We start from the raw sequence: 57,671 nt of genomic DNA on the forward strand, positions 1-57,671 counted from the left end.
CCTCCGGAGAGGGGCCGCGGGGGCCTTCGTACGCGGGTGATCAGGCCGGGTTCTGGCTCTGGAGGGCCACCGACAGCTCGGCGGCCACGCCCTGGAGGATCGGGACGAAGGACTCGGCGACGGCCTCGGTGACCCGGCCCGCGGGTCCCGAGATGGAGATCGCGGCGGCGGTCGGCGAGTTCGGCACCGACACGGCCAGGCAGCGGACTCCTATTTCCTGCTCGTTGTCGTCGACCGCGTAGCCCGCCTTGCGGACCTTCTCCAGCGCTTCCAGGAACCCGTCGGGCGTGGTGATGGTCTTCTCGGTCGCGGCCGGCATCCCGGTGCGGGAGAGCAGGGCGCGGACCTCGTCGGCGGGGGTGTGGGCGAGCAGTGCCTTGCCCACGCCCGTCGAGTGCGGCAGCACCCGGCGGCCGACCTCGGTGAACATGCGCATGGAGTGCTTGGACGGCACCTGCGCGACGTAGACGATCTCGTCGCCGTCGAGGAGGGCCATGTTGGCCGTCTCGCCGGTCTCCTCGACCAGGCGGGCGAGGTAGGGGCGGGCCCAGGTGCCCAGCAGGCGCGAGGCGGACTCGCCGAGGCGGATCAGCCGGGGGCCGAGGGAGTACCGTCGGTTGGGCTGCTGCCGGACGTAGCCGCACGCCACGAGGGTGCGCATCAGCCGGTGGATGGTGGGCAGCGGCAGACCGCTGGCGGCGGAGAGTTCGCTGAGTCCTACCTCACCGCCGGCATCGGCCATGCGTTCGAGCAGATCGAAGGCGCGCTCAAGGGACTGGACGCCCCCGCCGGCGGCGGTGGGCTTGGCGGAAGCGTCGGTGGTGCTGGCGCTGGACGTCGGCACGGCGCGGTCCTTTCGGTGCTGGCAGGCAAGGGAGCAGCCTACCGGTCGGTCGGCGCCGGCCCTAGAGCCGGGCCCTTGCCGTCCCCGCCGGTCAGAGGGGGTTTGTCCTGGTGGCGGACGTCCTCGGGAAGTTACCCGTCCGGTTCCTGGTGGTGGTAGCTACATTCTGGATAGTGAAATCTTAATTCCATCCTGTGGAAACATCCAATTGCGGCCCCGGTGGGTCAGCGGTCCGTCCGGTCGCTCTTGACGGGCTCCGGATCGGGGTGAAGACTCCGTCAACAGAACGTTGAATTTCGCTCTGTGGAAGTAGATGGGGAGGTTCCGGTGGCCGACGTGGCTGTGGAACTGGTACTGCGCTCGACGCGCGTCATCACCCCCGAGGGGACGCGCGCCGCCTCGGTGGCCGTCGCCGACGGGAAGATCACGGCCGTGCTGGCGTACGAGGCCGAGGTACCGGCCGGAGCCCGGCTGGAGGACTTCGGCGACGACGTCCTGCTCCCCGGCCTGGTCGACACCCACGTCCACGTGAACGACCCGGGCCGCACCGAGTGGGAAGGCTTCTGGACGGCCACCCGCGCCGCCGCGGCCGGTGGCATCACCACCATCCTCGACATGCCGCTCAACTCCCTGCCGCCGACCACCACGGTCGACCACCTGCGCGTCAAGCAGGAGGTCGCCCGGACCAAGGCGCACGTGGACATCGGCTTCTGGGGCGGCGCGCTGCCGGACAACGTCAAGGACCTGCGCCCGCTGCACGACGCCGGCGTCTACGGCTTCAAGTGCTTCCTGTCCCCCTCGGGCGTGGACGAGTTCCCCCAGCTGGACCAGGAGCAACTGGCCGCCTCGCTCGCCGAGATCACCGGCTTCGGCGGCCTGATGATCGTGCACGCCGAGGACCCGCACCACCTGGAGTCCGCGCCGCAGAACCCGGGCCCCAAGTACGCCGACTTCCTCGCCTCCCGTCCCAAGGACGCCGAGAACACCGCGATCCAGAACCTGATCGACCAGGCGCGCCGGCTGAACGCCCGCGTCCACGTGCTGCACCTGTCCTCCTCCGACGCGCTGCCGCTGATCGCCGCCGCCAAGGCCGAGGGCGTGCAGATCACCGTCGAGTCCTGCCCGCACTTCCTCACCCTCACGGCCGAGGAAGTCCCGGACGGCGCGACCGAGTTCAAGTGCTGCCCGCCCATCCGGGAGTCCGCCAACCAGGACATCCTGTGGGACGCGCTGGCCGACGGCACCATCGACTGCATCGTCTCCGACCACTCGCCCTCCACCGCGGACCTGAAGACCGGCGACTTCGCCACCGCGTGGGGCGGCATCTCCTCCCTCCAGCTGGGCCTCCCGGCGATCTGGACCGAGGCCCGCAAGCGCGGCCGCGGCCTGGAGGACGTCGTCCGCTGGATGTCCACCGCCCCGGCGGCCCTCGCCGGACTGGCGCGGAAGGGCGCGATCGAGGTCGGCCGCGACGCCGACTTCGCCGTCCTGGCCCCCGAAGAGACCTTCACCGTGGACCCCGCGGAACTGCACCACCGCAACCAGGTCACGGCGTACGCGGGCAAGACCCTGCACGGCGTCGTGAAGTCCACCTGGCTGCGCGGCACGCAGATCTCCGACCACGGCACCCCGACCGAGCCCAAGGGCCTCCTCCTCGAAAGGCAGAACTGACAGTGGCGATTGAATCCTTCACCGGCAACGCGAACCCGTACGGGGGCGGCGACCCGTACGCGGACTACCGCACCGCGGACTTCCCGTTCACCCAGTACGCGAACCTCGCCGCCCGTGAGCTGGGCGCCGGTGTCACCTTCGCCAACGACGAGTTCTTCGCCATGCGCGAGAACCTGCTCATCGCCGAGGCCGCGCACTTCGACCCCGAGCACTTCGGCCACAAGGGCAAGGTCATGGACGGCTGGGAGACCCGCCGCCGCCGCGGCGTCTCCGCCACCCAGCCGTGGCCGACCCCCGAGGACCACGACTACGCCCTGGTGCGCCTCGGCGCCCCCGGCGTGATCCGCGGCATCGTCGTCGACACCGCCCACTTCCGCGGCAACATGCCGCAGGCCGTCTCCATCGAGGGCACCAACTGGGAAGGCGCCCTCGCGCCGACCCCGGAGGAGCTCCTCGGCGAGGACGTCAAGTGGACCGTGCTCGTCCCGCGCACCGCGGTCGGCGGCCACGCGGCCAACGGCTACGAGGTCACCGCGGAGCAGCGCTTCACCCACCTGCGCGTCAACCAGCACCCCGACGGCGGCATCGCCCGCCTGCGGGTCTACGGCGAGGTCGTCCCGGACCCGCAGTGGCTGGCCACGCTCGGCACCTTCGACGTGGTCGCCCTGGAGAACGGCGGCTCGGTGCAGGACGCGTCGAACCGCTTCTACTCCCCGCCGACCAACACCATCAACCCGGGCCGCTCCCGCAAGATGGACGACGGCTGGGAGACCGCCCGCCGCCGCGACAACGGCAACGACTGGATCCGCTACCAGCTCGTCGCCGAGTCCGAGATCCGCGCCGTCGAGATCGACACCGCGTACCTCAAGGGCAACTCGGCCGGCTGGGCCTCGCTGTCCGTCAAGACGGGCGAGGAGGGCGAGTGGACGGAGTTCCTGCCGCGCACCCGCCTGCAGCCCGACACCAACCACCGCTTCGTGCTGGACGCCCCGGCGGTCGGCACGCACGTGCGGATCGACATCTTCCCGGACGGCGGATTCTCCCGCCTGCGTCTGTTCGGATCGCTGACGGAGACGGGCACGGCCGCGCACGCCGCCCGTCACCAGGAGCTGGGCGGCTGACGCAGCCCCTCCCGACGACTGCCCCGGGGGCCGACACCCCCGGGGCGCGGGCCCTGACCGAAGGGGCGCACCGCGATGCGGTGCGCCCCTTCGGCGTGTCCGCCGCCGCGCCCACCCGGCCCGTCGACCGGCGCGCTACGCCGCGTACCCGCCGTCCACGGAGAACTCGCCGCCCGTGACGTAGCCGGCGCCCGGCCCGGCCAGGAACGACACCACCGAGGCGACCTCGTCCGGCGCGCCGAACCGGCCGAGGGCCGTCACCGCGGCCTGCGGCCCGGCCAGCGGTCCGTCGGCCGGGTTCATGTCGGTGTCCACCGGGCCGGGGTGCACCAGGTTCGCGGTGATGCCGCGTTCGCCGAGCTCCCGGGCCAGCGCCCTGGTCAGACCCGTCAGGGAGGCCTTGCTCATCGCGTACAGGGTCCCGCCGGGCCCCGCCACCCGCTGGGTCATGCAACTGCCTATGGTGATGATCCGCCCGCCGCGCGCCATCCGGCCGACCGCGGCCCGGGAGGTCAGCAGGACGCCCCGTACGTTGACGTCGAGGACCCGGTCCACGTCCGCCGGGCTGAGGGATTCCAGCGGGCCCAGGACGCCGACGCCCGCGTTGTTGACGACCACGTCGATGCGGCCGAACGCGCGCACGGTCTCCTCGACGGCCGCCCCGGGTCCGTCGGGGCTGCCCGCGTCGGACCGTACGGCCAGGGCCCGCCGGCCCAGCGCCTCGATCCCGCCGACGACCCCGGCGGCGGCCTCCGCGTCCCGGGCGTAGGTGATCGCGACGTCCATGCCGTCCCGCGCCAGGCGCAGGGCGGTGGCCGCCCCGATGCCGCGGCTGCCTCCGGTCACCAGGGCCACCGTGTTGACACCGTTCATCATGGTTCCTCCCGTCAGGGGCCCTCACGCCCCATAAATCGTTGCGTGTTCAATGAAATGGGAGGTGGGGGGTCGGGCGCCGGCGGGAATCGGACACCGCGTTCACGCGCGCCGCACCGATGAGTTCGGGGCGGACGGGGAGTCTGAAGCGGTGTACGGGGTACCCGGAGCGGACCGATCCAAGGAGCGCAGAGCCATGGGCAAGCTGACCCTCACCACCTTCCTCACCCTCGACGGCGTGATGCAGGCCCCCGGAGGGCCGCAGGAGGACACCACCGGCGGGTTCGAGTACGGCGGCTGGCTGGCCCCCTTCGCCGACGAGGGCATGGGGGAGTTCATGACCGAGGTGTTCGACCGCGCCGGGGCGTTCCTCCTCGGGCGCAGGACGTACGAGATCTTCGCCGGGTACTGGCCGAAGCAGACCGACCCCACCGACCCCATCGCGGGCCCGCTGAACGCCCTGCCGAAGTACGTGGCCTCCACGACCCTCAAGGAGCCCGCCTGGGCGGGCACCACCGTCGTGGACGGTGAGCACCTCCAGGCGGAGGTGGTCCGGGCCAAGGACGCGACCGACGGCGAGCTCCAGGTGCACGGCAGCGGACAGCTGGCGCAGTGGCTGCTCGCGCGCGACCTCGTCGAGGAGCTGAACCTGCTGACCTTCCCCGTCTTCCTCGGCGGGGGCCGCCGGCTGTTCTCCATCGGCGGCCTGCCGACCGCCTTCGAGCTCACGGCCTCCCGCACCACCACGAGCGGCACGTCCATCCACACCTACCGGCCCACGGGCCGCGCCGGGTTCGGCACGATCGGCGAATAGCGGCCCGGGGGTGGCGGCCGACAGCAGGGGCCGGGGCGACGGCGGGGCGACGGCGGGGCGGCCGTCGGGGGCGCGCGTCGGCCCGCGGTACCCGGAATCCGGTCGACCCGGAAGATCGACTCGGCTACCGTGGGCCCGCACCCGTGCGAGCCGCCGAAGTCTCCACCCCTTCCCGCCGTTGGAGACGCCCCGGTGACCACCCTCGCCGCCCCCTCGTCCGCCCTCGCCCCCCGCCGGGCCTGGCTCGCCGACCTCCCCGTGCTGCTCGTCGCCGTCGTCTGGGGCGGCAGCTACCTCGCGGCCAAGGGCGTCACCACCACCCACACCGTGATCGCGGTGCTCGTGCTGCGCTTCGCGCTCGTGCTGCCCGTCCTCGTCATCGCCGGTCGCAAGCGGCTGCGCGCGCTGACCCCCGCCCAGCTGCGCGGGGCGGGAGCGCTGGGCCTCGTACTCGGCGGGATCTTCCTGCTGGAGACGTACGGGGTGGTCCACACCTCCGCCACCAACGCCGGGCTGATCATCAGCCTGACGATGATCTTCACGCCGCTCGCCGAATCGGCCGTCCGCCGCACCGCGCCCTCGCCCGCCTTCCTCGGCGCGGCGGCCGTGTCCGTCGCGGGAGTCGTGCTGCTCACCCAGGGCGCCGGGTTCACCGCCCCCGGCCTCGGCGACCTGCTGATCCTCGGAGCCGCCCTCGCCCGCACCCTCCACGTGCTGCTGATGGCCCGGATCAAGGCCGTCCAGGACGCGGACTCGCTCTCCCTGACCACCGTTCAGCTCGGCAGCGCCGTCCTGGTGTTCGCCGTGCTCGCGACGCTGCCCGGGACGGGCGCCTCCCCGTGGGCGGCCGCGGCCGACTTCGACGTCGCGCAGTGGGTCGGACTCGCCTTCCTCTCCGTCTTCTGCACCCTCTTCGCCTTCTTCGTGCAGATGTGGGCCGTACGCCGCACCTCGCCCTCCCGGGTCAGCCTGCTGCTCGGCACCGAACCCCTCTGGGCGGCCGCGGCGGGCATCGCCATCGGCGGGGAGCACCTCGGCGCCGTCGGCCTGACCGGGGTCGTCCTCGTGCTGGCCGGTACCGCGTGGGGTCGTCGCGCCGCAGGCTGAACGATTGTCCGAAAGTAGCTCCTCCCTGCTTGATCGTCGGGCCTACTGTGGCCGTCATGCCCGTTCTCGACATCAGTTCGATCGCCGAAGACTTCAACGAAGACCCGTACCCGCACTACGCGCGGATGAGGGAAGAGGGACCCGTCCACCGGGTCAAGGCGACGGACGGCACGGAAATCTGTCTCATCGTCGGGGACGAGGCGGCGCGGCAGGCCCTCGTCCACCCCGCCATCTCGAAGAACTGGCTGACATCCGGCCGCAGCTACGCCGACCGCGAGACCACCGACGCGAGCGACAACATGCACCGCGCCGACCCGCCCCACCACACGCGGCTGCGCCGGTTGGTCTCCCGCCCCTTCACCTCGCGCCGGGTCGAGGACCTGCGCCCCCGCGTCGAGCAGATCACCAACGACCTGCTCGACGCGATGGAGGCGGACCCCTCCCGCGGCGCGGACCTGGTGACCTCGTTCGCCCACCCCCTGCCGATGACGGTCATCTGCGAGCTCCTCGGGGTGCCCCACGCCGAACGCGAGCCCTTCGGCGCGTGGTCCGTCGAGATCGTCTCGCCCACCGGCCAGGCGGCCGAGGACACCGCCCTGCGGGAGATGACCGCCTACCTCACCGAACTCACCGACGCCAAGCGCGCCGACCCCGGCGAGGACCTGCTCAGCGCCTGGACCCTGAGCCGCGACGACGACGGCGACCGCCTCACCCCGCGGGAACTCGTCGCCATGGCCTTCCTGCTGATGATCGGCGGCTTCGAGACCACCAGCCACCTCATCACCAACGGCGTACGGGCACTGCTCGCCCACCCCGAGCAGCTCGCGGCGCTGCGCGCCGACTTCGACGGGCTGATCGACGGAGCGGTCGAGGAGATCCTGCGCTACGACGGCCCGGTGGAGACCTCCACCTTCCGCTTCGCCCGCGAGGACCTGGAGATCGGCGGAACCTTCATCGAGGAGGGCTCGGCGGTCCTGATCTCGCTGGCCGGCGCCGACCGCGACCCGTCCCGCTTCGCGGAACCCGACGTCTTCGACATCCGCCGCCGGGGCCCCGGCCACATGGCTTTCGGCCACGGCATCCACTTCTGCCTGGGCGCCCCGCTCGCCCGCATGGAGGGCCGCATCGCCCTGCGCGCCCTGCTGGAGCGCTTCCCGGACCTCGCCGAGGTGCCCGGACAGCGCGAATGGATCAGCGGCGCCCTGGTCCGCGGCGTCAAGCAGTACCCGGTGCGCTGGTAGGCGCCGGACCGTGAACGCCCGTCGCCGGGCCCGCTCACAGGTCCGGGAGCTCCGCCGGCCGCACCGGCCGCCGCTCCCGGCGGGACAGCTCGCACGCCTCCGCGACCCGGAAGGCGGCGAGCGCCTCCCGGCCGTCGCACGGATTGGGGCCCTCGCCCCGGACCAGCCGGACGAAGGCCGCCAGCTCGGCCTCGTACGCGGGGCCGAAGCGCTCCAGGAACCCGCCCCAGGGCTTGCTCGCCGCGGGCGGGCCCTGCGGTTCGGTGGAGGCGATCGGCGTACGGTCGTCGAGCCCGGCCGAAACCTGGTCCCGCTCCCCGGCCAGCTCCATCCGGACGTCGTACCCGGCGCCGTTGCACCGGGTCCCGGAGCTGGTGACGAGCGTCCCGTCGTCCAGGGTCAGGAGGGCCGCGGCGGTGTCGACGTCGCCGCTCTCGCGGAACTGCGGCGGCCCCGCGTCCGAAGCGGCCGCGTACACCTCGACGACCTCGTGCCCGGTCACCCAGCGGACCATGTCGAAGTCGTGGACCAGGCAGTCCCGGTACAGACCCCCCGAGGCCGCCAGGTACCCGGCGGCCGGCGGAGCCGGGTCGGACGTCATCGTCCGTACGGTGTGCAGCCTGCCCAGCGCCCCCGAGCGGACCAGGTCCCGCGCGGCGCGCAGCCCCGCGTCGAAACGCCGCATGAAGCCCAACTGGAGCACCCCGCCGGCGGCCGTCACCTCCCGCAGCACTGTGAGGCTGCGCGCCAGGTCCGGGGCCATCGGCTTCTCGCAGAACACCGGCAGCCCGGCGCGCACCGCCCGCAACACCAGCTCGGCGTGCCCCTGCGTCGAACAGGCCACGACGAGGGCGTCCACCCCCCAGGTGAAGACCTGCTCCACGCTCGGCGCGGCCGTGGCCCCCAGCCGGTCCGCGAGCCGCGCGGCCCGACCGGCATCGACGTCGGCGAGCAGCAGCGAGCCGGCGTCCGGGTGGCGGGCCAGTGTGGCCGCGTGGAACGAACCGATGCGGCCGGTTCCGATGAGCCCGATGCGCATGCACTCAACGTGACCCCGTACGGGGGACCTGTCAATCTGCCCGCGCATGCCCCGATGGCCCTTCATGGTCCACTGTGGCGGATACTGGGCGGCTGGAACCGGAATGACCGATTGATGGCGGACGAGGGAAGGGCGCGGCGACGTGGCTAGGGTTCGGACAGGGGTACGCGTCGTGGGCGCGGTGCTCGCGGTGGTACTGGGAGCCTCCCTCGCGGGTTGCAGCAGCACCGGCGGCAAGCGCGCCGAGGAGCGGGCGAAGGCCGATGCCGGCCGGCCGGCCGTCTCCACACCGCGCTGGACCTTCGCGATGGTCACCCACGCGGGCGACGGCGACACCTTCTGGGACATCGTGCAGAAGGGCGCCAAGGAGGCCTCGGCGAAGGACAACATCAACTTCGTCTACTCCCACGACGACCAGGCGCAGCAGCAGGCCCAGTTCGTGCAGAACGCCATCGACCAGAAGGTCGACGGGATCATCGTCAGCCTCGCCAAGCCCGACGCCCTCAAGGACGTCATCGGCAAGGCGGTCAAGGCCGGCATCCCGGTGATCACGGTCAACTCCGGGTCCGCCCAGTCCGCCGCCTACGGGGCCCTCACCCACATCGGGCAGGACGAGGAGATCGCGGGCGAGGCGGTCGGCGCAGAGCTCACCAAGCGCGGCAGGAAGAAGGCCGTCTGCATCCTGCACGAGCAGGGCAACGTCGGCCACGAGCAGCGCTGCGCCGGAGCGAAGAAGACCTTCGGGGGGACGATGGAGAACCTCTACGTCGAGGGCACCAACATGCCGTCCGTGCAGGCGGCCATCCAGGCGAAGCTCCAGGCCGACCCGTCCGTCGACGCGCTCGTCACGTTGGGCGCCCCGTTCGCCCCGACCGCCGTCAAGGCGAAGGACGCGGCGGGCAGCAAGGCCGAGGTGGACACCTTCGACCTCAACGAATCCGTCGCCCGGGACCTGAAGTCCGGCGCCCTCGGCTTCGCCGTGGACCAGCAGCCCTACCTCCAGGGCTACCAGGCCGTGGACCTGCTGTGGCTCTACCGCTACAACGCGGACGTCCTCGGCGGCGGCCGCCCGGTGCTCACCGGGCCGCAGATCGTCACCGGGGCCGAGGCCACCGAGCTGGAGGAGTACATCAAGCGGGGCACCCGATGAGCGCCGCCGCCCCCACCGCCGACGAGCGCCTCGCGCCGGCCTCCTTGCTGCGCCGCCTCCTCGCCCGGCCCGAGCTGGGCGCGGTCGTCGGAGCGGTCGCCGTGTTCGTCTTCTTCTCCTTCGCGGCCGACAGCTTCCTGCGGGCCTCCAGCCTGAGCACGATCCTCTACTCGGCCTCCACCATCGGGATCATGGCGGTGCCGGTCGCGATGCTCATGATCGGCGGGGAGTTCGACCTCTCCGCGGGCGTCATGGTCACCACGTCGGCCCTGTTCAGCTCGATGTTCAGCTACCAGATGACGGCCAACGTCTGGGTCGGCGTGCTCGTGTCGCTGCTGGTCACCCTCGCGATCGGCTTCTTCAACGGATTCATGCTGACCCGCACGAAGCTGCCGAGCTTCATCATCACGCTCGGCACCTTCCTGATGCTGACCGGCCTGAACCTCGGCTTCACCAAACTGATCAGCGGCTCCGTCTCCACCAAGAGCATCGCCGACATGGAGGGCTTCTCCTCCGCCCGGGCGCTCTTCGCCTCCCAGTGGAACGTCGGCTCCGTCACCCTCAAGGTCACGATCCTGTGGTGGCTGGTCCTCGTCGCCGTCGCCACCTGGATCCTGCTGCGCACCCGCGCCGGCAACTGGATCTTCGCGGTGGGCGGCGGGGCCGACGCGGCCCGCGCGACCGGCGTGCCCGTGGTCAAGACCCGCATCGGCCTCTACATGGGCGTCGCGCTGTGCGCCTGGATCTCCGGGCAGCACATCCTGTTCTCCTTCGACGTCGTCCAGTCGGGCGAGGGCGTCGGCAACGAGTTCCTGTACATCATCGCGGCCGTCATCGGCGGCTGTCTGATGACCGGCGGCTACGGCTCCGCGATCGGCTCGGCCGTCGGCGCCTTCATCTTCGGCATGACCAGCAACGGCATCGTCTACGCCCAGTGGAACCCGGACTGGTTCAAGTTCTTCCTCGGCGGGATGCTGCTCCTGGCGACGCTGCTCAACGCATGGGTGCGCAAGCGGGCGGAGGCGAGCAAGTGAACGCGAAGAACGAGTCCACGACGGGCGCCGCGGCCGGTGAGGGCCTGGTGCGGCTGACGGACGTCAGCAAGTACTACGGCAACATCCGCGCCCTCCAGGGGGTCTCCCTGGAGGTCTCGGCCGGCGAGATCACCTGCGTGCTCGGCGACAACGGCGCCGGCAAGTCCACCCTCATCAAGATCATCGCGGGGCTGCACCGGCACGACGCCGGCACCTTCGAGATCGAGGGCGCGGAAACCGTCCTCGCGAACCCCCGGGCGGCCCTCGACCGCGGCATCGCCACCGTCTACCAGGACCTGGCGGTCGTCCCGCTCATGCCCGTCTGGCGCAACTTCTTCCTCGGCTCCGAGCCGACGAAGGGCCGCGGCCCGTTCCGCCGCCTCGACGTGGACCTCATGCGCCGCACCACCCGCGCCGAGCTGCTGCGCATGGGCATCGACCTGCGCGACGTGGACCAGCCCATCGGCACCCTGTCCGGCGGCGAGCGCCAGTGCGTGGCCATCGCCCGGGCCGTGTACTTCGGCGCGAAGGTGCTCGTCCTGGACGAGCCGACCGCCGCCCTCGGCGTGAAGCAGTCCGGCGTCGTCCTCAAGTACGTCGCCGCCGCCCGCGACGCGGGCCTGGGCGTCGTCCTCATCACCCACAACCCGCACCACGCGTACCTGGTGGGGGACCGTTTCGTGCTCCTCAAGCGCGGCACGATGGCCGGCAGCCACACCCGGGAATCGATCACCCTGGACGAGCTCACCCGCCAGATGGCGGGCGGCTCCGAGCTGGACGAGCTGAGCCACGAGCTGGAGCGGGTGGCAGAATCAGGACCGGACGCCGCACCCGGCGCCGCACCGGGCACCACCGCACACTGAGGGACGACACGACTCGATGAGCACGTACCGGGACTTCACGCTCGCCCACCGGGGGTCGGCGCGGGGCACCGTCCTGCGGACCGTCGGGACCCGTGAGCGCAGGTCGCTGCTGACCGCCCCGCGCGTCCCGACCGTCGGCATCGACATCGGCGGCACCAAGGTGATGGCCGGTGTCGTGGACGCCGACGGGGTCATCCTGGAGAAGATCCGCACCGAGACCCCCGACAAGTCCAAGAGCCCCAAGGTCGTCGAGGACACCATCGTCGAGCTGGTGCTGGACCTGTCCGACCGGCACGACGTCCACGCCGTGGGCATCGGGGCGGCCGGCTGGGTCGACGCCGACCGCTCCCGCGTCCTGTTCGCCCCCCACCTGGCCTGGCGCGACGAGCCGCTGCGCGACGCCCTCCAGTCGCGGCTCGCGGTCCCGGTCATGGTGGACAACGATGCCAACACCGCCGCCTGGGCCGAATGGCGCTTCGGCGCCGGCCGCGGCGAGGACCACCTCGTCATGATCACGCTGGGGACCGGCATCGGCGGCGCGATCCTCGAAGGCGGCCAGGTCAAACGCGGCCGCTACGGGGTCGCCGGTGAGTTCGGCCACATGCAGGTCGTGCCCGGCGGGCACCGCTGCCCCTGCGGCAACCGCGGCTGCTGGGAGCAGTACAGCTCCGGCAACGCCCTGGTCCGCGAGGCCCGCGAGCTCGCCGCCGCAGACTCCCCGGTCGCCTACAACATCATCGCCCGCGTCGGCGGCAACGTCGCCGAGATCACCGGCCCGCTCATCACCGAGCTGGCCCGCGAGGGCGACGCCATGTGCGTCGAGCTCCTCCAGGACATCGGCCAGTGGCTCGGCGTCGGCATCGCCAACCTCGCCGCCGCCCTCGACCCCTCCTGCTTCGTCATCGGCGGTGGCGTCAGCGCCGCCGACGACCTGCTCATCGGCCCCGCCCGGGACGCCTTCCGGCGCCACCTCACCGGTCGCGGCTACCGCCCCGAGGCCCGCATCGCCAAGGCCCAGCTCGGACCCGAGGCCGGCATGGTCGGCGCCGCCGACCTCGCCCGGCTCGTCGCCCGCCGTTTCCGGCGCGCCACCCGCCGCCGCGTCGAGCGCCACGAACGCTACGAGCGCTACGCGCAGCTCGGCCGGCGCGCCGCCACCGGCTCCTCCGACGCCCCGGACGCCAAGGACACAGGACAGCAGTGACCCCGCCCTCCCTGCCCCACCAGGCCCCGTCCCCCGGGGCCGGCGGCACGCCCGCGCCCACCACCGAGGACCGCAGACACGTCGTCCGACGCCGGTGGATCACCGCGATCATCATCCTGCTGCTCGTCGGGGTCCCGGCGGGCTACCTCGCCGTCTCCGCCCAGCAGAGCCGGCAGAGCGGCCGCGACAAGGCCGCGAAGGTCGGCGCGGTCAAGGTGCGCGAGGCCTGGCCGTCCAAGGTGCAGCGCAGCATCTACGAGGTGCCCATCCCGCTGCTGGCCTCACGCGTCGGCTACCTGGAGACCAACAACTGGCGCACCAGCCGGCTCTACGTCCAGTTCGGGGTCACGCCGGCGCAGTTCGACGCCTTCCTGGCCGACATCGGCACCGACCGCGCGGCACTCACTCCCGGGGTGTCGATCTCCGCGCACGACGCCGGCGTCGCCGGCTGGAGCTGGAGCCCGAAGCACCGGTGGTACGGGGTCACCCTGGACGCACGGGACCCGCGCCCCACCCGGGACGTCACGGTCGACCTCACCAACCCCGCCAACCCCAGGGTCTACGTGGTCTCCACCACCGTTCCGTAGCGGTGACCGCGGGCGGGACGGGCCCCGGACGGCCCGGGGCCCGTCGCCGAAGTCCCGTCCGCCTCGCCCCCCCCCGCGGGCGACGACGGGACATTGACGACAGGCCCTAGCCTGGGATCATGAAGCTCACCAAGCGGCTGCACTCCTGCGTCCAGTTGGAGAAGGACGGGCGCACGCTCGTCATCGACCCGGGCGCCTTCAGCGAACCCGACGCGGGCCTCGGGGCGGACGCCCTCCTGGTCACGCACGAGCACCCCGACCACTTCGAGGAGGGCCGGCTGCGGGCCGCGCTCGACGCGAACCCGGCCGCCAGGCTGTGGACGCTGCGCGCCGTCGCGGAGAGGCTCGCCCCCGCCTACCCGGGCCGCGTGCACACCGTGGGCCACGGCGACGCCTTCGAGGCCGCCGGCTTCGAGGTCCGGGCGCACGGCGAACTGCACGCGGTGATCCACCCGGACATCCCGCGCGTCACCAACGTCGGCTACCTCGTGGACGGCTCCCTCTTCCACCCCGGGGACGCGCTGACGGTGCCCGGGGTGCCCGTCGAGACGCTGATGATCCCGGTGCACGCCCCCTGGAACAAGGTGGCCGAGGTGATCGACTACGTCCGCGAGGTCAAGCCGAACCGGACCATCGACATCCACGACGCCTACCTCTCCGACATCGCCCGACCCATCTACGACACGGCCCTGAACGCCCTGTCCGGCGCGCCCCACGGCCGACTCACCGCCGGGGACCACACCGACCTGTGACTGTCGGTGCGGGGCGGTAGGTTGGGACGCATGCGCATCGCCACGTACAACGTCAACTCGATCACCGCCCGGCTGCCGCGGCTGCTCGCCTGGCTGGAGAGCTCCGGCACGGACGTGCTCTGCATCCAGGAGACCAAGTGCTCGGCGGAGCAGTTCCCGGCCGCCGAGCTGCGCGAGCTGGGCTACGAGTCCGTGGTCAACGCCACCGGCCGGTGGAACGGCGTCGCCCTCCTCTCCAAGGTCGGCCTGGAGGACGTGGTGACGGGCCTGCCCGACGGGCCGGACTACGAGGGCGTGCAGGAGCCCCGCGCCATCTCCGCCACCTGCGGCGGCGTGCGCGTCTGGTCGGTCTACGTGCCCAACGGCCGCGAGGTCGAGCACGACCACTACGGCTACAAGCTGAACTGGTTCGGCGCCCTCACCACCGCCATCGCGGAAGACGCGAAGGGATCACGTCCGTTCGCGGTGCTCGGCGACTTCAACGTGGCGCCGACCGACGAGGACGTCTACGACCCGGCGGTCTTCGCGGGTCTCACGCACGTCACCCCGGCGGAGCGGGCCGCGCTGGAGGCGCTGCGCGCCGCCGGCCTGTCCGACGTCTTCCCGCGGGCGCTCAAGTACGACCGGCCGTACACCTTCTGGGACTACCGGATGCTCGCGTTCCCCAAGAACCGGGGCATGCGCATCGACCTCGTCTACGGGAACGAGCCCTTCGTGAAGGCGGTCAAGGACGCGTACGTCGACCGCGAGGAGCGCAAGGGCAAGGGCGCCTCCGACCACGCGCCGGTCGTCGTCGACCTGGAGGTCTGAGGACCCCGGCCGGGATCCCGCGATCCCGGCCGGACAGGCGCGCCCTGTGGCCGGCGGCGCTTCCTGGTGCCACGCTGGGCTGCATGCACATCCCTTTCCTGGCCAACTGGCTGAACCGGCACGAAACGGAACAGGGTGCGGGACTCGCCGTCGCCCTCGCGGACGATCCCGAGGGCATCGCCGAACTGTTCTCGGAGTGCGAGATGCTGCGGGCCCAGGCGAGGTCGGCCGGTCTCGAACTCGACCAGACCCCGGGCTCGTTGGAGGCCCTCGACCAGCTGATGCCGCGCTGGCGGCGGGACCCCGAGGCCGTGCCCTGGCTGGGCAACGACGCCGGCTTCTACCTCGGGACGGTGGTCGTCCGGACCGTCCCCGGAACCGCCTGGCAGGTCTGGCCCAACGGCCGCCCGATGATCCGGCTGGAATCGGGGCGGGAGCTGGACGTGCTCGCGTCGGGGGTCTCCTGGGCGATGACCGGGTCCCCCGAACTCAGCCAGGCCTACGCCGAGGCCTCCGAGGCCTGACTGCCGCCGCCCACCACCCGCCGCCCATCGCCCGGTGCCGCAACGCACCCGGTGTGCTTTATGTACCTTTTAGCGTGTCGGGGGGAAGTCGCCTTCGGCGGCTGGATAGTTTGCGCTGACCTCGACACACCGACAAGTGGGCAGGGCAGCGTATGGCCGTCGATCCGTTGATCGAGCTGCGGGACGTCAACAAGCACTACGGGACGTTGCACGTCCTCCAGGACATCAACCTCACCGTCGGCCGCGGGGAGGTGGTGGTGATCATCGGCCCTTCCGGCTCCGGGAAATCCACCCTCTGCCGGACGATCAACCGGCTGGAGACCATCGAGTCGGGCACGATCACCCTCGACGGCCGGCCGCTCCCCGCCGAGGGCAAGGACCTCGCCGGGCTGCGGGCCGAGGTCGGCATGGTCTTCCAGTCGTTCAACCTCTTCGCGCACAAGACCGTCCTGGCCAACGTCTCGCTCGCGCAGATCAAGGTCAGGAAGCGCAAGAAGGACGAGGCGGACAAGCGCTCCCGGGAGCTGCTGGACCGGGTGGGCCTCGCCGACCAGGCGGACAAGTACCCCGCCCAGCTCTCCGGAGGCCAGCAGCAGCGCGTGGCCATCGCCCGCGCCCTGGCCATGAGCCCGAAGGCGCTGCTCTTCGACGAGCCCACCTCGGCGCTCGACCCGGAAATGATCAACGAGGTGCTGGAGGTCATGCAGCAGCTCGCCTCCGAGGGCATGACGATGGTCGTCGTCACCCACGAGATGGGCTTCGCCCGCTCCGCGGCCAACCGGGTCGTCTTCATGGCCGACGGAAGGATCGTCGAGGACCGCACCCCGGAGGACTTCTTCACCGCCCCCGAGAGCGAGCGGGCCCGGGACTTCCTCTCCAAGATCCTCAAGCACTGAGGGGCTCCCGATGAAACACACCCGCGCACTGGGCGCCCTCCTCCTCGTCCTGCTCCTCGCCGTGGCCGGCTGCGGCAAACCCGGCAGCCCCTCCGTCAAGGGACCACAGCCCGAGGACCTCCCCGTCTACAAGGTCGCCACCGACTTCCGGCTGCCGCAGTCACCGACCTGGGAGAGGGCCAGGAAACGCGGCCACCTGGTGGTCGGCGTCAAGGAGGACCAGCCGTACATGGGGGAGAAGGATCCCGCGAGCGGCCGGTACTCCGGCTTCGACGTCGAGATCGCCAAGATGATGTCGGCGGCCCTCGGCTTCGATCCCAAGACGATCGAGTACAAGACCATCGCCTCGGCCAACCGCGAGACCGCCCTGCAGAACGGCCAGATCGACTACTACGTCGGCACCTACACGATCACCGACAACCGCAAGAAGCAGGTCGGCTTCGCCGGGCCCTACTTCATGGCCGGCCAGTCCCTCCTGGTCCGCAAGGACGAGGAGGACATCAAGGGCCCCGACGACCTCGCCGGCAAGAAGGTCTGCTCGGCCGCCGGATCCACCCCCTACCAGCGGCTCCAGAAGGAGTACCCGAAGGCCGTCCTCGTCGCCTACGACACCTACTCCGTCTGCGTGGACAACCTGCTGACCTACCAGGTCGACGCCGTCTCCACCGACGACTCCATCCTGCTGGGCTACGCGGCCAAGGTCCCCGAGGAGCTGAAGGTGGTCGGCGACCGCTTCTCCAACGAGCCCTACGGCATCGGCGTACCGCGCTCGGACAACGCCCTGCGCTTCGCCCTCGACGACGCGCTGGCGGAGAACGAGAAGAACGGCAACTGGCAGAAGGCCTACGAGGCCACTCTCGGCCTGTCCGGCGAGCCGGCCCCGACACCGCCCGCCATCGACCGCTACCCGGCGGGCTGAGGGGAGAGCGCACCACCATGGACGTACTCACCGACAATTTCGCCCTCTACGGGAAGGGCTTCCTGGGCACCGTGGAGCTGACGGTCTACGCCAGCCTCCTCGCCCTGGTACTGGGCTTCCTGATGGCCTCCTTCCGGGTCGCGCCCGTCGGATCCTTCCGCGTCTTCGGCACGGTCTGGGTGACCGTGCTGCGCAACACCCCCCTCACCCTGCTCTTCTTCGCCGTGCTGCTGGGCCTGCCCCGCTTCGGGATCGTCCTGCCCTTCCAGCTCTTCGCCGTCCTCGCCCTCGGCTGCTACACCTCCGCCTTCATCTGCGAGGTGCTGCGCTCGGGCATCAACACGGTGCCCAAGGGGCAGGGCGAGGCGGCCCGCAGCCTGGGCATGTCCTTCGAGCAGAACCTGGGGTCGGTGATCCTCCCGCAGGCCTTCCGCTCCGTCATCCCGCCCGTCGGCTCCACGCTGATCGCCCTCGCCAAGAACTCGGCCATCGCCGGCGCCTTCAGCGTCAACGAACTGTTGGGCACCTACAAGACCCTCAACGAACTCGGCTACAGCATCATCTGGACCTTCGTCTGGATCGCCGTGGGATACCTGATCATCACCCTGTCCATCAGCCTGCTCTTCCACGTGCTGGAGAAGCGCTTCGGAGTCGCCCGATGACCGCGCACGGGCTGCACGGGGACCTGGGGTCCTCCGCCCTCTACGACATCCCCGGCCCGCGGGCCCGACGCCGGCACCTGTTCTACGGGATCGGCTCCACGGTGCTGATCCTCGGGCTGCTGGCCTGGATCCTCTACCTGCTGTTCGACACCGAGCAGTTCACCGCCGCCAAGTGGAGCCCCTTCACCTACGAGGGGATCCAGGAACTGCTGCTCAGGGGTCTGTGGAACACCCTCAAGGCCTTCGTCTACGCCTCGGTGCTCTCCCTCCTGCTCGGCGCGGTGCTCGCCTGCGGCCGGCTCTCGGTCCACCGGCCCGTGCGCTGGCTGGCGACGCTGTGCGTGGAGTTCTTCCGGGCCATGCCGGTGCTGGTGATGATCTTCTTCATCTTCGTGGCGCTGAAGGTCCAGCCGCTGCCCGCCCTGGTCGCCGGGCTGACCCTGTACAACGGATCGGTCCTGGCCGAGGTCTTCCGCACGGGCATCAACGCCGTGGAGAAGGGGCAGCGCGAGGCGGCGTACGCGCTCGGCATGCGCAAGACGCAGGTCATGACGTACGTGCTCGCCCCGCAGGCCGTGCGGGCGATGCTGCCGACGATCATCAGCCAGCTCGTGGTGGCCCTGAAGGACACCTCGCTGGGCTACCTGATCACCTACGAGGAGTTCCTGCACGCGGGCAAGCTGATCGCCTCCAACCTGGACTACGACCTGCCGTTCATCCCCGTGGTGATGATCATCTCGCCGATCTACATCGGCATGTGCATGTTGCTGTCCTGGTTCGCGACCTGGGTGGCCCGGCGCGAGCGGGGCAACCCCAAGACCGAGGCGGTGGCCGTCCCGGAGGCCGGTCCGGGAGGGCTGCTGCCGGGGAGGTAGCGGCGCGCGGGCGCACCCACCGCCCGGCAGCAGCCGTGGATCACTGCTCGCGCAGCGGCACGGAGACCCAACTCGGATCGGTGCGCGGCGAGGAGAAGGTCAGCTGCGCGCCGGTCGGGTTGTGTTCGATGTAGAGCGGGTCGACGGTGTCCACGACGACGGCGAGCCGGTGGCCCTCGGGTACGTCGTAGGCGGTGGAGAAGAGCTCCAGGTCCACCCCGAAGGCCTGTCCGGGGGTCTTGCCGTGGAAGGTGTACGGGGCGTTGGTCACGAGCTTGCCGAGGCCGAGCGGGCCGACGTCGTAGAGGTGGGCGACGAACGTGCCGTCGCCCTTGGTGGGCGTCACGGTGGTGTGCAGCCGGACGGTGCCGCGGACGCGGCGCTCCTCGTCGTAGCGCGGCGACTGCCAGACGGCGGCGAAGGAGCGGGGCAGGAGGGGGATCGAGGCGATCGGGGGCGTCTTCAGGAACTGGTCGAGCAGGTTGGAGAGCATGACGATGCCGCCGTTGGCGCCGGAGTCCACGTTGGCGAAGACGTGCTCGCTGTCGGCGAGGGCGATCCGCTCGGTGCCGCCGGAGCCGACCGACTTCCAGTCGGTGTAGCCCTCGTAGCCGCCGGTGCTGCGGGACTTGATCTGGACGGGGGCCTCGGTGTCCACCCCGTTGCGTTCGCCCTTGAGGTAGCGGTCGAACCAGCGGTGGGCGTTGGTCCAGGTGTCGTTGGGCAGCCCGAGCAGGCCGGTGGCCTCGGCGGTGGCGTGGTCCCCGGGGCGGAACTCCAGGCGCTTGGGGCCGGTCAGCTTCTCGTAGAAGGCGGCGTACTGGTTGGGCGGGAAGATGGTGTCGCCCCAGGCGTTGCCGAGCATGATGGCGGCGCCGTTGGCGTTGATCCGGTCGACCTTCTCGGCGGGGGACCGCTTGCGGCCCCAGTCGATCATCGCCTGTTCCTTGTCCAGCTTGGAGCCGAGGAAGTCGCCGAGGATCTGGCGCAGTTCCGGGCCGGGGCGGCCGGTGATGGCGCCGGCGGCGCCGAGCAGGCCGGCGGCCTGGAGGTGCTGGGTGCGTCCCGAGTAGATGGACTCGATGAGATCGGCCCAGCCGCTGAGCGCGACCACGGCCTTGATCCGCGGATCGTGAGCCGAGGCCAGCAGGCTGATCCCGGCGCCGTACGAGACCCCGCCCAGGCCGATGCGGGCGGGATCGGCGGGAGTGGTGGCGAGGGCCCAGTCGATGACGGCGGAGACGTCGGCGACGTCCGCGGGGCCGGCCGTCTCGATCTCGCCGCCGGAGAGCCAGAAGCCGCGCGAGGTGTAACCGACCACGACGTAGCCGGAGTCGGCGAGCTTGCGCGCCTGGGCGATGTATTCGATCTGCGGCATGCCCCAGCTGGTGGGGAGCACGATCAGCGGGTACGTCCGGCCGGGAACGGCACCCGCGGGGGTGAAGACGTTGCCCTTGAGGGTGATGCCGCCGGAGCCGGGGATGTCGTGGAAGCGCAGCTCCGGCTGAGCGGCGGCGGCAGCGGTGGGCACGGTCGCCGACGCCGCCTGGGCCTGGTGGGGGGCCAGGCCCAGGGCGGCGGCGGCGAGCATGCCCGCCACGGCTGCTGCGGTGGTGGTGCGGACTGGCATCGGTCGCTCCTCACGTGCGCCGGTGTCAAAGTGACCCGACGGTAACGGGAGGGGCTTACTCGGGGTAACCCGTGAGTAAGTTACGTGGTGGTAACAATTGACCAATAGTCAACACGGTGGAGGGGGAGCGGAGGCCCCCGCCGGGGTCAGCCGTTCTGCGCGCCGGCGCCCAGCGCGCTCTTGGCCCTCCACTCGTCCCAGGACAGGTTCCACTCGCCGTAGCCGTTGCCGAGCTCGGCGTTACCCTTCGAGCCCTTGCCGACGACCTCGAAGGGGTCGCCGACCTGCACCTGCCCGTAGAACGACTTCGCGTTGGCGTCGCTCATGCCCACGCAGCCGGAACTGGTGTTGGCGTTGCCGAAGTTGGCGGAGTTCCACGGGGCCGCGTGCGCGTACATGCCCGACCGGGTCAGCCGCATCGAGTAGTCGACCATCTTGTCGTAGGAGTCGCCCAGGCCCACCGTCTGGGAGTCCATCCGGATGGTGCCCTCCTTCGCCATCAGCACCATCTTCCCGGACCACGAGGCCTTCTGGCCGCCGGGAGTGCCCGCCGAGACGGGGATCGTGCTGACCACCTGACCGCCCTCGGTCACCGACAGCTTCTTCGTGTCGAGACTGACCTCGATCCGCCGGTCCTTGCCGATCTTGAACTCGGTGTTGTAGTCACGGGCGAACAGCCCGCCGCCCTGGCCGGAGTCCACACCGTTCAGGTTCATCTCGACCTTCACGTCCGTGCCGGACTTCCAGTACTCCTTGGGCCGCCAGTCCACCCGGTCCTTGCCGGAGTAGTCCTTGAACCAGCCCCACGATCCCTCGGTGTTGTCCGAGGCCGTCACCTTCAGCTGCTTCTCCACCTCGGCCTTGTTCTTCACCGGGTTGTCGAAGACGAGCGAGACGGGCATCGCGACACCCACCGTGCTGCCCTTGGGGATGTTGATCGAGACCTTGTTCACCTTGTCCGCCGCCGAGGTCTTGAACTGGGTGTTCGCGCTCCGGCTGTCGGTGTTCTGCGCCTCCACCTTGTACTCGGTGCCCGGCGAGGCGTTGCGCTCGGAGGTCCAGCTCTTCCCGTCGGCGGATATCCGCCCGGGCAGTTCGCCGCCCTTACCGTCCGTCACCTTCACCTGCGCGAGCTTGCCCTCGGCCACCGTCACCGTGACGGGCTCGCCCGCCTTGACCTGGTCGCCCGTCAGGTTCACCGACACCGCCATGGCCGGCTTCTGCTTCATCTCGGCCTTGCCGTCCCCACCGGCGTCCGAACCGCCCCCGCAGGCGGTCAGCGCGGCGGCCAGGAGTGCGGTGCCCGCCAGCGTGGCGTGACGGCCCCGACGACGCGGCAGTGCGGTACGGCGTGTGCGGCTCAACGAAAACCCCTCCGAAAGTATCGATCGTCCGTAAGCAAGGAGCGCACGGGACGCCTTCGGGTTGCGCGTTTTGCGGAAAATATCCGGACGATCTTTCCCGGACGTCCACGGGGCCCCTCAAGGCCCCCCTCCCGCTCCCCGTCCGGGACCTTCGCCGTGGAAGCAGGGTCGAAAGGCCCTACCCGGACGGGGATCCGCCCGCGAAAGACCCCCCTCCGGGACGTGCCGGACGGACGGATACGCTCCAACTTCCGCCCGCCCGACGACGCCCCGTCGAGGCGTCACCGACCTGGAGGCCCCGATGACCGCCACCGGAGCGAGTCCGGCCGCGGCACCCGCCGGGCCCACCGTCACCGAGGACCCCGTCAGGGGCGGCGGCTCGCTGATGCGCAGCGGCGCCCTCATGGCCGCCGGTTCGATCGTCTCCCGCGCCACCGGCTTCGTCCGCTCCGCGGTCGTCGTCGCGGCCCTCGGCGTCCTGTGGCTCGGCGACTCCTACGCCGTCGCCAACACCGTGCCCAACATCCTGTACATGCTGCTCGTCGGCGGAGCCCTCAACGCCGTCTTCGTCCCCGAGCTGGTGCGCGCGGCCAGGGAACACGCGGACGGCGGCGCCGCCTACACCGACCGGCTGCTCACCGCCTGCACCGTCGCCCTCGTCACGCTCACCGCCGTCGCCGTGTTCGCCGCCCCGGCCATCGTCGGCGCGTACACCCCCTACGACGGCGACCGGCTGGACACCACCGTCGCCCTGGCCCGGTTCTGCCTCCCGCAGATCCTCTTCTACGGCCTGTTCACCCTGCTCGGTCAAGTGCTCAACGCCCGCGGTCGCTTCGGCGCCATGATGTGGACCCCGGTCCTCAACAACCTCGTCGTCATCGCCGTCTTCGGCCTCTTCCTCGCCCTCTCGCACGACGCCCCCGACGGCCTCACCGCCGCCGAGACCCGCCTCCTGGGCATCGGCACCACCGCCGGCATCGTCATCCAGGCCCTGGCGCTGCTCCCGTCGCTGCGCGCCGCCCGTTTCCGCTGGCGCCCCCGCTTCGACTGGCGGGGCAGCGGCCTCGCCCGCCCACTGCGCAACGCCGGCTGGCTCGTCCTGCTGGTCCTCACCAACCAGATCGCCTACTGGGTCATCACCCGCCTCTCCACCACCGCCGGGGACGTCGCCGACCGGGCGGGCCTCGCGGCCGGAGTCGGCTACACCGCCTACAGCAACGCCTACCAACTGTGGGTCGTCCCGCAGGGCATCATCACGGTCTCCCTCGTCACCGCCCTCACCCCCCGCATGGCGGCCGCCGCCGGCGACGGCGACCTCACGGCCGTGCGCCGGGACGTCTCCTACGCGCTGCGCTCCAGCGCCGCGCTCGTGGTGCCCGCGGCCACGGTCTTCGCCGTCCTCGCCCCCTGGGTGATCGGCGGCGTCTTCGGCCACGGAGCCACCACCGCCGCCGACGTCGAGGTCATGGCCGGCATCCTCGTCGCCTTCGCACCCGGCCTGATCGCCTTCTCCGGCCAGTACGTCCTCTCCCGCGCCTTCTACGCCCTCTCCGACACCCGGACCCCCTTCTTCCTCAACCTGGTCATCGCCGGGCTGAACGCCGCCCTGTCGGCCGCCGCGTACTTCCTGCTCCCCACCCGCTGGGCGGTCACCGGCATGGCCGCCGCCACCACCGTCGCCTTCACGGCGGGCGCCGCCGTCACCGCGTACGCCCTCGCCCGACGGCTCGGCCCGCGCCCCGCGCCCGCGACCGCGGCCGGTACCGTGCGGGCCGCCGACACCGCCGTACGGACCCACCTGCGGCTGCTCGCCGCCTGCCTGCCGGCGGGCGCCGTCGGGTACGCCGCCGCGCGCGGCGCCGACCGGTTCGGCGACATCGCCGCCGCCTGCGCGGGAACCGCGACGATCGTGCTCGTCGTCGTTGTCCTCGCCGGGCCGCTGCGCCTGACGGAGATCACCGACCTGCTGAACTCCCTGCGGCGCCGGATCGGCCGTTAGCGGGAGGAAAGCCACCGACCTTCTGGGGATACTGACCGGATGCCACGCGTACTGCTGATCGAGGACGACCCTTCCATCCGGGAAGGCGTCGGACTCGGGCTGCGCCGCCGCGGCCACGAGGTGCGGGCCGCGGAGACCGGCGAGGAGGGCCTCGCCCTCATGGTGGGCTTCCACCCCGAACTCGTCCTGCTCGACCTCATGCTGCCCGGCATCAACGGCGTCCAGGTCTGCCGCCGGATCCGCGAGACCAGCGAGGTCCCGATCATCATGCTCACCGCGCGCGGCGACGACTTCGACATAGTCGTCGGCCTCGAAGCCGGCGCCGACGACTACGTCGTCAAACCGGTCCGCACCGAAATCATCGACGCCCGCATCAAGGCGGTCCTGCGCCGGCTCGGCGACACCACCGTCCGCCAGGGCATCGAGCACCACGCCGAGCTCGCCGTGGACCGCGCCGGACTGACCGTCGCGAAGAACGGCGAGCGCGTCGCCCTCGCCCCCAGCGAGATCAAACTGCTGCTGCACCTCAGCGCCTCGCCCGAGCAGGTCTTCTCCCGGCAACAACTGCTGGAGTACGTGTGGGAGCACAGCTACCACGCCGACGCCCGGCTCGTGGACGCCTGCGTGCGCCGACTCCGCAACAAGATCGAGGACCCGGACGGCAGCCCCCGCTACATACAGACCGTGCGGGGCTTCGGCTACCGCTTCGGCCCGCTGTAGCCGACCGTGCGCAACCTCGCCCCCCTCGGCCTGCGCACCCGCCTCATCGCCGCGTTCCTCCTCGTCGCCGCGATCAGCGCGGTGAGCACCGCCGCACTCACCTACCAGAGGGCCCGCACGGCGATCCTCACCCAGAGCCAGGACACCGCCGTCAGCACCCTGCGGGACCAGCTGGAGGGCCAGACCCTCGCGCTGCCGATGGAACAGCACCAGCTGCAACGCCTCGTCACCGACATCGGCAAACGCGGCAAACCCCACCCCTGGGTGGTCTTCGGCGAGTACGGCACCCTGCGCGCCTCCTCCAACATCACCCCCGCGACCTCCGCCGTACTCACCGACCGGCTCCGCCGCCAGGTCGCCGCCAACCCGCACGGCGCCTTCCAGCGCGTCGAGGACGGCCGCGGCGAGTCCTACCTCACCATCGGCATGCCCGCCGTCATGGACTCGGGCGACGGCCCCGCCCGACCCACCGGCGTCGTCCTCTACGCCGTCATGCCGCTCGGCGCCGAGGAACAGACCGTCGACGCCATGGTCGAAGCCGCCCGCCAGGGCGCCATCCCCGGCCTCGCCATCGCCGTCATCCCCGCCCTGCTCGCCGCCCGCAGCGTCCTGCGACCCGTGCGGGACATGCGGCGCGCCGCCACCCACCTGGGGCGCGGCCGACTGGACACCCGCATCGAGGTCCGGGGCTCCGACGAACTCGCCGGCCTCGCCCGCACCTTCAACGAGACCGCCCGCGCCCTGGAGGAGTCCGTCACCGAACTCCGCGAGGCCGAGGTCCGGGCCCGCCGCTTCGCCTCCGACGTCTCCCACGAACTGCGCACCCCCCTCGCGGGAATGCTCGCCGTCACCGAAGTACTCGACGAGGACGCCGACGCCGAACAGCTCGACCCCGACACCGCCAAGGCCCTGCGCCTGATCAGCTCCGAAACCGGGAAGCTCGCCGTGCTCGTGGAGGACCTGATGGAGATCTCCCGCTTCGACGCCCGCGCCGCCGAACTCAACCTCGACGACGTGGACATCGCCGAAGCCGTCCGCAAGACCCTCGAACTGCGCCACTGGGACGACGACCGGGTGACCGCCGACCTTCCCCGGGACATCCGGGCCCGCCTCGACCCCCGCCGCTTCGACGTCATCCTCGCCAACCTCGTCGGCAACGCCCTGCGACACGGCTCCGCACCCGTACGGATCCGCGTCCGCACCGAACCCCACCCCGACGGGGAACGCCTGCTGATCGAGGTCACCGACAGCGGACCCGGCATCGCCCCCGACGTGCTCCCGCACATCTTCGACCGGTTCTTCAAGGCCGACGTCGCCCGCACCCGCTCCGCCGGCAGCGGCCTCGGCCTCGCCATCACCCTGGAGAACGTCCGCCTCCACGGCGGCACCCTGCGCGCCGCCAACGCCCCCACCGCCGGCGCCGTGTTCACCGTCGACATGCCGCTGGAGGCCGTCGCGTGACCCGCACGCCCGCCCCCGGCCGCCGCACCACCGCCCTCGCCGGCATGGCCCTCACCGGCCCCCTGCTCCTCACCGCCTGCGGGATAGCCCCCACCGGCGTCGTCGAGAGCGGCGCGCCCGCACGGGTCGCCGTCGCCTCGCCCGCCCGCGGCCCGCTCGCCTTCTTCGTCGGCCCCGACGGTCGGCTGGTTCCTTCACCGCAGCCCCGGAGCGCGACGAGCGGCCCGCTGAGCGCCGTCCTCGGGCTGCTGCGCGGCCCGGGCCGCGCCGAACTGCGGGCCGGCCTCGGCACCCGACTGCCCGCCGTCGAGGGCCCCGACGTCGCCGCCGTGTCCGTCGTGCCCGTCGCCGACGACGGCCTGGACGTCCGCCTGCCCTTCCCGGTCGCCGGCCTGGACGCCGTCGCCCGCGGCCAGCTCGTGTGCAGCGCCACCTCCACCCTCGGCACCGACCACGAGGTCTTCCTGCACGGCACCGACACCGCCCTGGATCCCGAACGCTGCCACCCGGAGCACTGACCCGCCGCCGCGACCTCCCGCCCGGCCCCCTTGCGGACGTCCCGCCCGCCCGCCACCGTGTGGACCATGCAACGCGCCGCCGACGTCCCCGACGTCTTCGACCCCCGCGTCTACGCCGAAGGCGTCCCGCACGAGCGCTACCGGACCCTGCGCGACCGGCACCCCGTCTCCTGGCAGGCCGAGCCCGAGATCCAGGGCTGGCCCGCCGGCCCCGGATTCTGGGCCGTCACCCGGCACGCCGACGTCGTACGCGTGCTGCGCGACCACGCCACGTACTCCTCCTGGGCGGGCGCCACCCAGATCCGCGACCCCGACCCGGCCGACCTGCCGTTCCTGCGGAGCACCATGCTCAACCAGGATCCGCCCGGACACGGCCGGCTCCGCCGCCTCGTCGCCCGCGCCTTCACCCCCGCCCGCGTCGACGCCTTCGCAGCCCGGGCCCGCGACCGCGCCCGTACGCTCCTCGCCGCCGCCCGGGACCACGCCGAGGACGGCAGCACCGACGTGGTGGCCGCCGTCACCGACGAGTACGCCCTGCTGAACCTCACCGACCTGCTGGGCGTCCCGCCCGCCGACCGGGCCCTGCTGCTGGAGTGGACCGTACGGATCATCGGCTACCAGGACCCCGAGGACGCGCCCGAGCCCGTCACCGGCCCGGACGGAACACCGCTGAACCCCCGCTCCCCGGCCCTGCTCGGCGAGATGTTCGCGTACGCCGGGGAGCTGGCGGCGTACAAACGCGCCCACCCCGGCGAGGACGTGATGACCTCCCTCGCGCAGGCCGGTCTGGAACCCGCCGAACTGGAGATGTTCTTCTTCCTGCTGACCGTCGCGGGCAACGACACCGTGCGCAGCGCGGCCCCCGGCGGTCTCCTCGCCCTGGCCCACCACCCCGACGCATACCGCCGCCTCGCCGACGGCAGCGCGCCCGTGGACCGGGCCGTCGACGAACTCCTGCGCGTCCACCCGCCCGTGCTCAGCTTCCGCCGCACCGCCAGTCGCGACACCGTCCTCGCCGGCGCCCGGATCCGGGCGGGGGACAAGGTGGTGGTGTTCCACGCCTCCGCCAACCACGACGAACGCGTCTTCACCGACCCGCACCGCCTCGACCCGGCCCGCTCGCCCAACCCGCACGTCTCCTTCGGGGACGGCCCGCACGTCTGCCTCGGGGCCCACTTCGCCCGCCTCCAGCTCCGCGTCCTCCACGAGGAATGGCGCACGTCGCTACCCGCACCCGAACTGGCGGGACCGCCACGCCGGTTGGTGTCGAACTTCATCAACGGGATCACCCGGCTCCCGCTGCGGGTGTCCGGGCCGCCCGCGTGAGGTAGCCGCCGGCCGAACCCCGCCGAGGGCGCCGGCCGGCGTTCCGGGGACAATGTTGCGCACGTCGTCGTTCACGCGGCCGGAGACGGACATCCACCCGGGGCGGGGACCGCACGGGGACGGGTCCGCCCCGCCACGGCGCAGCGACGCCGACGTACCGACCCGTGGAGAAAGCCGTGAACATGCCTGACGCACCGACCGGGGACCGGCCGGACTGGGGAACCGCCTTCCGTTCCATCGCCGACGACTGGCTCTTCGCCGACGTCGACGGCCCGCTGCCGGCCGAGGCGGTCCTGCCCCTGGAGAACCCCGACCTCTACGACTCCGGTGTCTGGGACAAGCACCTGAAGATCGAGGAGCGCTACCGCACGGTCTCCATCGGCGTGTACGCGGGCCGGCGCATCGCCGTCCTCAACGCCAAGCTCGGCGCTCCCGCCGCGGCGATGGCCATCCAGGCGGCGGCCGGCCGCGGCGTGCGCAGCCTGGTCGGAGTCGGCTACTGCGGAGCCGTCGCCGACGACCTGCGCTGCGGCGACCTGCTCGTCCCGACCGGCGCTGTCTCCGCCGACGGGACCAGCGCCGCCCTGTGCCCCGGCCGCTACCCGGCCGTCGCCGACCACCAGCTCGTACGAGCCCTGCACGACACCGCCCCGGGCACCCTGCGCGACGGCCTGGTGCACACCCTCGACGCCGTCTACACGCAGGACTCGGCGCTCGTCGAGGAATGCCGGCGCACCGGCGTGTCCGGCATCGACATGGAGACCGCGGCGGTCCTCACCGCGGCCCGCCTCTCCGGGATGCGCGCCGCCACCCTCCTCGTCGCCAGCGACCACCCCGGCCTCGGCCTGCCCACCGACGGCGCCCTCATCGGCGCCGGCTTCGACCGGGCGATGGGGCTGGCCCTGGAGGCACTGACCGCCGGGAACGTCCGCCAGGACCTGTCGTCGAACTCCCGTCCGCCTCGCGGCGTCCGGGCGACGACGGGATCCTGACGACAGGCCCTGGGGCCCGGCCGTCCGCCCGCGTCGGGGTCGGTGCCGGGCCGTCGGGTTCGGGACCGGGCCCGGGCGGCGGGCCGGTCCCCTGACGCGGCGGCGGGGCGACCGCTAGGCTCTGCGGACGTTGTCGACCGGAGGTCCGCCATGCACCGTCCTGCCGCACGTTCGTTACCACTGCTCGCCCTGGTCGGAGCGCTCGTCTCCACCGGCGCGGCCGCTCCGCCGTCGTCCCCCGGAGCCCCGCCGAAGGTGCCCGTCGCCGCCGGGTACGGCGGGGCCGTCGCCAGCGTCGACCCGGACGCCTCCGCCGCCGGGATCGCCGTACTGCGCGCCGGCGGCAACGCCGTGGACGCTGCCGTCGCCACCGCTGCGGCGCTCGGCGTCACCGAGCCCTACTCGGCGGGAATCGGCGGAGGCGGCTACTTCGTGTACTACGACGCCCGCACCCGCCGCGTGCACACCATCGACGGCCGCGAGACCGCCCCCGCCACGGCCACCGACACCCTCTTCCAGGAGAACGGCGTCCCCATCCCCTTCGCCGAGGGCCAGACCAGCGGGCGCGGTGTCGGGGTGCCCGGCACCCCCGCCACCTGGAAGAGCGCCCTGGACTCCTGGGGCACCCGGCCGCTGCGCCAACTCATGAAGCCCGCCGAGAAACTGGCCCGCGACGGGTTCACCGTCGACGCCACCTTCCGGGCCCAGACGGCCGCGAACGAGGAGCGGTTCAGGGACTTCCCGGACACCCGCGCACTGTTCCTCCCGGGCGGGGCGCTGCCCGTCGTCGGCTCCACCTTCAAGAACCCCGACCTGGCCGACACGTACGCCGAACTCGGACGCAAGGGCACCGGCGCCCTCTACCGGGGCCCGATCGCGGACGACATCGTCCGGACCGTCCGCAAGCCCCCGGTCGACCCGGCGGCCGTCCGCAACGTCCGCTCCGGCGACCTGACCGCCGCCGACCTGCGCTCGTACGCGACGAAGCGGCAGGAACCCACCCGGGTGGGCTACCGCGGCCTGGACGTGTACGGCATGGCGCCCTCCTCCTCCGGCGGCACCACCGTCGGCGAGGCCCTGAACATCCTGGAGCGCTCCGACGTCCGCAAGCTCTCCGAGAGCCAGTACCTGCACCGCTTCATCGAGGCCTCACGGATCTCCTTCGCCGACCGGGGCCGCTGGGTGGGCGACCCGGCCTCCGTGGACGTCCCCACCCGTGACCTGCTCTCGCAGCGCTTCGCAGACTCCCGCGCCTGCCTGATCCGGCCCGACCGGGCGCTGACCAGCCCGCTGGCCCCCGGCGACCCGCGCCGGCCCGTGCCCTGCGCCACCACCGGGCAGGCGGCGCCGACCACGTACGAGGGGGAGAACACCACGCACCTGACGGTCGCCGACCGCTGGGGCAACGTCGTGTCGTACACCCTGACCATCGAGTCCACCGGCGGCAGCGGGATCACCGTTCCGGGGCGGGGCTTCCTGCTGAACAACGAGCTGACCGACTTCTCCTTCGCGCCGGCCGCCCCGGGCGTCCCGGACCCGAACCTGCCCGGCCCCGGCAAGCGCCCGCGCTCGTCGATGTCCCCGACCATCGTGCTGGACGACGGGCGCCCGGTGCTGGCGGTCGGCTCCCCGGGCGGCGCGACGATCATCACCACCGTCCTGCAGACCCTGCTCGGCCACCTGGACCGGGGGCTGCCGCTGGTCGACGCCATCGCGGCGCCGCGCGCCAGCCAGCGCAATCAGACCACCACGGAACTGGAACCGGGCCTGTGGAACAGCCCGTTGAGGGCCGAACTGGAGGCCCTCGGCCAGGGCTTCCGGCAGAATCCCGAGATCGGCGCCGCCACCGGGGTCCAACGCCTCCCGGACGGCCGCTGGCTCGCGGCGGCCGAGACCTCCCGCCGCGGCGGCGGGTCGGCGATGGTCGTCCACCCGCACGGCAAGCCGTAGCACCGCGGGGTCGACGGCCCCGGGACCTACGGAGCGGTGAGGATCCTGGGGCCGTCGGCGGTGATCGCGACCGTGTGCTCCGCGTGCGCGGCGCGGCTGCCGTCGACGGTGCGCAGGGTCCAGCCGTCGGGGTCGCAGGTGTAGTCGTCGGTGCCGCCGGCGGTCAGCATCGGCTCGATGGCGAGGACCATGCCGGCGCGCAGCTTCATCCCGCGCCCGGCCGGGCCCTCGTTGGGGACGCCCGGGTCCTCGTGCATGCTGCGGCCGATTCCGTGGCCGCCGAAGCCGTCGGGGATGCCGTAGCCGGCGGCGCGGCAGACGCTGCCGACCGCGTGCGCGATGTCGCCGATCCGGTTGCCCGGACGGGCGGCGGCGATGCCGGCGGCGAGCGCCTCCTCGGCCGTGGCGATCAGTCGCAGGTCGGCGGGGCGGGCCCGACCGACCGTGAAGCTGATCGCCGAGTCGCCCGCCCAGCCGCCGAGCTGCGCCCCGCAGTCGATGCTGACCAGGTCGCCGTCGCGCAGCCGGTAGTCGTCGGGGATGCCGTGCACGATGGCGTCGTTGACCGAGGCGCACACCACGGCGGGGAAGGGCACCGGCGCGAACTGCGGCCGGTAGCTGAGGAAGGGCGAGGTCGCGCCCGCGTCGTCCAGCACCTCGCGCGCCGTACGGTCCAGTTCCAGCAGGGACACCCCGACCGCGGCCGCGCTCCGCACGGCCGCCAGGGCGTGCGCGACCACCCGGCCGGCTTCGCGCATCTCGTCGATCTCGGGGTTCGTCTTCAGTTTCACCATGCCAATAACTATACCGGTATAACTTTACCGGGATAGTAATCGGGGTCCGGGGTATGCTGGCCCCATGGTCCGTACCCCGTTGACACCCGAAGAGCGTGAACGCGGCGAGCGTCTGGGCGCCCTGCTGCGCGAGGCCCGCGGCGCCCGCAGCATGGTCGAGGTCGCGGCGGGAGCCGGGCTCTCGGCCGAAACCCTCCGCAAGATCGAGACCGGCCGGGCCCCGACCCCGGCCTTCTTCACGGTGGCCGCGCTCGCGGGCGCCCTCGGACTGTCCCTGGACGACGTGATGCGGCGCTGCGCCCTCGTGCCGGCCTGAGACCGGGACGTCCGACGTCCTACGGGTGAGGCTCGGCGCGTGACGTCCTACGGGTGAGGCCCCACGTGCGACGCGGGACGTGTGCTGCCGGGCATCCGTGCCCGGCGTTCGCGTGCGGCGAGGGCCCTTCAGCCTCCGCACCCGATCGGCGGCCGACCGGGACGGTCCGTCCACTCCGTGCGGTGGCCGGGGCACGGGCACGGGCTGCCGTGCCCCGCGCAGCGGCCCGATCCGTGCTCGTCGAAGCCGTGCAGGCAGCTCTCGCACGGGGGAGGGTCGGGGCGACGGAGGACGGTGGCGACGGTGAGGCCGATCGCGAACAGGGCGAGCGGCGCCGTGGCGAAGACCGACAGGAACCAGTCGCCCCCGCTCACCGAACCCGCCGCCTCATCCGCCGCACGGCGCGAACGGCGACCGCTGCCGCTCCCACCAGGACTCGCACCGGCACGCGCCGAACGGCGACCGGCACTCCGCGCACGGCGGCTCGGCCGGCTCCGTCGCCTCCTGCCGCGCGGGCTCGGGCTCGTCCGCGCGCCGGAACAGCCGGCAGTCGCAGGGCGGGCCGCCCCCGACGCCCAGGCACCGGCCCAGCGAGGGCACGTGGACACCCCTCCCGTGCGCGCAGTCACGGCACACGTGCGCCGCCCTCCCGGCCATCGTGACTCCCTCCGGCGCAACACCGACCCCGATCGGCGGGGGGAACCGGCGCCGCGCCCGGCCACCGTACGCCGCCGGTGGGATGATCCGACAGGGTGCGGTTCCGGGCCGCCGCCCGGGGAGAGTCCGACGGCCGATCAGCCCAATCGGTGAGGGACCGCCGGGTCGCGGGGGAAGCGTGAGGGCGTGTCAGCAACGAACGCAACGAAGGCAACGCACGCCGCCAACGCGACGAACGCAGCCGGCGCACCCATCGCGGCCGGCGCCGTCACCACTGCCCCCACCGCGGCTGCCCCCATCGCGGCAGCCCCGACCGCCGAACCCGACGCGACCCCTCCGGTCCACGCCCTCGACCCCGCCCCACCGATCCACGCGCTCAACGTGCTCAACGCGGCCAACGCGGCCAACGCGTCGAAACGGCTCGGCCTCGGGCTCCTCGGGGCCCTCCTCGCGGGCGGACTGCTCCTCGCCGCCTGTTCCGTCCCCGACGACCGCACCCAAGCCCCCGACCCGGGCGACGTGGTCCTCCCGCACCGGGGCGGACCGCAGAAGTAGAGCCCACCCGGCCCGGGCGGCGAGTTCCGCGTCCCGGGCCGCACCGGCGCGACGACCCGGCGAACCGATCCGGAGGGGACGGGCTGGGGGAGTTCGGCGACAGGTCCTAGGCTCACCCCATGTCCCTTGAACAACTGGGCCGGGCCCGGTACGTGAGCCTCACCACCTTCCGCAAGGACGGCACCCCCGTCGCCACCCCCGTCTGGGCCGTCGCCGACGGCGGCGAACTGTACGTGTGGACGCGCAGCGACTCCTGGAAGGTCAAGCGCATCCGCAACGACAGCAGGGTCACCGTCGTGGCCTGTGACGTGCGCGGACGTATCGTCGCGGGAGCCCCCGTGCTGGACGGTCAGGCCCGACTGCTGGACGGGGAGGGGCTCAAGCGCGTGCGCCGGTTGATGCGGCGCAAGTACACCTGGCAGTTCTGGATGGTGGACGTACCCGCCGCGCTGGCGCGGGGCGGCAAGCGGCCGCACACCGGGATCGCCGTCAAGCTTTGAGACTCCCGTAGCCCGCCCGTAACACAGGTGGGATCCAATGCGGTCATGGAGACGCCGACTTCACTGGTGATCGAACAACTCGCCAACTGGCTGCGGGGGTTGACCCAGAGACTGGATCCCGGGGCGGGCTGGTACGGGGAGTTCCTGCGGCGGGACCCCGAGGGGATGCGGGCCTGTCTGGAGGGCGTCGCGGTGCCGCCGTGGGACGTGGTGGACTCGCTGCTCGCCGATCTCGCGGGCCGTGCCGGAGCCGCCGGCGCCGGGGCGGTGGCGCGCGAGGCCGAGTACGGCGCCCGGCTGCGGGCGGCGGCGGTGGCCGCCCGGGACGCCACGCCGGACGGGGCGCGGGAGTTGCCGGCGCTGCTCGCGGCCGCCGTCGAGCAGCGGGCCGTTTCGGAGGCGGCGGTGCGGACCCTGACCGACAGGCTCGGGGCGGGGGCCGACCCGGCGGAGGCGGCCGCGCTCGCGCGGGAGCTGTCCTGGAGCCGGGACGACGCCGCCCGCGCGGCCGCGCGGCACGCCGACCTGACGGCCCGCGTGTACGCACCGGCCCCCCTGCGCGTACCGGCCCCCCGCCCCCACCCCGCCCGTCCGGCCCCCGCCCCGGCGGCGACGTGGTTCGCGGAACCCGACGTGCCGGCGGGCGCCGACCGCGCTCCCGGCGACCGTGTTTTTGTCGACCGCGCTTCCGCCGGCCATGCTTCCGGCGACCGTGCACCGGCCGACCACGGGCCCGTGGACCGTGCTTTCGCCGGCCGGGCTCCCCTCGACCACGCGCCCGTGGACCGGGCGCCCGTCGACCGTGTCCCCGTCGACCGCGCCCCCGCGGACCACGCGCCCGTCGACCGTGCCCCCGTCGACCGCGCCCCCGCGGACCACGCGCCCGTCGACCGTGCCCCCGTCGAGCCGCTGCCCGCCGTACCCCGCCCGCGGGCGGCCCATGGGCGCCCCGCCGAGTCCGCGACCCCCGTCGCTCCCGGCAGCGCCGCGGCGGGGCGGGCCGAGGGATGGTGGCCGCGCGGTGGGGCGCGGCGTTCCGGTGGCGCCCGGTACGCGGGGGCGGCGAGCGCGCAGCCCCCGACCTTCGCCCCGCCGCCGGGGCAACCGGCGGATCCCGCCGCGCCCGCTCCGGACGCGGCGCTCCCGGCGCCCCGAGGCGCCCGCTACGGCGTCCCGGACACCGCACCGGAGACCCCGGTCGCGTACGACGGCGCCGTGCCCGGAGCGCCGGCGCCGGCCCCGGAGGCCGGCGCGGCCCCCGGCCCGGCGCGGGCCCCGGTCGCGGTCTTCGTGGCGCGGCTCCTCGATCTACGGGCCCGGGGTCGGGGCGGTGAGGCGCACGCCCTGCTGTGCGAGGCCGCCGGCTGGCCCGCCCCGCTGCTGCCCGCCCTCGCCGCCGGGCTCGGCCGGGCCGGTCTCGCCTCCGACTGGGCGACGCTGCTGTGGGAGGCGGCCTCGCTGCCGCCCGCCCGGCTCGCCGAGGTCGCCGCCGCGCTCGGGGACGCGGGCCGCGAGACCGACTGCGGCCGGCTGCTGCGGCAGGGCGTCGCCCGCCCCGCCGCCGAAGTGGCGGACGTCGCGCTCGCCCTGGGGGGCGCGGGCCGGGAGCGCGAGGCCCGAGCCCTGCTCGGGGCCTTCGTGGGACTGCGCACCGCCGAGGAGGCCGCCGCCCTCGCCCGCCGGGACCCCGGCTGGTTCGTGCCGCGGCTGCTGCACGCGGCCCGCTCCCAGCCCGGTACCCGGCACCGGGACCTCGCGCACGCCCTGCGGGTGGCCGGACTTCCCGATGCCTGAACCGCCCGCCCGTCGACCGTAAACGACCGTGTGGCGACGTAACTTGATCGACTACTCCAACTGCGCACGGCGGTCTTGCCCCGGGCTGGGACGCGGCCTACCTTCGACTCCCTACGCACCCCGTCTACGTGCGTAGAAGTCGGCGTTCCCGTCGCGAGGAGCAGCTCATGGCCCAAGTCGTCCGCGCCGCACTCGTCCAGGCCACCTGGACCGGCGACACCGAGTCGATGATCGCCAAGCACGAGGAGCACGCCCGCGCGGCGGCTGCCCAGGGTGCGCGGATCATCGGCTTCCAGGAGGTGTTCAACGCCCCCTACTTCTGCCAGGTGCAGGAGCCCGAGCACTACCGCTGGGCCGAGGCCGTCCCCGACGGCCCCACCGTCCGCCGGATGCAGGACCTGGCCCGCGAGACCGGCATGGTCATCGTCGTACCGGTCTTCGAGCTGGAGTCCGAGGGCTTCTACTACAACACCGCCGCCGTCATCGACGCCGACGGCAGCTACCTCGGCAAGTACCGCAAGCACCACATCCCCCAGGTCAAGGGCTTCTGGGAGAAGTACTACTTCCGCCCGGGCAACCTCGGCTGGCCCGTCTTCGACACGGCCGTCGGCCGGGTGGGCGTCTACATCTGCTACGACCGGCACTTCCCCGAGGGGTGGCGTCAGCTGGGCCTGGCCGGAGCCCAGCTGGTGTACAACCCGTCCGCCACCCACCGAGGCCTCTCCGCGCACCTGTGGCAGCTGGAACAGCCCGCCTCCGCCGTCGCCAACGAGTACTTCATCGCCGCGATCAACCGCGTCGGCCGTGAGGAGTACGGCGACAACGACTTCTACGGGACCAGCTACTTCGTCGACCCGCGGGGCAAGTTCGTCGGCGACGTCGCCAGCGACAAGGACGAGGAACTCCTCGTCCGCGACCTCGACTTCGATCTGATCAAGGAGGTCCGCGACCAGTGGGCCTTCTACCGCGACCGTCGCCCCGACGCCTACGGAGGGCTCGTACAGCCGTGACCAACCCCATTCCCCTGCACAGCCGCCACCGCACCGTCATGCCCGACTGGCTCGCGCTGTACTACGACCGTCCCATCGAGCTCACGCACGGCGAGGGCCGCCACGTCTGGGACGCCGACGGCAACCGCTACCTCGACTTCTTCGGCGGCATCCTCACCACGATGACCGCGCACGCCCTGCCCGAGGTGACCAAGGCCGTCTCCGAACAGGCCGGCCGGATCATCCACTCCTCGACGCTGTACCTGAACCGGCCGATGATCGAACTGGCCGAACGGGTCGCCGCCCTGTCCGGCATCCCCGACGCCCGGGTCTTCTTCACCACCTCCGGCACCGAGGCCAACGACGCGGCGCTGCTCCTCGCGACGACGTACCGCCGCTCCAACCAGATCCTGGCCATGCGCAACAGCTACCACGGCCGGTCCTTCTCCACCGTCTCGATCACCGGCAACCGCGGCTGGTCCCCGACGAGCCTCTCGCCGCTCCAGACGTACTACGTGCACGGCGCCGTCCGCTCCAGGGGCCCCTTCGCGGCGCTGCCCGACGCCGAGTTCACCGCGGCGGCCGTCGCCGACCTGGAGGACGTGCTCGGACAGGCCCGCGGGGGAGTGGCCGCGCTCATCGCGGAGCCCATCCAGGGCGTCGGCGGCTTCACCTCCCCGCCCGACGGGCTGTACGGGGCGTTCCGCGAGGTCCTCGACCGGCACGGCATCCTGTGGATCAGCGACGAGGTCCAGACGGGTTGGGGTCGCACCGGCGAACACTTCTGGGGCTGGCAGGCCCACGGCCGGAACGGCCCCCCGGACATCCTCACCTTCGCCAAGGGCATCGGCAACGGCATGTCCATCGGCGGCGTCGTCGCCCGCGCCGAGGTGATGAACTGCCTCGACGCCAACTCGATCTCCACCTTCGGCGGCTCCCCGATCACCATGGCCGCCGGCCTCGCCAACCTCTCCTACCTGCTGGAGCACGACCTCCAGGGCAACGCCCGCCGGGTCGGCGGCCTGCTCCTGGAACGGCTGCGCGCCATCGCCGCCCACGTGCCCGCCGTACGGGAGGTCCGCGGCCGTGGCCTGATGGCCGGACTGGAACTGACCGTGCCCGGCACCGACCGGGCCGCCCCGGAAGCCGCCGCGACCGTCCTGGAGGCCGCCCGCGCGGCCGGCCTGTTGCTCGGCAAGGGCGGCGGCCACGACACGAGCGTGCTGCGCATCGCGCCGCCGCTGTCCCTCACCGTCGCCGAGGCGGAAGAGGGCGCCGCCATCCTCGAACAGGCGCTCCGCAGCATCACGTAGGGGGATTCACATGAGCATCCGCACCCTGATCCGCGGCGGGCTGGTCGTCACCGCCGCCGACGAGCTCCACGCGGACGTCCTCATCGAGGACGGCCGGGTGGCGGCCCTCGCCGCACACGGCTCGGACGCAGCCCGGGCCTGGACGGCCGACCGCACGATCGACGCCTCGGGCAGGTACGTCATCCCGGGCGGCGTCGACGCGCACACCCACATGGAACTCCCCTTCGGCGGCACCGCAGCCTCGGACACCTTCGAGACCGGCACCCGGGCCGCGGCCTGGGGCGGCACCACCACCATCGTCGACTTCGCCGTGCAGAGCGTGGGCCGCTCCCTGCGCGAGGGACTCGACACCTGGTACGCCAAGGCCGACGGCAACTGCGCGATCGACTACGCCTTCCACATGATCCTCTCGGACGTCAACGAGGGCACCCTCAAGGAGATGGACCTCCTCGTCGAGGAGGGCGTCAGCTCGTTCAAGCTGTTCATGGCGTACCCCGGCGTTTTCTACTCCGACGACGGGCAGATCCTGCGGGCCATGCAGCGGGCCTCAGGCAACGGCGGGCTGATCATGATGCACGCCGAGAACGGCATCGCCATCGACGTCCTCGTCGAACAGGCCCTGGCACGCGGCGAGACCGACCCCCGCCACCACGGAGAGGTCCGCAAGGTCCTGCTGGAGGCGGAGGCCACCCACCGGGCGATCCAGCTCGCCCGGGTGGCCGGCGCCCCGCTGTACGTGGTGCACGTCTCCGCGGCGGAGGCCGTCGCGGAGCTCGCCGCGGCCCGTGACAAGGACCTGCCCGTCTTCGGGGAGACCTGCCCGCAGTACCTGTTCCTGTCCACCGACAACCTCGCGGAGCCCGACTTCCAGGGCGCCAAGTACGTCTGCTCCACCCCGTTGCGGCCGCGCGAGCACCAGGCCGCGCTGTGGCGGGGGCTGCGCACGAACGACCTCCAGGTGGTCTCCACCGACCACTGCCCGTTCTGCTTCCGGGGCCAGAAGGAGCTGGGCCGCGGGGACTTCTCGAAGATCCCCAACGGGCTGCCGGGGGTGGAGAACCGCATGGACCTCCTCCACCAGGCCGTCCTTGACGGGCACATCAGCCGCCGCCGCTGGATCGAGATCGCCTGCGCGACCCCGGCCCGGATGTTCGGCCTCTACCCGCAGAAGGGCACCATCGCGCCGGGCTCCGACGCCGACATCGTCCTCTACGATCCGCACGCCGAGCAGGTCATCTCCGCCGAGACGCACCACATGAACGTGGACTACTCGGCGTACGAGGGCAGGCGGATCACCGGACGCGTCGACACGGTCCTCTCGCGCGGCGAACTCGTCATCGACCGGCGCGAGTACACCGGCCGGGCCGGTCACGGGGCCTTCGTCCACCGCTCCACCTGCCAGTACCTGTAAGGAGAGTCCCGCCATGGACTTCGGCCTCGTCCTGCAAACCGACCCGCCCGCCTCCCAGGTCGTCAGCCTGATGAAGCGCGCCGAACGCAACGGGTTCCGCTACGGCTGGACCTTCGACTCGGCCGTGCTGTGGCAGGAACCGTTCGTCATCTACAGCCAGATCCTCGCCAACACGCAGAGGCTCCACGTGGGGCCCATGGTCACCAACCCGGGTACCCGTACCTGGGAGGTGACCGCCTCCACCTTCGCCACCCTCAACGACATGTACGGCAACCGCACGGTCTGCGGCATCGGTCGCGGCGACTCCGCGATGCGCGTCGCCGGCCGGGCGCCGAACACCCTGGCCCGGCTCGGCGAGGCCATCGACGTCATCCGCGACCTCGCCGAGGGCCGCGAGGCGCAGGTGGACGGAAAGCCGCTCCGGATCCCCTGGATCCGGGAGGGGAGGCTGCCCGTCTGGATGGCCGCGTACGGGCCGAAGGCACTCGCGCTGGCCGGGCAGAAGGCGGACGGGTTCATCCTCCAACTGGCCGACCCCTACCTCACCGAGTGGATGGTGAAGTCGGTCCGTGAGGCCGCCGTCGCCGCCGGTCGGGACCCGGACGCGATCACCATGTGCGTGGCGGCGCCCGCGTACGTGACCGCCGACGACTCGCCGGCGGCGCTCGCCCACGCCCGCGACCAGTGCCGCTGGTTCGGCGGCATGGTCGGCAACCACGTCGCCGACCTGGTCTCCCGCTACGGCGAGCACTCCTCGATGGTCCCCGAGGAGCTCACCGAGTACGTCAAGTCCCGTCAGGGATACGACTACAGCCACCACGGCCGCGCCGGGAACCCGTCCGCCGACTTCGTCCCCGACGAGATCGTCGACCGGTTCTGCCTGCTCGGCCCGGCCGAAGCACACGTCGACAAGCTCCGCGCCCTGCGCGACCTGGGCGTCGACCAGTTCGCCGTCTACGCCATGCACGACGCGCGGGAGGCGACCATCGACGCGTACGGCTCCGACATCATCCCGCTGTTCGCCTGACGCCCCGGCTCCGGCCCCCGCGTGAAGCCGGGGCCTGTCGTCGAAACCAACGTCAAATCCCCTGACGGTAGGGGGAGATGTGACCTCCGGCAACTCGTTTTCGCCCTGGTGGGGGCACGGGTTCGGTGCGGTAGCATCGCGCATGGCGTCATCGAAGTCAGCGCCTGTGCAGCACCGTGCCGGTCGGGTTCGTGGTGCCCGCGCCATCGATTTCGGCCCCACGCGAGCACGGCCCCGCGGTCGTGTCCGCTCCCCGGGCGTACGGAGAGCCGGGCCTCCCGCAGCGGGCCATCGGCCGGTAACGGCCGCACCGCCCGCACGAGCCTCGCCGACGCATCCGTGCCGGTCCGCAGGCTCCTTTCCGGAGACCACGTGAAAATCCTCCCCGAGACCTCCCGCACGCTGAGCGAGTACCTCCTCATTCCGGGCCTGACCACAGCGGACTGCACACCGGACAACGTCGACCTCGGGGCGGCGTTGGTACGTCACCGGGTGGGCGAGGAACCGGGCGTACGGATCGCCACACCCATGGTGAGCGCCATCATGCAGGCGGTGTCCTCACCGAAGCTCGCGGTCGCGCTGGCGCAGGTCGGCGGTCTGTCCTTCATCCACCAGAACCAGCCGGTCGACGAACAGGCCGCGGACGTGCGGGCGGTGAAGCGGCACAAGGCCGGCTTCCGGACCGGAGAGGTCACCGCGGCGCCTGACACGCCCCTCGGCGAGGTGGCCCGACAACTGGCCGAGACCGAGCAGGGCGTGGCGGTCGTCACGAAGTCCGGCGAGCCGGACGGCGAGTTCCTCGGGATCATCGGCCTCGACGACTTCCACCTGGAGCGCCACGGCGCCGACGAGACCGTCGGCAACCGGATGCGGGAGCGCGCCGGTCTGGTCACCGCGACGGCCTCGGTCTCCCTCTCCGAGGCCAACGAGCTGATCTGGCAACACCATGTGGACGTGCTGCCGGTGGTCGAGGACGACCGGGTCGTCTCCCTGGTCCTCAAGAGCGACTATCAGGCCCACAAGACGTACCACCGCGCGTCCGTGGACGCCGAGAAGCGGCTGCGCGTGGGCGCCGGCATCAACTCCCGCGACTACAAGGACCGCATTCCCGCCCTCGTGGAGGCCGGCGCGGACGTGCTGTGCCTGGACTCATCGGACGGATACTCCGAGTTCCAGCGCAGAACCCTGGAGTTCGCCCGCGAGCAGTACGGCGACGAGGTGTTCGTCGGCGCGGGGAACGTCGTCGACGGGCGAGCCTTCCGCTACCTGGCCGACGCGGGAGCGGCGTTCGTGAAGGTGGGGATCGGCGGCGGCGCCATCTGCACCACACGGGCACAGAAGGGCATCGGCCGAGGCCAGGCTTCCGCGTTGATCGACGTGGTCGAGGCCCGTGACGCCTACGCCCGGGAGACCGGCGTGTACGTGCCGCTGTGCTGCGACGGCGGCCTGCTCAACGACTCGCACATGGCGATGGCCCTGGCCATGGGCGCGGACTTCATCATGCTCGGCCGCTACTTCGCCCGGCTCGACGAGAGTGCGTCGCGGAAGCTGCAGATCGGCGGCCAGTGGTACAAGGAGTACTGGGGTGAGGGATCGCGGCGCGCACAGAACGCGGCCCGCTACGGCCAGGGCGGCCGGATGGTCTTCGAGGAGGGCGTCGACGGGTACGTGCCGTACGCCGGCAGCCTGTACGACAACGTGGAACGGACCCGGACCAAGCTGATCTCCACGATGATCAGCTGCGGGTCGACGAACGTCCGGGACTTCCACCGGGACGCGGTGCTGGTCGCCGTGTCGGCGGAATCGTTCAAGCAGACCGGTGCGGAGATCGAGGTGCGCCGGCCCGCCATCGACGCCGGGGAGTGAGGCCCACCCGGCCGGGCCGGCGCCCGGCCGGGTCATCGCGGGGCGCGCCGATCAGCCCGTGCAGGTGATGGAGAAGGGCACCGGATTGGAGGTGGTGCGGGTGGGGCTCTGGAGTTCGACGGCCATACCGGTGGTCAGGTTGCCCGCCTTCGCCCACGTCGTCAGGCGCACGGTGTCGTGGCCCGTCGGGTTGTCCTTCGACCCGATCGACATGGTGCGCCAGTGCGGGTCCACCACCGAGCCGTCGCCGGACACCCAGCGGTAGGAGATCAGGGTCGGCTCGGAGGCGGTGAACGTAGCGGTGAAGGCCGGGGCCCGGCCCTCCGGGGAGGGGCAGTCGCCGGTGTAGGTGGTGTTCGCGCCGGCCACCGACATCCGCACGCCCGAACCGGCGGCCGCGTCTCCGTCGTCGCCGTTCAGCGCGATGGCCACCCCGCCGGCGATCAGCACGCACGCGGTCGCGCCGGCCGCGACGAGGACCGCGGTACGGCGCTTGCGGGGCGGGGCCGCGGGGGTCGCGGTCGGGGCCTCGGCCGTGGCCGCCAGGGCCGGCGCGGTCGCCGCGGGCGCCGGTGCGGGCTCGGGCTCGGGCGTGGGGGTGGGCGTCGGCGCCGTGGCGGATTCCGTCGCGGGAGCGGGCGTCGGCAGGACGCGGGCCGCGGCCGTCGTCGCGTCCGGCTCGTGCGCGAGGTCCCGCAGTGCCTCGGTGACCCGGGCGGCGGGCGTCCGCTCGCCGGGCTCCTTGCGGAGCAGCCCGGCGATGACCGGGGCGAGCGGGCCGGCGCGGACGGGCGCGGGCGGTTCCTCGTCCACGACGGCCCGCAGGGTGCTCAGCGCGGTGTCCTGCCGGAACGGGGAGACCCCCTCGACGGCGGCGTACAGCATCACTCCGAGGGACCACAGGTCCGACTCGGGGCCCGAGGGGCGGCCGAGGGCCCGCTCCGGCGGCAGGTACTCGGGGGACCCGACCACCTCACCGGTCATCGTCAGCGCGGTGCTGCCCTCGACCACCGCGATGCCGAAGTCGCTGAGCACCACCCGGCCGTCCTCGGCGAGCAGCACGTTCGCCGGCTTCACGTCCCGGTGCTCCACCCCGACGGCGTGCGCGGCGCGCAGCGCGCTCAGCACCTCCGCGCCGATGTGCGCGGCGTGCCGCGGTGTGAGCGGTCCCTCGGCGCGCAGCAGATCGGCCAGCGACCGTCCGCGGATCAGTTCCATCACGATCCAGGGCCGGTCGTCCTCCATGACCACGTCGTGGACCGTCACCACGTTGCGGTCGGGTATTCGGGCGGCCGCCCACGCCTCCCGCTCCAACCGGCTGTACATCCGCGCGATGGCATCGGCCGACAGACCGGCCGGGGCCCGGACCTCCTTGACGGCGACCTCCCGGTGCAGGGTCTCGTCGCGGGCGCGCCACACGGTGCCCATGCCGCCCTCGCCGAGTCGGGAAAGCAGTCGGTAGCGGCCCGCGATGACCCGGTCCCCGGCCGGCGCGGCAGGCATACCCGCCGTGGCCGCCGTGGCCGCTGTGCCCTCGGTGCCCGATGTGGTGGCCGTGATGGCCGTGGTGGCTGTGTTCGTGCCCGTGGTGATGGCCGTGGTGGCGGACACGAGCGCGGTCTCGGCCACGGTCGCGGTATCGGATTCCTCGTTGTGCATGGGGGCAGTTCTCCCTTTGATCGCCGGCCGACGCGAGACATCACGTACGGACCGGGTCCCCCGGTTCAACGGTGCGCGAAAGTTTTCAAGGATTGGTTGAACCGAACACCTTCGTGGGGGCGTGTTGCTGTCGTACGAGGTCAACAGGCGTCTTCTTCAAGGAGTGCGGAGTGCCATCGGTCATCGTTGGGCGCACGGGTCCCTTCACCGGGCAGAGCGTGGTTCTGGGCGGCGAGCCCCTCAGCTTCGGGCGCAAGAGCGACAACGGCGTCGTGATCGTCAGCCCCAGTGCCTCCCGGCTGCACGCCGAGGTCCTCGCGGAGGACGCCGGGTTCGTCCTCTACGACCGGGACAGCCGCAACGGCACGTTCGTCAACGACCAGCGGATCCAGCGGCACGTCCTGCGCCCGAGCGACTGCATCCGGATCGGTGACGAAACGTTTCTCTACGAGGCGCAGGACGCCCTGGAGACGGTCATGGACCTCTCCCTCCTGGACGTCCCCCGGGCGAGCACGGCAGACCCCGGCACGCTACGGGTCACCATCACGGGCGGCGGCCCGGTGGGCCTCGCCTTCGCCCTGGCGCTCGACGGGATGCTGCCCGGACGCACGGCCATCACCCTCTACGACGGGCGCTGGACCAGGAAGGGGTCCGAGGTCGTCTGGAAGGACGAGACCCAGGGCAACTTCCGTCGCCAGCAGGTGGTGACCGTCCAGAGCCGGCAGTACCTCGCCCTGCCCGACGAGGTGCTCTCCGCACTGTTCGACGACGAGGGCCAGTACTCCGAGATGTGGCCCGTCGGCCCGGATTCGATCGACGGCCGCCCGCCGCGCAACATCCGGATCGCCCACATCGAGGACCGGCTGCTGGACCTGGCGAACCGCAAACCGGCCATCCGGCTCGTCCCGAAGCGCTTCGACGTGGCGGAGCAGCAGAACAGGCTCGCGCAGGAGCACGTCCTGGTGGTCTGCGAGGGCGGTCGATCCCGCACCCGTGAGCACTACGCCGACCGGTTCGGCGCGGCCGACTCCTCGATCTACTCCCTCGACGGCGAGCACCTCCAGGAGGTCGTCCTGGGACTGCGCGTCAAGTCGCAGCTGCCGGACCCGATGAGCGTGCTGCTCACGGTGTCGCAGAACCGCTTCCTCCTCAACTCGCTCCGGGGGGAGGGTTTCCTGAACATGAGGCTCACCCGGGAGGAGGCGAGGAACGTCATCGGCATCGACCCGGTGCGCCACGTCTTCGAGGAGTGCATAGCCGCCCGGCCCTGTCTGATGAGCCGGCAGGAGGAGGACAGCGAGTTCCGTTGCCCCACCCACGGCACCCTCTTCCTGCCCGCCCTGCTGCGCGGCTCCCCGTTGTGGAAGGAGATCCGGCAGGGCCTGCGCCTGTTCGGAGTGGCCGAGGACGATCTGTCGGCGATCACCTCCTTCCGGCTGGACATGGTGCAACGCCCGCGCTTCACGGCGCAGTTGCACCGGCCGACCGCGACCAGCCCCGGGACCTACGGCTTCCTGCTGGGCGACGCCGCCAACGCGATCCACTTCTGGCCGGGCCGTGGTCTCAACAGCGGCCTGGCGTCGGCCACTTCGCTGGCCCGCTCGCTGAGCCGCGCCTGGCGGGGCAAGCCGCTGCGGGACGCGGACTTCATCCGCCACGAGGCGGCGATGTCCATGCTCCAGTACCGGCACAAGAGCCGGGCGTGGAACGCCATGGTGACCACGGACGAGCAGGGCGTCACCCGCGCCATCCGGGACATCATCGCGCGCGCCGCCGAGCCCGCGGTCGGCGCGGCGGCCGAGGCCGAGGGGGGTGACCTGGAGGCGTTGCTGGACGCGATGGCCGAGATCCGAGAACGGTTGGCCCCGCGGATGCCGGGCCTGCCGACGGACGCGGAACTCCGCGCGCACCTCGCCGGGGTCGCCCCCGCGACCCTCCGCACGCTGCGCGAGAGCGGCGCCTGGGACACGCTGATCGTCGGTGGCGAGGAGGCCGACATCGACCTCTTCTACCAGTCCGAGTCCCCGGTCTTCGTGCCCCGCCCGGCCGACCCCCGGAGCCCGTCCCCGGTCGGAGGCCAGGCCGTGTGAGAGTCTCGCCCGACCCGCCGGCGGACGACATCGGCCGGGGGTGAATCCTTTTCGGGCCTCCCCGTCTCTCATGTGTGTGCCGGCCGAACGGGTCGGCCCACATCATCGGGAGGAACGTCAATGATGGTCACTGCCATCGTGGTGGTCGCAGTCCTGCTCGTCGGCGCGTGCGTCCGCCACCTGCTGCGGCGCTACGGAAGTCGGGCCTGAGTACATGAACCACCGTTTTCGCTGGCCGGACGAGCGGCTGATCAAGGCCGCCCAGGACGGTGACGTCACCTCGCTCGGCACCGTCGTCATGGAATCGCAGCCCCACGTGCGCAAGTTCGCCTTCTCGCTCTGTGCCTCGCCGCAGGACGCCGAGGACGCGGCCCAGGAGGCGCTGATCATCCTGTACCGGAAGATCGGCACCCTGCGGGCGACGGGCGCGCTCGCGTCGTGGATGTTCCGGATCGTGCGCAACGAGTGCCTCCGGCAGGTGCGGGTCCTCGTCTCGCGCAAGGAGGAGGTGTCGTCGACCGACCCGGAGACGTGCGTCGAACCGTCCGCGGAGGAGGAGGTGCTGCACGGACTGGAGGTGGCGCGGATCGCGGCGGCGGTCGCCGCCCTTCCCCGTGACCAGCGGCAGGTCCTGATCATGCGGGACGTCCAGGGCCTGCCCGGCAGGGCCGTCGCCCGCTCGCTCGGTCTGAGCGACGCCGCGATGAAGTCGCGGCTGCACAGGGCGCGCGCGGCGGTGCGGCAGTCACTGGCGGCGACCGACCGGGCAACCGGACGGACCGCCGCCGGCGACGGCAGGGCGGGTCGGGCGAGCGACCCGCACGACGGAGAGGAGACACGAACGTGAACATCGTGAAGCGGCCCGAGCGGTCCGTGAGGGTTCCGGCCACGGCCCGGCCCCGGCCCGAGGGGCCGGATTTCGCCAGCAGGTCCGTCCCGCGCCACCTGGTGCGCGGCGCCATCGGCTTCGGTTTGATCGGTGGGTCGATCGCGCTGGTGCCCGTCGCCGGCCCGGTCTCCCTGATCGCGGCGCCGCTGGCCCTGATCGCCTTCCGAGGGTGCCCCACCTGCTGGATGGTCGGATTGGCCCAGACCATTTCCCGCGGTCGGTTGGAACGACAATGCGGGGACGAATCCGGCACGTGCACCCTCACGGTGGCGCGGCCGACGGCCGGGAAGGTCATTCCGTGATCAACAGTTGAATTCCGAACGGTTTCGGCCTCCGGGGGAGCGTGGCAGACGATTTTCAGCCGCTATAGGGGTCGGGGCCGTTTCAAACCTAGGGGTACTGGCGAGATTGGCTCTCTGCTAGACATAGAGCAACGGAACGCGTGTGCGGAAGTCGCAAAGGGACTCGACTCATCGAGTTCATGTGCTGCTTCCGGACTGGAACACGGAGTTTTCATCCCTTGATCGACAAGCAGAATGCCGACGGCTGGATCCGCCGCTATCACGCCGCGGACGAAAGCCCGATCCGACTGGTTTGCCTCCCGCACGCCGGTGGATCCGCCTCCTTCTACTTCCCCATGTCCCAGGCCCTGGCCCCGGGGGTGGACGTCCTGAGCGTGCAGTACCCCGGACGTCAGGACCGCCGGCACGAGCCGGGGATCACCGACATCGGCGTCTATGCCGACGCCCTGACCAGGGCGCTCCTGCCCTGGGTCGACCGTCCGGTGGCGTTCTTCGGCCACAGCATGGGCGCCGTCCTGGCGTTCGAGGTGACGCGCCGGCTGGAACGCGACCACGGCGTGAGCCCCGTACGCATCTTCGCCTCCGGGCGCCGCTCACCGTCGAGTTTCCGCCATGAATCCGTTCACCTCCGCGATGACGACGGCATCGTGGCCGAAATGCGCGAGCTCAGTGGAACCAACTCGGCCATTCTCGGCGACGAGGAGATCCTGCGGATGGTGCTTCCTGCCATTCGGAGCGACTACACGGCGATCGAGAACTACCGCGCCGAACCCGGGGAAACGGTGAAGGCCCCCATCACCGTGCTGACCGGCGAGTCCGACCCGCGCACCAGCGCGGAGGAGGCGGACGCCTGGGAAGGCCACACCGGCGGAGAATTCGACATCCACCGTTTTCCCGGTGGCCATTTCTTTCTCGCCAACCACCAGGCGCGGGTCCTGAAGATTATTTCCGACGAGCTCGCAGCGGCCCCCATCCGGAAGGGCTGAGCCGCACGCCGGGCGGGCCGCAGGACCGGCGGCCCACCCGGCGGCGTACGGACGAACGGCACCCGAGGCCGGACCGGCCGCCCTCCCCGCACGGAGGGCGAGCCGATCCGGCCCGCGGTGTCCGGAACCACCCCGCCCGCCCGGCGGGGGTGCGAGGAGGCACGACGCAGTGCAGTGCAGGGCAATCTCAGGTGCTCCGGGGGAAGGGAACGAGGCCGTGACGGCAAGGCTGGTCGAGCGCGAACACGAGTGGGAGACGCTGAACGACCTGCTCGGCAGCGCCCGCCGGGGTCGCGGGCGCGTCGCCGTCATCAGTGGGCCCATCGCCGGCGGGAAGACGACCCTGCTGGAGTGTTTCACCGAGCAAGCCCTGTCCGAGGGGGCGTTGGTCCTGGAAGCGGCCGGCTCCCGAGCCGAGCGCTACCTCCCCTTCGGGATCCTGCGCCGGATCCTCGACAGCGCCGCACCACTGGACCCGGCCGTCCACGCCGAGACCACCGCACTCCTCGACGGCGTGAGTGCCGAGGCGGAGGGCGCCCGGGACGCGGCGGGCGCCGTCGAAGCAGGCATGCGAGTCCTGCCCCACGTCTGCGCCTCGCTCCTGCGGATCGCCCGCGGCCGGACCGTCGTCATCGCCGTCGACGACGTCCACCACGGCGACGAACTCTCCCGCGCGTTCCTGCTCTGCCTCGCACGCAGGGTCCGGCAGGCCGGCGTCCTCATCGTGCTGACCGAGGCGGTCCGTTTGCTGCCCGCCCAGCTCGACTTCCACGCCGAACTGAAGCGCCAGCCCAACTGCACCAGCATCCGACTTCCGCTGCTCAGTGCGGACGGAACCGGCCGCCTCCTGGCCGGGCACTTCTCCACCGCCGCCGCCCAGCGACTGTCCGCCGACTGCCAGGAGGCCACCGGCGGAAACCCGCTGCTGGTCAAGGCCCTGCTGGAGGACGGCCTGGCCACCCTCGGCGACAGCGAGCCGTTCCAGCCGTTCGTCCCCGCCGAGACGTTCGAGCGCGCGGTGCTCGACTGCCTCCACCGAGGCGACCCCGAGATGCCGGCCGTCGCCCGCGGTGTCGCCGTGCTCGGCGACGCCTGCCCGCCCGCCCTGCTCAGCCGCATCACCGACGTCCACGTCAAGACCGCCGAACTGGCGCTCCAGGACCTCGGCCGGTGCGGGATCCTGCGCGACGGGGCGTTCCGCGAGGCCGCCACCCGCCACGCCGTGCTCACCGCGACGCCGCCCGGGGCGCTGTCCGCTCTCCACCAGCGCGCCGCGCGACTGTTGCACCAGGAGGGGGCGCCCGCCCTCGACGTCGCCCGGCACCTCCTCGCCGCCCGCAAGCCGGTGGAGGGATGGGCGATCCCCGTCCTCCAGGAGGCCGCCGAGTACGCCCTCGTCGAGGACGACCCCCAGCTCGCCCTGCGCTGCGGGGAACTGGCCGTCGACTCGTGCCCGGAGGGCTCCCGTCGCACCGCCCTGAAGTCCCGCCTCGTCAGCATCGTCTGGCGCAGCAGCCCGGCCGCCGCCGAGGGCCACCTGCGACAGCTGTCCCGGGAGTTCTGCGCCGGCCGCCTCACCGACCGGGACCTGCTGCACGCCGTGTCCTGCCTGGCCTGGATGGGCGAGGCCCGCCAGGCCGCCGAGGCGATACAGGGCCTGCGGACCGCCGCCGACCGGGCCCGGGACGCCGGCCTGCCCTTCGCCTACGAACCCGGCACCCTCGCCGCCGCGCAGAACTGGCTGTCCCTGATCAGCCCGCCCGTGCGGGACGTCTTCGCGCCCTCCGCGGCCGCCGACACGGCCGCGCCCGCGACCGGCCGGGCCGCGTCCCACGACATGCCCGACGACGCCCACGTCCCGGCCGCCGAGGCGATGCGGACCGCGCTGCGCGGCGGCCAGGGCGAGGCGGCCGTCGCCGAGGCCACCCGGGTCCTGCAGCGCTACCACCTCAGCGACCGCACCCTCACCTCCCTCGTCCTCGCCGTACTTGCCCTCGTCTACGCGGGCCGCCTCGACCTCGCGCTGACCTGGATCGACCGGCTGCTCGGCGAGTGCGCCACCAGCAACGCGCCGACCTGGCAGGCCGCCCTCGGCGCGGTCAGGGCCGAGATCGCGCTGCGCCAGGGCGACCTGCCGGGCGCCGCCGCCCAGGCCCGTCAGGCCATGTCCCTGATATCCGTACCGTGTTGGGGCGTGGGCATCGCCCTGCCGCTGGGTGTCCTCATCGAGGCCGAGACCCGGATGGGCAACCTCGAAGAGGCGATGGCCCTGCTGGAGCAGCCGGTGCCCGAGACGATGCTGGAAACCCGGACGGGGCTGCACTACCTGCGCGCCCGAGGCCGCTGCCACCTCGCCACCGGCCGCTACCACGCCGCCCTGCGCGACTTCCTCACCTGCGGCGAGCTGATGCAGGCCTGGGGCATGGAGGCCGCGGAACCGGTGCCGTGGCGGCTGGACGCCGCCGAGGCGTGGCTGGCCATCGGCAACGTGCCGCGGGCCCGGGAGTACGTCGAGCAGCAGCGGCAGCGCGAGACGGGCCCGACCGGCAGTCGGCCGCGAGGACCCCTGCTGTTCGCGCTCGCCCGCACCAGCGGCGACCTCGGCTACCGCCTCAAGCGGCTCACCGAGGCCGTGGAAGTCCTGGAACAGGGCGAGGATCGACTTCAACTCGCGCGAACCCTGGGTGAGTTGGGTAGTGCCTATCGGGCGGCCGGGGACTTCAACCGGGCCCGGATGCTCGTACGCAAGGCCTGGCACGTGGCCAAGTCCTGCGGCGCGCAACCGCTGTGCCAGGAGTTCACACCGGGGCAGGGCGACGGCGAGCCCGCGCCCGCCGCCGGACGCGAGGCGGAACCGCCGAGCGAGGCCGAGGTGCTGTCCGAGGCGGAGGCCCGGGTGGCGCTCCTCGCGGCGCGCGGACACACCAACCGGGAGATCGCCACCAAGCTGTACGTGACCGTCTCCACGGTCGAGCAGCACCTGACCCGGATCTACCGCAAGCTGCAGGTCAAACGGCGTCGGGACCTACCCGCCCGGCTGTGGGACCTGAGCCTGCCCGGCATCGCCTGAGGGCCGGGCCCCGGGTCGGGCCCCGTGCGGGGGACCCGACCCGGGAGGGGTCGGGCGCCCGGGGCCGTGCGACCCCGGGCACCCGACCCCCGCAGGAAGCCGTCGGCGCCCCCGGCGCGGTCGGCCTCCCCGGGCGAAGGCCCGTCCGTCAGGACAGCAGACCCCGCTCCAGGGCGGCCATCACCGCCGCCGTGCGGTCCGACACCGACAACTTCTTGAACGACCTCAGCAGGTGCGTCTTGACCGTCGCCTCACTGATGAACAGCCGGCGCCCGATGTCCGCGTTGGTCCGGCCCTGCCTGACCAGTTGCAGCACCTCGCGCTCCCGCTCCGACAGCACCGGCGGCTCCACCACCCGCGCCCGGAACAGCTTCGGCGCCAACGACGGCGTCAGCACCGTCTCGCCGCGCGCCGCCGCCTTCACCGCCTGCACCAGCTCGTCCCGGGAACTGCCCTTGAGCAGGTATCCCGCCGCGCCCGCCTCCACCGCGCGCAGGATGTCGGCGTCGTCCTCGTACGTGGTCACGATGACCACCTTGGTCCGCGGCGACTCCCGCAGGATGTGCCCCGTCGCCGCCACCCCGTCCATCGCGCCCATCCGCAGGTCCAGCAGGACGATGTCCGGCCGCAACCGGCCGGCCTGGAGCACCGCCTCCTCACCCGAACCGGCCTGGCCCACGACCCGGATGCCCTCGTCGAGCTCCAGCATCGCGGACAGGCCCTCCCGGACCACGGGATGGTCGTCGGCGAGCAACACCCCGATCGGCTCGCGCTCACTCATCGCCCGGCTCCTCTCCCAGCGGGCCCAGCGGCACCGTCATCTCGATGGTCGTGCCCGCTCCGGGGCCGCTGTCGACCTCCACCATGCCGCCGATCTCCCTCACCCGGGCCCGCATCCCGCGCAACCCGAAACCGCCCCGCGCGCCGTTCCCGCCGTTCTCGGGGCCGGCCGCGGGCGGGGCGTCGCGCCAGGCCCGCGCGTCGAAGCCCACGCCGTCGTCGCGGACCACGAGCCGTACCGCCTCCGGCGCGTACGTCACCGTGACGTCCACCCTACGGGCCTCCCCGGCGTGCTTGCGCACGTTGGCGAACGCCTCCTGCGCCGAGCGCAGCAGCACCACGCTGACGGCCATCGGCAGCGGCTGCTCCTCGCCCCGGGTCGTGCACCGCACGGTCAGGCCCGTCTCCTCCATCAGCAGGTCCCCCTGCCGGCGCACGGCCTGCATCAGCGAACTCTCCCGCAGGGCCGGCGGCGTCAGCTTGGAGACGAAACCGCGGGCCTCGTCCAGGCTGTCCCGGGCCACCCGCCCGGCCAGCCCGAGCCGGGACCGCGCCCGCTCGGGATTGACCGCGATCTCGGACTCGGCCGCCTGCACCAGACTGATGATGCTGGTCAGGCTCTGCGCCAGGGTGTCGTGGATCTCCCGGGCGAGGCGCTCCCGCTCGGCGGAGATGCCGGCCTGGTGGGACAGGTGGGCCTCCCGCTCACGGCTGCGCCGCAACTCGTCGATCAACGCCGCGCGTTCCGAGCTCTGCTGCACCACGCGGGTGATCCACACCCCGAGCAGCACCGACAGGGCGGTGCCGAGCAACGAGATGGGCAGCACCGAGAGGATGTGCGGATCGAACGCCCCGCCCCGCAACCACACCACCGTCACCGGCCACAGGTTGGCCAGGACGACCAACACGATCGCGGGCGGCATCGGCAGGCTCATCATGAGCATGGGGACCACCGCGAACAGCGCGAAGGACCCGCCCAGGTCGAGGGTGCCGGCGAACGCGAACAGCAGGAACAGGCCGGCCGCGAACACGAAGTTGCGCCGACCGTGCGTCCGCCGGATCATCGGTCTCCGGCCGAGGCCCGCGTACCAGGGCACGATCAGCGTCAGCGCGCCGATGGCGAAGGCCCGGTGGGCCTGGTCCTCGTCCGAGGTGAACAGCAGAACGACCGTGACGAGGTAGGAAACGGCGAAATAGCCGTCCCACAGCCCGAACCAGCGGACCCCCGAGTCCGGCCCGCGTCCCAGGACGTCCCGCGGTACGTCCTCCTGCGTGTACATGTGCACGGAACCAGTCCTACCACGACGCCCGACGGTGTCCGTCGATCGGTTGACAGCCGGTCCCACCGATCAGTCGGCACCGGGCGTGCGCGCCCCGCCCTACGTTGGAGACAGCGGAAGGGATCCGCGACGACGGGTCGTCGCGGACATCGGGAAGGACGAGGTTGTACACGTGGGCCAGTTCACGACGGCGCTCCTCACCTGCGGAGCGATCCTGGCCGCCATCCTCGCGACCGACTGCGGCAACCGGCGCGTCACCCGGGTGAGGATCGCCGGCCCCGCACTGGTGGCCGTGCTCGTCATCGGTGCCTGCGTACACTCCTTCCCGACGGCGGGCAACGACACGTCGCTGCACCTCGCCGGCATCGGGGTGGGAGCCATCTGCGGACTCGCGGCCGGCTCCCTGCTCCCGGCCCACCGGGCCCTCGCGGGAGACATCCGCAGCACCGGCGGCGCGGGCTACGCTGCGGTCTGGATCCTCCTCACAGGCGTCCAGCTCCTCTTCGCGTACGGCTGCGAGCACTGGTTCGGGCCGCGGACGGCCCGCTTGACCACCGACTACCAACTCAGCGGCAGCGAAGTGCTCGTGAGCGCGCTCGCGCTGATGTCGCTGTCCGCGGTCGCGGCCCGGACGGCGGTCCTGCTGTCGCGGCTGCGGACCGTACGGGCCGCCACGGCAACGGACACCGACCGATCGACATCGTTCCAGGAACAAGGGTGACGCAGTGCTGCACAACGAAGAACTGAGGCTCCGGCCTCCGCGCAACCGGGTCGAGACCCGTGCCATCGGCTGGTGGACCCTCCAGTCGTCCCTCTTCGCCCTGCCGCTCCCGATCGTCTTCGGCGTGCTGTGGCTCACCATCGCGCCCGCACGGTTCGTGTTCGGCCCGCTCTTCCTCGTCGCGCTCGTCCCCGGCCTCCTGTACATGGGCGTCATGCCGATGTGGCGCTACCGCGTGCACCGTTGGGAGATGACCGAGGAAGCCGTCTACGCCGCCTCGGGCTGGCTCTGGCAGAGGTGGCGGGTCGTCCCGCTCTCCCGCGTCCAGACCGTCGACATGCTCCGCGGCCCGCTCCAGCAGATGTTCGGACTCTCCGGCATCACCGTCACCAGCGCCTCGTCCGCGGGCGCCGTGAAGATCAAGGGGATCGACCACCGGACCGCCGCCGAACTCGTGGAGCAGCTGACCACGTCCACCCAGGCCGTACCGGGAGACGCCACGTGACACAGGACACCGCAGTGCGCCGGCAGGAGCACGCCGAGAACGACGGTTGGGGGAGGCTCAACCCCCGACTGTTCCTCGTCAACCTCAGCGTCGTCGCCACACCGCTGGCCACCTTCGCCGCCACCACCGTCATCACCGGCGAGGTCACCCTCCAGGTCCTGATCACCTTCGCGTCGTTCCTCATCACCTGCCTCGTCATCTCCGGCATCAGCCTGATGCGCCTGCTCACCACCCGCTACCGCGTCACCGAGGACCGGGTGGAGCTCCACAAGGGACGGTTCTTCCGCAGCGAACGCTCGATCCCCGTCGACCGCATCCGCAGCGTCGACCTGACCGCCAACCCCCTCCACCGGATCTTCGGCCTCACCTCCCTGAAGATCGCCACCGGCGACCAGGCCACCTCCGGCGGCGGCCTGTCCCTGGACGGCCTCAGCACCCGCGACGCCGAGGAACTGCGCCGCCGCCTGAGCGAACTCCGCCACGCCCGCCAGGGCCTGGAAACCGCCGACCCCGACACCGACGCCACCCTCGCCGCACTCGACTGGGCGTGGCTGCGGTACGCGCCGCTGACCCTGTGGGGCGTCGGCGGTGTCTTCATCGCCGTCGGCACCGTGTACCGCACGCTCCACGAGATGAAGATCGACCCGCTGGAACTCGGCATCGTCAAGGACATCGAGGAGCGCTTCGGCTCCGTACCGCTCTGGTACGGCCTCCTCGTGGCCTTCGCCGTCATCGTCCTGATCGGCGTCGCCGGATCGACGGCCACCTTCATAGAGGGCTGGGGCGGCTACCACCTGGACCGCCCCGAGACGGGCATGCTCCGCGTCCGTCGCGGCCTGCTCATCACCCGCTCCGTCAGCATCGAGGAGCAGCGCCTGCGCGGTGTGGAGGTGGCCGAGCCGCTGCTGCTGCGCTGGGCCGGAGGAGCCCGCCTCAAGGCCGTCGCGAGCGGCCTCGGCGACGAGGACGAGAACAGCAGCCGCAGCCGCCTCACCCCGCCCGTGCCGCTCGCGCTGGCCCGGAGCATCGCCGCGGACGTCCTCGGCGAGAGCGTCTCCCCGACCACCGCTGCGGAACTCGCGCCGCACCCCCGGGCCGCCCTGCGGCGCAGGATCAACCGCGCCCTGATCTGGTCCGTCCTGATCGCCGCCCCCTTCGTGGGCCTCGGCCTGTGGCTCACCCCCGTGCTCGTGCACACCGGCTGGATCACCGCCCTGGCCGTGTTCGCCGTCGGCCTGGCCTTCGCCTTCGACGCCTACCGCAACCTCGGCCACGCCCTCCACGGCCCCCACCTGGTCACCCGCTCCGGAACCTTCACCCGCCGCACCGCGGCCCTCCAGCGCGACGGGATCATCGGCTGGTCCATCACCCGCTCCGCCTTCCAGCGCCGGGCCGGCCTGCTCACCCTGGGGGCGGCCACGGCAGCGGGCAGCGGCGTGTACAAGGTGCGCGACGTGGCCGTCTCGGACGGCCTCGCCTTCGCGGAGGACGCCGTGCCCGGCCTGTTGGCCCCGTTCATCGAACGGGGCCCCGAGGGGGCCGGTGGGCGGTAGCCCGACGAGCGTCGGCCCGGCGGGAGTCGGGCGCGCGGGGGAGGGGTGGTCCCGGTGACCACCCCTCCCCTTTTGCGTTGCGATACCTTCTTGTAGCAGCACCGGGGTTCTCTTTATTCTCGCTTTACCTCAGCCCTCCTGACCTTGAACTTCCTTTACCTTGGCTTGCCTTGCTCTTTGCGTTAGGGGCTCGTAGGGGATGTGGGCCGCCGTGGTCCGGACCTAGCGTCGAGGCCGACAGGCGCGTCCGTCGGGCGTCGAGAGGAAGCGCCGCGAGACTGAGGAGCACCACATGTGCGGCATAGCCGGCTGGATCGCCTACGACCGGGATCTGGCCCAGGAGTCCACGACCCTGGACCACATGGTCCGGACCCTGACCGGGCGCGGGCCCGACGCCGGAGGCAGGTGGATCGAAGGCCCCGCCGCACTCGGCCACCGACGGCTCGCCGTGATCGACCTGGCCGGCGGCGTACAGCCCATGCACACCGCCACCCCCGACGGCCGTGTCGTCCTCACCTACAGCGGCGAGGTGTACAACTTCGTCGAACTGCGCCAGGAACTGCGCGGACGCGGCCACCACTTCCGCACCGCCAGTGACACCGAGGTCGTGCTCAACGCCTACCTGGAGTGGGGCGAGGCCATGGCCCCCAAGCTCAACGGCATGTACGCCTTCGCCATCTGGGACGCCCGCACCCGCAAACTGGTCATGATCCGCGACCGGATGGGCGTCAAGCCGCTCTTCTACCACCCCACCACCGACGGGGTGCTCTTCGCCTCCGAACCCAAGGCGATCTTCGCCAACCCCCTGGCCAAGCCCGTCGTCAGCGCCCGCGGCCTGCGCGAGTTCGTCGCCTTCAACCGACCGCCCGGCGAAACCATCTGGGACGGCGTACAGGAAGTGGTGCCCGGCACCGTCGTCACCGTCGACCGGACCGGCATCCGCAGCCGCACCTACTGGCGGCTGGAAAGCCGCGAGCACACCGACGACCTCGACACCACCGTCGACCACGTCCGCGAACTCCTCGACGACAGCGTCGGCCGCCAACTCGTCGCCGACGTCCCCACCTGCGTCCTGCTCTCCGGCGGCCTCGACTCCAGCGCCGTCACCGGCATCGCCGCCGAACGCCGCGCGGCCCAGGGACTGCCCCTGCACACCTTCGCCGTGGACTTCAGCGGCGAGTCCGACGACTTCGTCCCGACCGGCGTCCACGGCAGCCACGACGCCGACTTCGCCACGGCGATGGCCCGCCACGCCGGCACCGAACACACCGACATCGTGCTCAGCCCGGCCTCCGTCGCCGACCCCGAAGTACGCCGCCAGGTCGTCATCGCCCGCGACAGCCCGGCGGGCCTCGGAGACATGGACGTCTCCCTCTACCTCCTGTTCAAAGCCATCCGCGAACGATCCACCGTCGCCCTGTCCGGCGAGGCCGCCGACGAGGTCTTCGGCGGCTACGGATGGCTGCACAACCCCACCGTCCAGGAAAGCGACACCTTCCCCTGGATCACCGCCGGCATGATCGGCGCCACCCCCAACACCCAGCCCGTCGAGATGTACAACCTCGACACCCTGATCGCGCTCAACCCGCTGGAAACCGTCGCCGACAACTACGCCACCGCCCTCGCCGAGATCGACCGCGTCGACTCCGAGACCCCGCACGAACAGCG

Annotated in this window: 52 protein-coding genes (1 of these 52 running past the window's edge); 42 read left to right on the forward strand and 10 right to left on the reverse strand. The window is 72.2% G+C overall.

The features are described from left to right. Nucleotides 1–40: 40 nt before the first annotated feature. Nucleotides 41–844 (reverse strand): IclR family transcriptional regulator, encoded by an 804-nt coding sequence (locus ACFVS6_RS32975; protein ID WP_389709724.1) that lies wholly within the window; start codon nt 842–844, stop codon nt 41–43. A gap of 336 nt (nt 845–1,180) precedes the next feature. Here ACFVS6_RS32975 and allB point away from each other — a divergent pair, with 336 nt between their 5' ends. Together allB and alc are read left to right on the forward strand one after the other, a co-directional pair. Then, nucleotides 1,181–2,515, forward strand: a complete 1,335-nt coding sequence (gene allB / locus ACFVS6_RS32980; protein WP_389709814.1) for an allantoinase AllB — start codon at nt 1,181–1,183, stop codon at nt 2,513–2,515. Between the two features lie 2 nt (nt 2,516–2,517). Beyond that, entirely contained in the window at nt 2,518–3,636 is a 1,119-nt protein-coding gene (gene alc, locus ACFVS6_RS32985; RefSeq protein WP_389709726.1) for an allantoicase, read from the forward strand. Between the two features lie 135 nt (nt 3,637–3,771). Here alc and ACFVS6_RS32990 read toward each other — a convergent pair whose 3' ends face one another. After that, on the reverse strand, nt 3,772–4,509 hold the full coding sequence (locus ACFVS6_RS32990; protein WP_389709728.1) for an SDR family NAD(P)-dependent oxidoreductase: 738 nt from the start codon (nt 4,507–4,509) through the stop codon (nt 3,772–3,774). A 196-nt stretch (nt 4,510–4,705) separates the two neighbouring features. On the opposite strand from ACFVS6_RS32990, the gene ACFVS6_RS32995 reads away from it, so the two are divergent. From ACFVS6_RS32995 to ACFVS6_RS33005, 3 genes are all read left to right on the forward strand, one after another. After that, nucleotides 4,706–5,323: a dihydrofolate reductase family protein gene (locus tag ACFVS6_RS32995; RefSeq protein WP_389709730.1), complete on the forward strand. Its 618-nt coding sequence runs from the start codon at nt 4,706–4,708 to the stop codon at nt 5,321–5,323. A gap of 192 nt (nt 5,324–5,515) precedes the next feature. After that, entirely contained in the window at nt 5,516–6,430 is a 915-nt protein-coding gene (locus ACFVS6_RS33000) for a DMT family transporter (protein ID WP_389709732.1), read from the forward strand. A 56-nt stretch (nt 6,431–6,486) separates the two neighbouring features. Then, nucleotides 6,487–7,671, forward strand: coding sequence for a cytochrome P450 (locus ACFVS6_RS33005; RefSeq protein ID WP_389709734.1), 1,185 nt, complete (start codon nt 6,487–6,489; stop codon nt 7,669–7,671). A gap of 34 nt (nt 7,672–7,705) precedes the next feature. Here ACFVS6_RS33005 and ACFVS6_RS33010 read toward each other — a convergent pair whose 3' ends face one another. After that, on the reverse strand, nt 7,706–8,710 hold the full coding sequence (locus ACFVS6_RS33010) for a Gfo/Idh/MocA family oxidoreductase (RefSeq protein ID WP_389709736.1): 1,005 nt from the start codon (nt 8,708–8,710) through the stop codon (nt 7,706–7,708). A gap of 172 nt (nt 8,711–8,882) precedes the next feature. Between ACFVS6_RS33010 and ACFVS6_RS33015 the strand changes: the two genes are divergently transcribed. The 12 genes from ACFVS6_RS33015 (at nt 8,883) to ACFVS6_RS33070 (ending at nt 18,986) form a co-directional block, all read left to right on the forward strand. After that, on the forward strand, nt 8,883–9,860 hold the full coding sequence (locus ACFVS6_RS33015) for a sugar ABC transporter substrate-binding protein (RefSeq protein ID WP_389709738.1): 978 nt from the start codon (nt 8,883–8,885) through the stop codon (nt 9,858–9,860). Next, nucleotides 9,857–10,894: an ABC transporter permease gene (locus tag ACFVS6_RS33020; protein WP_389709740.1), complete on the forward strand. Its 1,038-nt coding sequence runs from the start codon at nt 9,857–9,859 to the stop codon at nt 10,892–10,894. The genes ACFVS6_RS33015 and ACFVS6_RS33020 overlap by 4 nt, the downstream gene beginning before the upstream one ends. Further along, nucleotides 10,861–11,757: an ATP-binding cassette domain-containing protein gene (locus tag ACFVS6_RS33025; protein WP_389709742.1), complete on the forward strand. Its 897-nt coding sequence runs from the start codon at nt 10,861–10,863 to the stop codon at nt 11,755–11,757. Before ACFVS6_RS33020 ends, ACFVS6_RS33025 begins: the two co-directional genes overlap by 34 nt. Before the next feature lie 16 nt (nt 11,758–11,773). Further along, the gene (locus tag ACFVS6_RS33030) at nt 11,774–12,961 is read left to right on the forward strand and encodes an ROK family glucokinase (protein WP_389709744.1); all 1,188 of its coding nucleotides are present in this window, start codon (nt 11,774–11,776) and stop codon (nt 12,959–12,961) included. Next, the gene (locus tag ACFVS6_RS33035) at nt 12,958–13,548 is read left to right on the forward strand and encodes a hypothetical protein (protein WP_389709746.1); all 591 of its coding nucleotides are present in this window, start codon (nt 12,958–12,960) and stop codon (nt 13,546–13,548) included. Before ACFVS6_RS33030 ends, ACFVS6_RS33035 begins: the two co-directional genes overlap by 4 nt. Nucleotides 13,549–13,667: 119 nt before the next feature. Beyond that, on the forward strand, nt 13,668–14,300 hold the full coding sequence (locus tag ACFVS6_RS33040) for an MBL fold metallo-hydrolase (RefSeq protein WP_389709748.1): 633 nt from the start codon (nt 13,668–13,670) through the stop codon (nt 14,298–14,300). A 30-nt stretch (nt 14,301–14,330) separates the two neighbouring features. Next, on the forward strand, nt 14,331–15,110 hold the full coding sequence (locus ACFVS6_RS33045) for an exodeoxyribonuclease III (RefSeq protein WP_389709750.1): 780 nt from the start codon (nt 14,331–14,333) through the stop codon (nt 15,108–15,110). A gap of 83 nt (nt 15,111–15,193) precedes the next feature. Next, nucleotides 15,194–15,634, forward strand: coding sequence for a DUF6278 family protein (locus tag ACFVS6_RS33050; RefSeq protein WP_389709752.1), 441 nt, complete (start codon nt 15,194–15,196; stop codon nt 15,632–15,634). 152 nt (nt 15,635–15,786) lie between these two features. Beyond that, entirely contained in the window at nt 15,787–16,530 is a 744-nt protein-coding gene (locus ACFVS6_RS33055; RefSeq protein ID WP_389709754.1) for an amino acid ABC transporter ATP-binding protein, read from the forward strand. Between the two features lie 10 nt (nt 16,531–16,540). Further along, nucleotides 16,541–17,449, forward strand: a complete 909-nt coding sequence (locus ACFVS6_RS33060; RefSeq protein ID WP_389709756.1) for a glutamate ABC transporter substrate-binding protein — start codon at nt 16,541–16,543, stop codon at nt 17,447–17,449. 17 nt (nt 17,450–17,466) lie between these two features. Continuing rightward, nucleotides 17,467–18,111 (forward strand): amino acid ABC transporter permease, encoded by a 645-nt coding sequence (locus ACFVS6_RS33065; protein ID WP_389709758.1) that lies wholly within the window; start codon nt 17,467–17,469, stop codon nt 18,109–18,111. After that, nucleotides 18,108–18,986 carry an amino acid ABC transporter permease gene (locus tag ACFVS6_RS33070; protein WP_389709760.1) on the forward strand — a complete coding sequence of 293 codons (879 nt, stop codon included), beginning with the start codon at nt 18,108–18,110 and terminating at the stop codon, nt 18,984–18,986. Before ACFVS6_RS33065 ends, ACFVS6_RS33070 begins: the two co-directional genes overlap by 4 nt. Before the next feature lie 40 nt (nt 18,987–19,026). On the opposite strand, the gene ACFVS6_RS33075 is transcribed toward ACFVS6_RS33070, so the two are convergent. Further along, a complete protein-coding gene (locus ACFVS6_RS33075; RefSeq protein WP_389709762.1) occupies nt 19,027–20,616 on the reverse strand; it encodes a CocE/NonD family hydrolase in 1,590 nt (529 codons plus the stop codon). 146 nt (nt 20,617–20,762) lie between these two features. Continuing rightward, nucleotides 20,763–21,980 (reverse strand): Ig-like domain-containing protein, encoded by a 1,218-nt coding sequence (locus ACFVS6_RS33080; protein ID WP_389709764.1) that lies wholly within the window; start codon nt 21,978–21,980, stop codon nt 20,763–20,765. A 301-nt stretch (nt 21,981–22,281) separates the two neighbouring features. On the opposite strand from ACFVS6_RS33080, the gene murJ reads away from it, so the two are divergent. From murJ to ggt, 7 genes are all read left to right on the forward strand, one after another. Continuing rightward, nucleotides 22,282–23,979 carry a murein biosynthesis integral membrane protein MurJ gene (murJ, locus tag ACFVS6_RS33085; RefSeq protein WP_389709766.1) on the forward strand — a complete coding sequence of 566 codons (1,698 nt, stop codon included), beginning with the start codon at nt 22,282–22,284 and terminating at the stop codon, nt 23,977–23,979. A gap of 39 nt (nt 23,980–24,018) precedes the next feature. Continuing rightward, complete coding sequence (locus ACFVS6_RS33090; RefSeq protein WP_389709768.1) at nt 24,019–24,699, forward strand: response regulator; 681 nt, start codon at nt 24,019–24,021, stop codon at nt 24,697–24,699. 6 nt (nt 24,700–24,705) lie between these two features. Continuing rightward, entirely contained in the window at nt 24,706–26,160 is a 1,455-nt protein-coding gene (locus ACFVS6_RS33095) for an ATP-binding protein (RefSeq protein ID WP_389709770.1), read from the forward strand. Then, the gene (locus tag ACFVS6_RS33100) at nt 26,157–26,678 is read left to right on the forward strand and encodes a hypothetical protein (protein WP_389709771.1); all 522 of its coding nucleotides are present in this window, start codon (nt 26,157–26,159) and stop codon (nt 26,676–26,678) included. The genes ACFVS6_RS33095 and ACFVS6_RS33100 overlap by 4 nt, the downstream gene beginning before the upstream one ends. 66 nt (nt 26,679–26,744) lie before the next feature. Continuing rightward, nucleotides 26,745–28,004, forward strand: a complete 1,260-nt coding sequence (locus tag ACFVS6_RS33105; RefSeq protein ID WP_389709772.1) for a cytochrome P450 — start codon at nt 26,745–26,747, stop codon at nt 28,002–28,004. A gap of 182 nt (nt 28,005–28,186) precedes the next feature. Next, nucleotides 28,187–28,996 (forward strand): hypothetical protein, encoded by an 810-nt coding sequence (locus ACFVS6_RS33110; RefSeq protein ID WP_389709816.1) that lies wholly within the window; start codon nt 28,187–28,189, stop codon nt 28,994–28,996. A 150-nt stretch (nt 28,997–29,146) separates the two neighbouring features. Further along, a complete protein-coding gene (ggt, locus tag ACFVS6_RS33115; RefSeq protein ID WP_389709774.1) occupies nt 29,147–30,946 on the forward strand; it encodes a gamma-glutamyltransferase in 1,800 nt (599 codons plus the stop codon). A 26-nt stretch (nt 30,947–30,972) separates the two neighbouring features. Here ggt and map read toward each other — a convergent pair whose 3' ends face one another. After that, complete coding sequence (gene map / locus ACFVS6_RS33120; RefSeq protein WP_389709776.1) at nt 30,973–31,740, reverse strand: type I methionyl aminopeptidase; 768 nt, start codon at nt 31,738–31,740, stop codon at nt 30,973–30,975. A 64-nt stretch (nt 31,741–31,804) separates the two neighbouring features. On the opposite strand from map, the gene ACFVS6_RS33125 reads away from it, so the two are divergent. Continuing rightward, nucleotides 31,805–32,056 (forward strand): helix-turn-helix transcriptional regulator, encoded by a 252-nt coding sequence (locus tag ACFVS6_RS33125; RefSeq protein WP_356876293.1) that lies wholly within the window; start codon nt 31,805–31,807, stop codon nt 32,054–32,056. Between the two features lie 128 nt (nt 32,057–32,184). On the opposite strand, the gene ACFVS6_RS33130 is transcribed toward ACFVS6_RS33125, so the two are convergent. After that, the gene (locus tag ACFVS6_RS33130) at nt 32,185–32,430 is read right to left on the reverse strand and encodes a hypothetical protein (RefSeq protein WP_389709778.1); all 246 of its coding nucleotides are present in this window, start codon (nt 32,428–32,430) and stop codon (nt 32,185–32,187) included. Nucleotides 32,431–32,899: 469 nt separating this feature from the next. On the opposite strand from ACFVS6_RS33130, the gene ACFVS6_RS33135 reads away from it, so the two are divergent. The 8 genes from ACFVS6_RS33135 (at nt 32,900) to ACFVS6_RS33170 (ending at nt 42,168) form a co-directional block, all read left to right on the forward strand. Next, nucleotides 32,900–33,268, forward strand: a complete 369-nt coding sequence (locus ACFVS6_RS33135; protein ID WP_389709780.1) for a hypothetical protein — start codon at nt 32,900–32,902, stop codon at nt 33,266–33,268. 119 nt (nt 33,269–33,387) lie between these two features. Further along, a complete protein-coding gene (locus ACFVS6_RS33140; RefSeq protein WP_389709782.1) occupies nt 33,388–33,768 on the forward strand; it encodes a PPOX class F420-dependent oxidoreductase in 381 nt (126 codons plus the stop codon). 45 nt (nt 33,769–33,813) lie between these two features. Continuing rightward, a complete protein-coding gene (locus ACFVS6_RS33145; RefSeq protein WP_389709784.1) occupies nt 33,814–35,562 on the forward strand; it encodes a hypothetical protein in 1,749 nt (582 codons plus the stop codon). 167 nt (nt 35,563–35,729) lie between these two features. Then, a complete protein-coding gene (locus ACFVS6_RS33150; RefSeq protein ID WP_389709786.1) occupies nt 35,730–36,572 on the forward strand; it encodes a nitrilase-related carbon-nitrogen hydrolase in 843 nt (280 codons plus the stop codon). 38 nt (nt 36,573–36,610) lie between these two features. Further along, nucleotides 36,611–37,864 (forward strand): aspartate aminotransferase family protein, encoded by a 1,254-nt coding sequence (locus tag ACFVS6_RS33155; RefSeq protein ID WP_389709818.1) that lies wholly within the window; start codon nt 36,611–36,613, stop codon nt 37,862–37,864. A gap of 10 nt (nt 37,865–37,874) precedes the next feature. Then, the gene (hydA, locus tag ACFVS6_RS33160; protein WP_389709788.1) at nt 37,875–39,275 is read left to right on the forward strand and encodes a dihydropyrimidinase; all 1,401 of its coding nucleotides are present in this window, start codon (nt 37,875–37,877) and stop codon (nt 39,273–39,275) included. A 13-nt stretch (nt 39,276–39,288) separates the two neighbouring features. Further along, nucleotides 39,289–40,302 carry a TIGR03842 family LLM class F420-dependent oxidoreductase gene (locus ACFVS6_RS33165; RefSeq protein ID WP_389709790.1) on the forward strand — a complete coding sequence of 338 codons (1,014 nt, stop codon included), beginning with the start codon at nt 39,289–39,291 and terminating at the stop codon, nt 40,300–40,302. Between the two features lie 372 nt (nt 40,303–40,674). Then, nucleotides 40,675–42,168, forward strand: a complete 1,494-nt coding sequence (locus ACFVS6_RS33170) for an IMP dehydrogenase (RefSeq protein ID WP_389709792.1) — start codon at nt 40,675–40,677, stop codon at nt 42,166–42,168. 51 nt (nt 42,169–42,219) lie between these two features. Here ACFVS6_RS33170 and ACFVS6_RS33175 read toward each other — a convergent pair whose 3' ends face one another. Then, nucleotides 42,220–43,671, reverse strand: coding sequence for a protein kinase (locus ACFVS6_RS33175; RefSeq protein WP_389709820.1), 1,452 nt, complete (start codon nt 43,669–43,671; stop codon nt 42,220–42,222). A 326-nt stretch (nt 43,672–43,997) separates the two neighbouring features. On the opposite strand from ACFVS6_RS33175, the gene ACFVS6_RS33180 reads away from it, so the two are divergent. The 5 genes from ACFVS6_RS33180 to ACFVS6_RS33200 all read left to right on the forward strand — a co-directional run bounded on the left by ACFVS6_RS33180 (nt 43,998) and on the right by ACFVS6_RS33200 (nt 51,164). Beyond that, the gene (locus tag ACFVS6_RS33180) at nt 43,998–45,917 is read left to right on the forward strand and encodes an FHA domain-containing protein (protein WP_389709794.1); all 1,920 of its coding nucleotides are present in this window, start codon (nt 43,998–44,000) and stop codon (nt 45,915–45,917) included. 214 nt (nt 45,918–46,131) lie between these two features. Next, the gene (locus tag ACFVS6_RS33185; protein WP_389709796.1) at nt 46,132–46,764 is read left to right on the forward strand and encodes an RNA polymerase sigma factor; all 633 of its coding nucleotides are present in this window, start codon (nt 46,132–46,134) and stop codon (nt 46,762–46,764) included. A 5-nt stretch (nt 46,765–46,769) separates the two neighbouring features. Next, complete coding sequence (locus tag ACFVS6_RS33190; RefSeq protein WP_389709822.1) at nt 46,770–47,108, forward strand: hypothetical protein; 339 nt, start codon at nt 46,770–46,772, stop codon at nt 47,106–47,108. Between the two features lie 218 nt (nt 47,109–47,326). Then, nucleotides 47,327–48,094: a thioesterase II family protein gene (locus ACFVS6_RS33195; RefSeq protein ID WP_389709798.1), complete on the forward strand. Its 768-nt coding sequence runs from the start codon at nt 47,327–47,329 to the stop codon at nt 48,092–48,094. Nucleotides 48,095–48,311: 217 nt separating this feature from the next. After that, nucleotides 48,312–51,164 (forward strand): AAA family ATPase, encoded by a 2,853-nt coding sequence (locus ACFVS6_RS33200; protein WP_389709801.1) that lies wholly within the window; start codon nt 48,312–48,314, stop codon nt 51,162–51,164. Nucleotides 51,165–51,312: 148 nt separating this feature from the next. On the opposite strand, the gene ACFVS6_RS33205 is transcribed toward ACFVS6_RS33200, so the two are convergent. Both ACFVS6_RS33205 and ACFVS6_RS33210 read right to left on the reverse strand, forming a co-directional pair. Continuing rightward, complete coding sequence (locus ACFVS6_RS33205) at nt 51,313–51,945, reverse strand: response regulator (protein ID WP_389709803.1); 633 nt, start codon at nt 51,943–51,945, stop codon at nt 51,313–51,315. Beyond that, a complete protein-coding gene (locus tag ACFVS6_RS33210; protein ID WP_389709824.1) occupies nt 51,938–53,224 on the reverse strand; it encodes a histidine kinase in 1,287 nt (428 codons plus the stop codon). The genes ACFVS6_RS33205 and ACFVS6_RS33210 overlap by 8 nt, the downstream gene beginning before the upstream one ends. Nucleotides 53,225–53,396: 172 nt before the next feature. Between ACFVS6_RS33210 and ACFVS6_RS33215 the strand changes: the two genes are divergently transcribed. The 4 genes from ACFVS6_RS33215 to asnB form a co-directional block, all read left to right on the forward strand. Then, complete coding sequence (locus ACFVS6_RS33215; protein ID WP_389709805.1) at nt 53,397–53,945, forward strand: hypothetical protein; 549 nt, start codon at nt 53,397–53,399, stop codon at nt 53,943–53,945. 4 nt (nt 53,946–53,949) lie between these two features. Then, a complete protein-coding gene (locus ACFVS6_RS33220; protein ID WP_389709807.1) occupies nt 53,950–54,450 on the forward strand; it encodes a PH domain-containing protein in 501 nt (166 codons plus the stop codon). Next, the gene (locus tag ACFVS6_RS33225; protein ID WP_389709808.1) at nt 54,447–56,003 is read left to right on the forward strand and encodes a PH domain-containing protein; all 1,557 of its coding nucleotides are present in this window, start codon (nt 54,447–54,449) and stop codon (nt 56,001–56,003) included. The genes ACFVS6_RS33220 and ACFVS6_RS33225 overlap by 4 nt, the downstream gene beginning before the upstream one ends. A 292-nt stretch (nt 56,004–56,295) precedes the next feature. Then, nucleotides 56,296–57,671, forward strand: the 5' portion of a protein-coding gene (asnB, locus tag ACFVS6_RS33230) for an asparagine synthase (glutamine-hydrolyzing) (RefSeq protein ID WP_389709810.1). Its footprint extends 469 nt past the window's final position; 1,376 of the gene's 1,845 nt are visible here — the first part of the coding sequence; the start codon lies at nt 56,296–56,298; its stop codon lies beyond the right edge, outside the window.

It is taken from the genome of Streptomyces sp. NPDC057939 (assembly GCF_042887545.1).
Taxonomy (GTDB): domain Bacteria; phylum Actinomycetota; class Actinomycetes; order Streptomycetales; family Streptomycetaceae; genus Streptomyces.

Excerpts from the sequence above, each read along its gene's own strand:
- ACFVS6_RS32990 (WP_389709728.1), bottom strand. The coding sequence starts at position 4,509 with ATGAACGGTGTCAACACGGTGGCCCTGGTGACCGGAGGCAGCCGCGGC.
- ACFVS6_RS32995 (WP_389709730.1), top strand. The coding sequence starts at position 4,706 with ATGGGCAAGCTGACCCTCACCACCTTCCTCACCCTCGACGGCGTGATG.
- ACFVS6_RS33005 (WP_389709734.1), top strand. The coding sequence starts at position 6,487 with ATGCCCGTTCTCGACATCAGTTCGATCGCCGAAGACTTCAACGAAGAC.
- ACFVS6_RS33010 (WP_389709736.1), bottom strand. The coding sequence starts at position 8,710 with ATGCGCATCGGGCTCATCGGAACCGGCCGCATCGGTTCGTTCCACGCG.
- ACFVS6_RS33020 (WP_389709740.1), top strand. The coding sequence starts at position 9,857 with ATGAGCGCCGCCGCCCCCACCGCCGACGAGCGCCTCGCGCCGGCCTCC.
- ACFVS6_RS33025 (WP_389709742.1), top strand. The coding sequence starts at position 10,861 with ATGGGTGCGCAAGCGGGCGGAGGCGAGCAAGTGAACGCGAAGAACGAG.
- ACFVS6_RS33030 (WP_389709744.1), top strand. The coding sequence starts at position 11,774 with ATGAGCACGTACCGGGACTTCACGCTCGCCCACCGGGGGTCGGCGCGG.
- ACFVS6_RS33040 (WP_389709748.1), top strand. The coding sequence starts at position 13,668 with ATGAAGCTCACCAAGCGGCTGCACTCCTGCGTCCAGTTGGAGAAGGAC.
- ACFVS6_RS33045 (WP_389709750.1), top strand. The coding sequence starts at position 14,331 with ATGCGCATCGCCACGTACAACGTCAACTCGATCACCGCCCGGCTGCCG.
- ACFVS6_RS33050 (WP_389709752.1), top strand. The coding sequence starts at position 15,194 with ATGCACATCCCTTTCCTGGCCAACTGGCTGAACCGGCACGAAACGGAA.
- ACFVS6_RS33055 (WP_389709754.1), top strand. The coding sequence starts at position 15,787 with ATGGCCGTCGATCCGTTGATCGAGCTGCGGGACGTCAACAAGCACTAC.
- ACFVS6_RS33060 (WP_389709756.1), top strand. The coding sequence starts at position 16,541 with ATGAAACACACCCGCGCACTGGGCGCCCTCCTCCTCGTCCTGCTCCTC.
- ACFVS6_RS33065 (WP_389709758.1), top strand. The coding sequence starts at position 17,467 with ATGGACGTACTCACCGACAATTTCGCCCTCTACGGGAAGGGCTTCCTG.
- ACFVS6_RS33070 (WP_389709760.1), top strand. The coding sequence starts at position 18,108 with ATGACCGCGCACGGGCTGCACGGGGACCTGGGGTCCTCCGCCCTCTAC.
- ACFVS6_RS33075 (WP_389709762.1), bottom strand. The coding sequence starts at position 20,616 with ATGCCAGTCCGCACCACCACCGCAGCAGCCGTGGCGGGCATGCTCGCC.
- murJ (WP_389709766.1), top strand. The coding sequence starts at position 22,282 with ATGACCGCCACCGGAGCGAGTCCGGCCGCGGCACCCGCCGGGCCCACC.
- ACFVS6_RS33090 (WP_389709768.1), top strand. The coding sequence starts at position 24,019 with ATGCCACGCGTACTGCTGATCGAGGACGACCCTTCCATCCGGGAAGGC.
- ACFVS6_RS33105 (WP_389709772.1), top strand. The coding sequence starts at position 26,745 with ATGCAACGCGCCGCCGACGTCCCCGACGTCTTCGACCCCCGCGTCTAC.
- ACFVS6_RS33110 (WP_389709816.1), top strand. The coding sequence starts at position 28,187 with ATGCCTGACGCACCGACCGGGGACCGGCCGGACTGGGGAACCGCCTTC.
- ggt (WP_389709774.1), top strand. The coding sequence starts at position 29,147 with ATGCACCGTCCTGCCGCACGTTCGTTACCACTGCTCGCCCTGGTCGGA.
- map (WP_389709776.1), bottom strand. The coding sequence starts at position 31,740 with ATGGTGAAACTGAAGACGAACCCCGAGATCGACGAGATGCGCGAAGCC.
- ACFVS6_RS33125 (WP_356876293.1), top strand. The coding sequence starts at position 31,805 with ATGGTCCGTACCCCGTTGACACCCGAAGAGCGTGAACGCGGCGAGCGT.
- ACFVS6_RS33140 (WP_389709782.1), top strand. The coding sequence starts at position 33,388 with ATGTCCCTTGAACAACTGGGCCGGGCCCGGTACGTGAGCCTCACCACC.
- ACFVS6_RS33145 (WP_389709784.1), top strand. The coding sequence starts at position 33,814 with ATGGAGACGCCGACTTCACTGGTGATCGAACAACTCGCCAACTGGCTG.
- ACFVS6_RS33150 (WP_389709786.1), top strand. The coding sequence starts at position 35,730 with ATGGCCCAAGTCGTCCGCGCCGCACTCGTCCAGGCCACCTGGACCGGC.
- ACFVS6_RS33155 (WP_389709818.1), top strand. The coding sequence starts at position 36,611 with ATGCCCGACTGGCTCGCGCTGTACTACGACCGTCCCATCGAGCTCACG.
- hydA (WP_389709788.1), top strand. The coding sequence starts at position 37,875 with ATGAGCATCCGCACCCTGATCCGCGGCGGGCTGGTCGTCACCGCCGCC.
- ACFVS6_RS33165 (WP_389709790.1), top strand. The coding sequence starts at position 39,289 with ATGGACTTCGGCCTCGTCCTGCAAACCGACCCGCCCGCCTCCCAGGTC.
- ACFVS6_RS33175 (WP_389709820.1), bottom strand. The coding sequence starts at position 43,671 with ATGCCTGCCGCGCCGGCCGGGGACCGGGTCATCGCGGGCCGCTACCGA.
- ACFVS6_RS33185 (WP_389709796.1), top strand. The coding sequence starts at position 46,132 with ATGAACCACCGTTTTCGCTGGCCGGACGAGCGGCTGATCAAGGCCGCC.
- ACFVS6_RS33205 (WP_389709803.1), bottom strand. The coding sequence starts at position 51,945 with ATGAGTGAGCGCGAGCCGATCGGGGTGTTGCTCGCCGACGACCATCCC.
- ACFVS6_RS33210 (WP_389709824.1), bottom strand. The coding sequence starts at position 53,224 with ATGTACACGCAGGAGGACGTACCGCGGGACGTCCTGGGACGCGGGCCG.